We start from the raw sequence: 57,671 nt of genomic DNA, 5'->3' as shown, positions 1-57,671 counted from the left end.
AGTTGCCATTATGAACTCATCTTAGGGGCGAAAAAAGACCGTGATTTTGGTCCTGTTATTCTATTCGGTATGGGTGGAACGTTAACAGAAGTTCTTAAGGACAGCGCCATTGCGCTGCCGCCGCTCAATCGTCTTCTGGCGAAAAACCTCATGAAAAAAACGAAGATCTACCAATTGCTCGAAGGTTACCGGAACATACCTCCTGCCGATATTGAGTTGCTGGAAGAAATTCTTATTCGCCTGGCCCAGTTGGTGATTGATTTCCCCGAAATTGAAGAACTCGATATCAATCCGCTACTGGTTAAAGGGGATGATGCCTGTGTGGTCGATGCCAGAGTGCTGCTGAAGCCGTCACAGATCCAGAGCCCTCTTCATTTAGTAATCAGCCCCTATCCTGATCGATATGAGGGAAAGGCAACAACCGCTATGGGGGTAGATATATTTGTCCGGCCGATTCGTCCGGAAGATGCACCACTTTTGGTTGAACTTTTTGAATCTCTATCTCCGAGAAGTGTATATATGAGATTTTTCAACCCTCTCAAACGTCTACCTCATAGTATGCTGGCACGATTTACCCAAATTGATTATGACCGTGAAATTGCACTGGTCGCCCTGTCTAAATCTCAATTAAAAGAAAAAATGCTGGGGGTTGCCAGAGTGATCAATGAACGCAACCAAAAGCATGCGGAGTTTTCCGTGGTGGTTGGGGACCAATGGCAGGGAAAAGGGATTGGCTCCGAGTTGCTTAAACGCTGCCTGACAATTGCCAAAGAACGAAATTTAGAAACCGTATGGGGCAGCGTGCTGACGGAAAACTCACAGATGTTGAAATTAGGGAAAAAACTGGGATTTAAAATCGGCAGAATTCAGGGCTCAAACGAGTATGAATTAAAGATAGATTTAACAAAAACAGATAACATATAGAAATGGTATGATTTTATCCTATTTTCTGATATTTTTTGTTTATTGATGGGAGATACCCGCTGAAATAAAAATCAGGAAGATAGAGGGAGGTGCAACATGGCTATAAATATTGATAAAATTAAATACGTTCCCGGAACCTATGCCAAGAAACGGCCGGATGCCGCTCAAATAGCCGGGCAATACATACGCTCCTGGGAAAAAAGGCAACTTGAAGCCAAAGAAAAACAAGCGGCACTGGGCGTAATTTCGCCTGCCATCTGCTTTTCCAGAAAAATCGGTGTGGGGGCACTGGAGATTGCAGATATGCTGGCGGAGAAGATCGGATACCGGGTGGTCGACCGGGAAGTCATTGAACACATCGCCAATCATGCGGCTTTAAGCAAAAAAACCGTCGATTTTTTTGATGAACACTATCCCGGCAAAATGAATGAATTATCCGCTTTGCTCTTTAGAGAAAAATCCTTTATTATGAGTGATTACACCAGACACTTGATCAGCGCTGTGTTTTCCATGGCCAGTGCGCAGCCCACTATTTTTGTCGGTAGAGGGACACACCTTATTTTGCCAAAGGATTCGCAGCTGGCAGTCCGATTTATTTCTTCCAAGCCATATCGGGTAAAGCGATTGGCTGAGATTCTGAACGTGGAACAGGAAGTGGCGGGAAAAAAGATAGATGAGGTTGATAAGGGACAAAGAGACTTTTTTAAAAAAGTCTTTGGCAAAAAAGATGCCTCTCCGTATGAATTTGATATGGTAATCAATTGTGACTTTATTACACAGCCTGAGTGGGCTGCGGAAATTGTTTCCCGGGCCTTTAAAGAGAAATTCATGGATTTTGTTTAAGGCATGAGGAATCGATCTTCATAAGAATAGGCGCAACCATGAAGATAATGGTTTGTTATGATGGCTCAGCGGAGGCAACCAAAGCATTAAAACTGTCGGTAAAACGGGCACAAGCAGTGAACGCCGAAGTTTACCTGATCCATTCGATGACCGGAGGCCTTGAAGTACACAAGCGGGATTTTGTGAATGCCGAACATGATTTAAGCCGGGCACAACGTCTTTTTGATAATGAAAAAGTATGTTGTGAACCAAAGCTTCTGGTTCGCGGTCTTAATCCGGGAGAAGATCTGGTTCGATTTGCCGATGAAAAAAAAGTAGATGAGATCATCATCGGTATTAAAAAACGATCAAAAGTGGGAAAACTTTTTTTTGGGTCTACCGCCCAGCATGTGATTTTGCATGCCACTTGTCCGGTGGTTACGGTCAGATAATTACGACAGACCTTTGCATTTTGTTAAGAAATACGCTATTTTTATTTATCCCGCTGTAACCAGGTGTGTGGCCGTTTCCGGTTGCTGGCTAAAAAGCAGCACCGGATAATGGCAACCATCATTTTAACTGTCTAATTACTATAACCGGCTTTCATTTGGCCCAAGGAGGAATCATGGCTATTAAAAAAATCGTATGTTGTACAGATTTTTCGGAAAATGCCAAAGCGGCTGTTAAAACAGCCATCGAAATGGCGGAGAAATACCAGGCCCGTCTTTCCATTATCCATGTGTTGCCACCTGTGATAAATCCAATGTTTGCAGAAGCCGCAATGATGTTGTCCGATGAACCCAAAGACTCTTTGCTGTTAAAGCTGGAACAACAGATGCAGACAGAATATGGTGACGGGTTGGGAGAGCATATAAAACATGACCTGGTTGTTCTCGACGGACATGTTTCCACTGAAATTTTAAGATACCTGGAAGATAACCAAACAGATGTGGTGGTAATGGGATCTTACGGGCTTTCAGGCATGGGACTGGTGGTTTTCGGCAGTGTGGCCAAAAGAATCTCCCATAAGGCCCCCTGCAGCGTAATGATTGTTCGCAAGAGTTAAAAGGGGCCCCATGAACGCTCAATTTAATCACAGTGATTTTTTTTCTGCCAAAGAAATCGATGATACCATTGTTCTCAGTTTAAATAAGAATCTGCTGATTCGTTCAACTGATTTAACTGCCAGGGACAGGGTGTTGGATTTTTTTGATGATATTGCAAAATCCGACACCATAAAAGTGGTGGTCATTGTCAGCTCACCGGAAAAGTCGGGAAGTGAAGAGTATATTGATTTCTACCGTAAGGTATTACAATCCCAACTAGACCGCTTGGCTGTGCATAAAATGCTCAACGTCTTTAATCAGATCATATTAAAGATTGTATCTTTAAACAAAGTGGTGGTGCATATCAACTCCGGATTGGCTATTCCGCTGTTTTTAAATATAAGCCTGGCTTGCGACTACAGGATTGTTGCCGACAATACCCTGTTTCAGAAACCATATCTGAAGCTGGGGATGGTTCCCACCGGAGGTGGGGCATTTTTTCTGTCCAGGATTCTAAGCAGAAGCAAGGCATTTTCCATACTGTTGTCCGACAGGGACATCACTGCAGATGAAGCCTTGGAACTTGGTATTGTTGATAAGATTGTCCCGGTAGGAAAGCTTGAAGAGGCTGCAATGGAAATGGCCCGGCACCTGGCCAGAAAACCGGCCAGCACGCTGACCGTAGTCAAAAGGCTGCTCAATTATTCCTTAGAAGACCTTAAGGGCTACCTTGATTTTGAAAACCAAGAGATCTTGAAAATTATCGGGCCCCATGAAGAACTTTCAGACGATTTGTCATCTGAGTTTTGGAAAAGGATTAAAGAAAACGTTTAGCACTTCGTCGGAAGTTAACGACCTAAGTTAACCATGAATGAGCTAAAATATATACCAGGGGCTTATGACAAAGAACGAGTGGATGCTCATACGGTGGCAGACCAGTACGCGGGCAATTGGGAACAGCGGCTTCAAAACACACCAGAAACTTTTCCGGCAAAGATATCATCTACCATTTGCCTTTCCCCTAAAATAGGCGTTGGTGCACTGGAAATTGCCGATATACTGGCCGAAAAAATCGACTATGCTGTTACCGATCATGAAATTTTAATTATATCGCAAAAGATGCAAAAAATCGAATCAAATGGTCTGTCTGCTTTACAACTTGTAAAAACAACCGACACCCAATTTCTTCACCTGCATTCACTCGCTTTTTCTCTTATTAAAAAATTGCTTGTATTTTGAGACAGTTAATAAGTTTTGACCTTTCCTTTCCTAATTGGCACAAACCTTGCGTATTGTGATTGAAAAGGGATGGGCCTGTTAGGCCGGTAGGTTGGCTGTAAACACGTTCATAAATTTTTTAAGCATTTAATAGTATAGGCAATTAAGAAGGGAAGTTGTTCTTTTCTAAAGACCGCTTTTTATACATGTGTTATGGTTAATCTCGTCCGGCGGGGTTTGCTTTAAATGTTAGTTAAAATTTTTTATGGAAAATACTTGGCAGCTAAAACCGGATCGATTCGACTTTAGGAATTGATCCGGTTTGATAATTTGGTAAAAAAAGAAGTTTGAAATGCGACTACCATATACCGTAGTTTTTGATAAAGTGTTGTTCCACATGTAGTGTTCCATCCCCATTGTGATCATATTTTACGTATTCATAATTTATCGGTAATCATGGTCGATATTGATGTAATACCGAACAGTTAAGGAAGACCCTTGAGAAAAAATTACAACATATTAATAGCTGACCGCAATTCCCATGTCCGGGAGTTGTTAAGGCGCGAGCTGACGCTGGAAGGTTACCAGGTTCAACTGGCGAAAACCGGTCAGGAAATCATTCAATATACATTGGGGCAAGAGCCTTTAGACCTTTTGATTGTAGACCCCGATCTGCCTGATACAGATAATTTACTCCTGGTGAAGACACTCAGGGAGCATTTCCCAGCATTGACTGTAGTGGTTCATTCTTTTCTGTCGGAAAAAGGAATACAGCAGGATATCTTGAACACAGTGACCTTTGTGGAGAAAAGAGGGAGCAGTATCGATCGCATTAAAAAGACAGTCGCTAAGGTTCTTGACAGAACATGAACTTCCCACTGCAATAAATTAGTCCATTAGAACTTGACGGTCTCCTAATTTTTTTCCTTATTTTTTTCCGTTTTAAAAATTAAAAATTTTTAAAACGCCATTGACAGAGTATGGTTTTTATATTATCGTTAAAAGACGATAAACGATGACAGAAAAGAAAGCCCAAAATTGAAAAGCAAGTTTGATCAAGACAGCTGTATTTGCAAGGGAACCGATGTTTGCTTAGATACTGTTCTTATGTCCTTATACAGCAGCGAAGGAAAACAACTCTATTTGGATTTTTAAAGAAAAGGTAACGACTCGGTCTGGCATGCTTCAGCCTGACAGCGGGGGTAGTTACCAGAAATCGAGGTAAGTATTTATGCCGAAACTTAAAATGGATGCAGATACACTCGCCAAAATTTTCAAGGCGCTGGGACATCCCACCAGGGTTAAGATTGTGGAGCATTTAATAAAAATCAATTCTTGTGTATGTGGAGAAATTGTGAATATTTTCCCCTTTTCCCAGTCGACCATCAGCCAACACCTTAAGCTGCTTAAAGAATCAGGTATTGTCCATGGTGAAATTGAAGGACCAAAAACGTGTTACTGTGTCGATTTTGATGTATTGAATCAATTCAAAAAGTATGTGTCGAAATTATAAACAGGGAGCTGAATTTGAAAGAACCATTAGATACCGGATGTGGCTGTGGGTCTGATTGCAGCAGCAACGAGGGCTGTGACACTAGGCTTGAATCCACCGGGGTTTCAATCATGCCAGAAATGGATGATGCAGGGACCGATGGCGGCATTGGACCAAAGAATGTTTTTGCCGATCATGAAAAGCCGGGGTATATCATTGGCTCGTTTGTGGAAGATTTTGTTTTCACCGATACCGGTTTTGTTCCCAAGGTAAAAACCAAACCGGATAAAAGTGATATTCTATCCACCCTGGTGGTAAGAAGCGGTATTGGCAGGCACAATTACAAAGTGGCACCCGGTCTTTATTGTGTGGGAAACCCTGACAAAGCTTCAGAGGTCCTGGTTACCGCAAATTTCAAACTGACCTTTGATCACCTGAGGCGGGAGCTGGAGTATATGGATGCCTGGATTCTTGTTCTGGATACCGGCGGGGTAAATGTCTGGTGTGCTGCCGGAAAAGGAACCTTTTCCACTGGAGAACTGGTTAAAAGAATAAAACGATGTTCCCTGGAAAAAGTGGTTGACCATAAACGGGTGATCGTTCCACAACTGGGTGCAACCGGAGTGACTGCCGGAAAGGTAAAAAAAGAATCCGGCTTTAAAGTGGTATTCGGCCCTGTCAGGGCAAAAGACATTCCCGCTTTTGTTAAAAACAATAGAAAGGCCGATAAAAAGATGAGAATGGTTACCTTCACTTTTATTGAAAGGCTGATTCTCACCCCGGTTGAATTGAAAACGGTCCTCAAGCCGGCTTTGCTAGCCTCAATGGTTTTGATTATTCTGTCCGGTTTCGGGCCGGGCTTCTTTTCCTTTTCAAGTGCTTTTGAAAGGGGAATGGTGTCTATCCTGGCGCTTTTGGTGGGAATTATTTCCGGTGCAGTCATTACCCCCGCACTGCTGCCCTATATCCCATTTAGAGAGTTTGCCGCAAAAGGTCTCCTATGCGGAATTGTGTTTGCCGCGCTTTTATTTCTGTCAATTTCATCGTCCATTCATGGGATTACGGCCTTTATCGGTCTGTTTTTATTGGTGATGGCCATAAGCTCCTATCTGTCCATGAATTTTACCGGCGCCACCCCCTTTACCTCACCCTCCGGTGTTGAAAAGGAGATGAAAAGGTTCATCCCTGTACAGTTAATCGCTTTGGTAATATCAACAGGTTTCTGGATCTATTCGGCATTTTAATTTTAAAACAGGAAAACAAATCATGGAAGATATAAGATACCTAGACGATGTTTCGTCACTGATACTCAACCGGGAGGAATGCATCGGGTGTGGTTTGTGTACCGAAGTATGCCCCCACCATGTTTTTGAGATCAGGCAGGGAAAAGCGGCAATTATCGACTTTAACGCCTGCATGGAGTGCGGGGCATGTGTGAATAACTGTCCTACCCATGCAATAGAAGTCAGTCCTGGTGTAGGTTGAGCCTCCTATATTATCCAGGTCTGGATAAAAGGCAAAGAAAATGCTAGCTGTGGTTCTGCTGAAACAGGTGGTTGTTGCTAAAACATAAGCCTTCTGGGAAGCACTTTAAAAGCCAGTAAACCTATTACAGAGCAGGCTGCTGCACATGAAATTCAAATGATTCTAAAAAAATAGAAAAAACACCCTTACATGGGAACAAAATTATTTGCCTGAAAGTAGTCTTCTTTCAGCATATTCAGTTGCTGCTCAAAGGCGCGATAATGATCTGTTTCCCAGTCAGCCAATTCATTATAAAGCGTTTTTACCTCCTCATCGTCAGCCTTTTCCGCACAAGCCCGGTAAAATCTCATGGCATCTAATTCCAATTTCATGCCAATGGTCAGTGCACTGACTTCAAAATGACTGTCCTTGATCCTTCTTTTTATCTCATCACTGAAGATCGGACTTTCCGCATGTTGATGATCTTTTTTTAGCAGCTTTTTGGTAAAGTCATACTCACCTTTTTCCAGAACGGATTTGTACTGATGTCTCAGATAGTTGAAGTGGCCGATCTCCTCTTCGGCCATGCGGGAGAAGGTCTCTTTCCCAACTGGGTCAGCGGTGGTTTGAGCGGCATTTTTGTAAAACTCATGGCCGGTCAGCTCTGCCTCCATGGCTGTTTTTAATCCTTGTAGTACTTCCTCTGTGTTTTTATTCATTTCGCTTTCCTTTCCGCATTTGACTTTTAAGCCCTAAGGTCTGGGTTTAAGATGAGTGAGGTTCATATCGACAGACAAAATATAATCATAATCAAAACGATTGCAACGATTTATAAAATTAATTTTGATATCAGAAAAATCGGTCCTTGCCATTGGGGTTGGTGGGGGATGAGAAAATATCTCATGCCAGGCTAGTGGAGATTTTTCATCCGTTTTTCCACCTTGACCATGGCCGCCTCGCGGCTTTCGCCTCTGATATCGGCCTTTGCCATGGCCCATTGGCAGGCCTTTTCTTTATCATTGGTATAAACCGCGCACCACATCAGGCCGGAAATCGCGCCCAAACCGTTTGGATTTATATTGATGGCGGATCGGAATGATTCTTTGGCTGACTCATAGTCCTTATTCTTATAACGGACCCAGCCTTTTAGATTGTGAGCCAGGTAAGAGGAAGGGGCTGCGGAGATGGAACGATCGAACAGCTTGGAATCCAGCGGACCTTTATCACCCCAGGATGAATGGAAATAATAAGTCTTTAAATCCCGGCCCAGAAGATCCAGACTTTTTAGAGTGGTGGTTTCAGGCCATAAGGCCTTGGGGACCTGGGTATCTGCCAGGGGTAGGCCGCAAGCCTTTAACCAGGCCAAGAACCCTTTGCGGAATCCTATGAGATGGTCGGCCGGATCCAGCATCAGACCGGTTTTCCATTTTTCGCATTTTCCCTTTGTATCCTTAAGTACCAGTGTGACCTTTACCATTTCTCGGTGCTGTTGAACGCTGCCCCATAGCCAGTAACGGATGCCCTGTGCTTTGGCAAGTTTGGTAATGTCAAGCCGGGGACCCTTACCCCGGCAATAGGCGGTTAGTTTTTCTTTTTGGAGGAAGATTTTCTTTACCCGCCAGCCAAACCAGAACTCCTTAAGTCCGCTGTGAAGGGCCACCACATTTCCCAGCAGGAAATGAATCCCTATCCCAATTCCATTGTATGCCTGACCTTTCTCAGGCTGGAGGGGGAGTACGATCAGTCTGGGTTTGCTTTTCTCCTTCTTTTCAATGGACGGTCTCATCGGTACGTTTTTTCCACCTCCACTGCAACCACAGGGTAACAACGCCCAATAAAAGGCGATAAAAAACACCATTGACCGCCTCAGGTTCATCTTTTCCTCCATTGATAATCCACATTATCTAAATCATAGCATAATTGAATCAATTCTTTTCCAGATGTTTCCTGATATTTACCATACCTTCGAGTTTGTAATGTTTGATGTCCTTATATTGGTTAATAATATCTCCGGCTTGTTTGTTTAACTGAATTTGCTCTTCGTTTATGATCGTGCGAAAACCCTCATAAAATGGTCCCAATCTGACCGCTTTTCCCTTATAGGTGTCATGGACCGTGGTGTGTGGATGAGCAAACAGCCATCTCATTTGAAAAGTCGTAATCGAATTTTCAGGTACACGGTCCATGAAACTTTCTAATTCTTTAATATCATCCTGGATCAAATTGTTCCAACCCAATATGAAGTTCGCATTAATGTGTATTCTATTTTCATGACAGATACGAAGAAATTCCAATACTTCATCTGTATTACATCCTTTGCCGATATATTCCAACATACGATTGGTGGGAACTCCATACCAAAACCCAATACCAGTTTGGGAAATTTGTGACCACCCTTGTGTAATACTTCCTTTAAGGCCCTATTTTCCGCTTTGGCAGGTCTTACAAACAGTCGGTATTCCAAGTCATGGTCCCGGGGTAGTTCAACGAGTACTTCTCTGATGTATTTGGTGGTGATAGATCCTGTATTTAAACGCACTATCTTATGTCCATTATGTGCCATAGTTTCAAACTCATAGTTCATATCCTTTCTTTTCCTGAATACTTCCCCTGCATGAAGGGCAATGTTACAGAATACGCATTTACGCCAATAACACCCGTTATCCAAGGTGTAGGAAAAGTAAATACGGCTGTCATCCGGTACAAATTCGGGCACATCCACCCTCCATTTGCCGGAAAAATTTGGAACTTCAAACCAGTCCTCTACACTTTGGCCGGTTAATTTCAAATTCGATGGCAACATATCATAACTGTCAACCTTCACATAAACCGGATGCCAGCGGTTTTTATCGATTCGCCTTTCTGCGGCAATGGGTCCACCTACGATAAAACGGATTTCCGGATATTCTTTTGCCCATATGTAGGATTGATACAAATGATTCATATAGATGGCGCTGATATAGACGGTGCCTTTATTAATAGGTAATTTTCTATTTTCATATGTTTCATTCAAGTACCATTTGGTGCGGTCTATCTCATGCTCGGTCCAGTAAAAATCTCCTTTGTTTTTACACAGGTCATAGGTGTCTGAAAACCGTTGTACAGGTCAAAGTAACCACTTTTGGTTCGGTTATAAAATTGCAGAAACAAAGTATCATTCATATTATTAACCTTCCGTCATTTTCTTTCTTTCAATTATCACTGAGTTTCCCTTATTTCATCTTAGAAAACCACATTGATAGGAAAACGTCAATGTCAGATTGAATCCGGTCGAGGAAATCCCCAAAATTACAACATTTTAGATTGCCTATAAGAAAAGTGCTTTCTTGACAATGTCGTTGGTACCTGTTATCTGAATCCGAGTCGTCGGTTGCCGGATAATGGGTGGCGTTTTTTTCCACTTCCACTGTATGTCTTAGAATATTCGGTTACTGCACAATACCTTGAACTAAATTGAGCGATTTTCTGCTCGATCTGTGACGGTTAGCTGCGCAAAAAGCCTTGGCATATCTACGGATATTCCTGTGATTTTTGCAAATTCCTGTGCACTAGGATATCAGCACCTAACTTTAAAAACATCGCTCAAGTCGGGTTGAATTGTTCCTTATTTCGTTCTTGATTGGGGAATTCTTGTCACTTCGTTTTTTTCCGGGTCTCCTTTTATAATTGAGCACTGAGGGTAGTGTATGCTGAAAATCTTAAGCAAATGGTTAAATATCTACCAGGATGAAAGGAGACTGTTTCTGTGGACTGCCGTTCTTCTTTTTCTCATCCGTACCTCCGGTGTTCTTTTTAATAATTTTGCCGAGACCGCTTTTTTAAAGAGATTTGGTGTCGAGTACCTGCCTATTGTTTACATGGTCAACTCCGTATCTACATTTGTGATTATGGGGTTTATGGTAGGACTTATGGGCAGGCTTCAGGGAAGCCGACTGTTGACATATCTGCTTTTATTTTGTGGTGCTTCTGTGGCAGGGCTCCGTCTGATTATTCCTCTGGACATCGATATTCTATACCCCATGCTGTTTATCTTAAAGGCCCAATATGAGGTTTTGCTCGGACTTGTTTTCTGGAACCTGGCCAACGATCTCTTCAATACCAGGCAGTCCAAGCGCCTGTTTCCGCTGATCACGGCTGGTGGAGTCTTAGGAGGCGTCATTGGCAGTTTTGCCACCCCTTTTCTGGCCAAGACCATATCTATGGACAATCTGATGCTGGCCTATCTTGGCACGACTTTACTGGGTGCGATTACCGTGAAAAGCATGAGGGTTCATTTTCCGACTTTGCTGCTATCGGACAAGGTTCCCCCAAAAAGAAAATCACGCACTTCTATCATTGAAGAATTTAAGAAGGTGATTCCTCTTATCAGAGAATCCAGGCTGGTTAAAATCCTGATTATGCTGACCCTCATGCCCAATATCGTTATCCCCATCATAAATTACCAGTTCAATTATGCAGTTGATCAGTCATTTGGTAATGAAAGGACCATGATCGAGTTTTTTGGCTATTTCAGGGGCATTCTAAATATTATCAGCCTGGTTATTCTTTTGTTTATCGGAAAACTTTACGGCCGATGGGGACTGCCGGTTGCTCTTATGTTTCATCCCATTAACTATATGTTTGCCTTCATCGCTTTTTTGCTGCGCTTTGATATTTTTTCGGCCATGTATGCAAGGATATCCACCAATGTTTTGAGAACCACCATGAATGTCCCTGCCACCAACATCCTGATGGGTCTTTTCCCGGAATCATATCGGAATGTGATCAGGCCGTTTTTACGGGGGACCGTGGTGCGGATTGGAGTACTGATGGGTGCGGGATTCATCATGTTTTCGGAGGGACTCGTCCATCCCAGGTATCTTTCTGTGGTAGCGATGATCTTTGTGGCGGGGTGGATCATCACCACTTTTTTCCTCAAGAGAGGATACTCGAAAATTCTGCTCGACTTGATATCCAGAAATATGCTGGACCTCAAGTCCATGGAAGAAAAGGACGTCGGCCATGTCTTCAATGACAAAAAAGTGCAGAACCAATTGGTTCAGGCCTTTTTGTCTGCCAAAGATAATGACTGCCTGTGGTATGCCCGTTTGCTCAAGTCGCTGGAGGTGCAAGGGCTGGATGGCTATATTCTTTCCACCCTTAAAAACCAGGGGACCATGATCCAAATAGAACTTCTTTCTATGCTTTCGCCGCAGGCAGGGGATGAGGCTATCCGGGTATTTAAGGAATTGGCCGAACCGGGCAGTCCGGACCTCATGGTTGCCCTTGCCAAAGCCGCGAACCGGCTGGATTCCAAGCTCTCATCCGATTTTGAAACGGAAGTCTTTAAAACCGCAAAATATCCTGAAGTCAAGGCCTATGCGGCCGCAGGCCTTTATCATCAAGTTCCGGAAAAGTACCGGGAAATGATTGATACCTGGCTCGATGAGGATGATATTGCCGAGAGAAGGGCAGGGGTCATTGCAGCCGGAGAGTCCGGAGAGGATACGTACATTCCCCGGTTGAAAAACATGCTGGGCGAACAAAAAAATGACCCCATCCTATCATTTATCCTGGCAGGCCTTAACCGGCTTGGGGCTTCCGAAAGCAATGCTTTTGTTGGTAATTATCTTTCCCATACCATGGAATCCGTACGCATGGAAGCCCTGGAGGCTTTTGAAATAGAGGATGATGACGATTTGCGAGCAGTTATTGCCCTTTTGAACGATCCGTCAAATCGCGTCCATGAAAAAGCAAAACACAAGCTTGAAAGTTCTTCCTACCAGAACGCCCAACTGCTGGTTGAATCCCTTATCATACCACGACGTAAGGTCCGGGATGGCCTTTTTTATTTACTGGAATCAATGGACATAAAGGATTTGGATGTGTTTCGGGCCGCTCGTTTTCAGCTTGAAAGAAGTTACCGAAACATGGCTGAGGCAGAAACCGTACGCCTTCTTCCGGTGAGTCACGAGAGAGACTTGCTTTTGGATCACCTGGAGCAAAAAAGTAAAGTACGCCTGGAAAATGCGTTAAGGGTGCTGGCCTCACAGGATCGTTCCGGTCAGATGCGGACCATCTGGCGAGGAATTTCATCAGCCGATCTCCGTCAGAGATCAAACAGTGTGGAAGCCCTGGATGATTTGTTAGACTCCTCTTTATCCAAAATTATGATGCCCCTTCTGGAAGGCCTTTCTACATCCCAGTGTTTGGCAGTGGGCAGAAAAAAGTTTAAATTGCCTAATTTTGCTTCTGATCCAACTGCCATATATCCGCACCTTCTAGCCAAACAGAACTGGGTGACGGTTGTTCTGACGCTGTATTTGGTCTCGCATCAGGATGTCGATGAGGCGGTTAAGGAAGCTGTTGAGAACCTAACCGGGTCCGATAAGATTTATGTTTGTCAGATGGCGCAATGTGTCTTTGATCTGAATCAGGTTCGCCCCATAGAAAAGGAGGATGGTATGGGAACAGGAATCAGTGTCCCTGACAAGATTATACATTTAAGGAATATTCAGATATTTGAAGGGCTTTCAATTACCGAACTAGCAGCCGTGGCATCTGTGACGGAAGTGAGCGTATTTCAGCCCGGAGAGACGGTGATCAAAGAGGGTGAACCCGGAGAGATCATGTATCTTATTATTGACGGCGAAGTGTCTGTCAATAAAGGCCAGGCGAAAGACCATGAGATTGAACTTGACCGCATCAGCGTTGGAGATTATTTCGGTGAAATGGCTCTTTTTGAAGACATACCGCGTTCTGCGACCATCCGTGCTGAAGAACAGACCCGCCTCTTGATGCTCAACAAGCGGGATTTTGCCGAAATTGTAAGGGAATATCCCCAGATCGCCCTTCATATTTGCCGGGTGTTGGGTGCCCGCCTCCGTAAAACGCATGAGAAATTGAATTGTTATGAAAACGAGAGCGACGGCTAATATCCTGCTGGTCCATCCACCGGTGACCAGCCCGACAATGCCACCATGGGTTTTGGCCCATGTGGCAGGAAACATGTCTGGCAGTGGAATTTGTATCGAACCATATGATGCCAATCTCGATTTTTTTATAAACCATTTTCTTACTTCAGAGACTCTGACCGGTCTCATAGGTGTAATTGAAAAACGAAACACCCGGGGGGATTATAACGGAGTTGACTCATATACCGCCGCTTTACTGGAAGATCTAAACTCAAACCCGAGACATTGGAAAGATAAAATTGCCGGGGCAGACCACAGTCTCAACATAATTAAAACAGAAGACTTCTATCGTCCGGGACCATGCATGGTGGCCCTGAAAGACATAAACGACTTACTGGCCTTGGGCTCCCTTGCCTTTTACCCCTCTCGTGTTCGATGGAACGGTTTTTCTAACCTTGCGGTGAAGGACTGGAACGGGGTAGAGGTATTTGTAGAGGATGAGAAAAAGAATCCCTTTGTTTCATTTTTCCGCAAGCGGCTGGCCCGGCGGATCGCCCACCAGGATGTTGAATTTATGATTCTGACCGTAGGCGTTTCGGACCAGTTACCGGCCGCTTTGACCATGGCTTGCTTTGCCAAAAAGCTGAGGCCTGACCTTCATGTGGCCCTGCTGGGTGATGGCAAGATAGTTGGGGATGCTGCGGATTATATGGACAGCCTGCTGCAGGAGACCGACCTGAGCTGGCTTGTTGCGTTAGTCAACAGATTCGGGGAAAGCGGCCCTTCAGAACAATCAGCGGTGCCCGACTATAACGGTCTGCCGTTAAAAGACTATCTGGCTCCGGCAGCCATGCTGCCTTTAGAGGAACTTACCGACTCCCGGACCGGTTTAATCCTCCCGGCGAACTTATTGAACATATTGAAAAAGCAGGCGCAGGATACCGGAGCATATGGTTTTCTAATTGCGGACGATCGCATGACGCCTGACTATATGGCCGAGATGGCCGCTGAGATGGCCGGTGAATCGCCTTCTTTTTGCCTGAGTTTGACATGTTTGCTGGATCACACGGCATGCACGGAAAATTTGGCTGCCGCCTGTCAGGCCGGTTTGAAGATGATACAATGGCACCATCCCGCCGGACAGCTCGAACGCCTGACCAAGTCCCTGTGGAACCTTTCCAGGGCGGGGATATGGAATCACATAATGATTCCACCAAGATCGAAGAGGACCCTGATCCGGGAACTGATGCGTTTTCTGGGATTCAATCCCAACATTGTCCATTCCTGGGGCCGCCTTATTTCCTCTGCGTCACCCTTTGAAAGCCCAATTGATCAGAATAAAGAAACACCAGCGGCTTACACTCAGGTTGCCCCATTACCCGGCAGATCTTTTTGGAGCGGACTGAATGATCCGGCCTATCTGCTGCTTTATGTGGACAGATATGGTGTCAAAAAGGTAACTCAGTGGCGGGTAGAGGAAGATGGAGTCTCGGTCTACCATCTGGGAGAGAAAATGGTTTACCATTTTGTTAAGCCCGGGGAGCTTCCACCGGGATACCTGGACGAAATCTGCCGATTGGTAGAAGCTGGGGGATCGGTGGGAACGAAGTGGGTCAGGTACAATCTCGAGCGGGCCTTTTTGATCGGTTATGTCCTTGAACACGATGTGATCGTGGGAAATTCCAGCTTGAAACATCCCAGACTCGAGTATGTGGAGGCGGTCAACAGAAAGTCAGGTCTTGATCTCAGTCAATATCTGGAGCGTGGCTATACATCGGTTAGGCCCGAATATCGAGGCATGGGAATAGGTACCAAGCTCCTGGAGGGTCTGACCGAAAGAATCGGAAACAGAAAGCTTTTTTCGATTATCGGTGAGGATAATGTGGCCACTCAGAAGATTGCCCTGCGTAATAAAACAAAGCGAGTGGCCACCTTTTACAGCCAGACCCTGAACAAAGAGGTGGGAGTCTGGATACCGGAAGGGATGCTTTAAGTATTCAAACCAATAGTTATGGTTATGAACCTAGGAATCATTTCAGTCAGGGATCGTGATTATCATCCCAACAGACGGTTAGCAGAAGCGGCTGCTGAACAGGGCCACCGGATAACCCTTGTCCACCCTTATAAGGTGTGGCCTGTGCTTAAAGGCGGTAAATATAGCCTTGCCGGTGGCAAGGATATGAAACCTCCTGATGTAGTTTTGCCACGCCAGGGTGCCACCATAGGGGATTCCTGCCTGTCTTTGATACGGCATTTCAGCCTTATGGGGATTGCTTTGGTAAACGACCTGGAATCCATACTCCTGACCAAAAACAAATTTCTTACCTTGCAGGCCCTGACTGCGTCACGGATTTATGTTCCTGAAACGGTGTTTATTAACGCACCCGAAGGTTTTCAGACGGCCGTTGAGCAACTGGGGGGATATCCTGTAGTGGCCAAGCAGGTCAGCGGCAGGCAGGGAGAAGGGATTGTCCTGGTAGAGACGAAAGAGGACCAAAAGCGGGTTGTTCGCCGCCACCTGGACAGGAGAAAAGGCCTGTTGGTACAGCGTTTTATTCCTCCTGGCGGCCGTCGGGACATACGTGTTATGGTTGTGGGCGGGAAGGCCGTCGGAGCCATGGAGCTGAGGCCCAGTGGGGGAGACTTCAGGGCTAACTTCCATCTGAGCAAAGAGAGTCGGTTGAAAGATCTGTCACCTGAAGAGGAGAAGATTGCTCTGAAGGCGACTGCTGCAGTGGGTCTTGAAATTGCGGGAGTGGATTTAATTATGGATAAAGATGGAATGATAAGTGTCATAGAGGTAAACTATTCACCCGGCTTCAAAGGGCTGGAGTCTGCTACAGGCCTGGACATTGCCGGTAGAATTGTGAAATACGTTGCCAGTAGATACGCCGGCTAATAAAAAGGTCACACGGAATTCCGGTTTCAGCGGAAAGCTTTGAACCTTTGAGTGCTGGCAAAAAAGGGACGAACCATGCGTATCACCCACCTGAAGACAGAGAATGGGAAAAAATTGACGCGAGTGAGCGCGGATGTCGATTGGGAGGATTGTGATCAACCGGCCCGGAAAATTTATATTGAGACAGAAAATAAATTTGCCGGGGACTTTTCCTGCAACCCCCATGCTTTTCTGGTCGGTTGTCTGATACCCGCCATGCATTTTAGAGAAAAAAGAATCCGGTTGGAAGCTGAAATTTGTCCGGGACTACGGGAAGGCTTGAAAACGGTGATGGCTTTGATGGAATATTGGTCAGATGGCGCATACCGACCGCTAAATATTGAAACCGGCATCAGTTCTGCTATACGACGCTCAAACGACCAGAGGCGAGCAGGGATGTTTTTGTCCGGAGGAATAGACTCCCTTGCCACGCTGCGGGTCAACAGAATGAACTTCCCCAAGGAACATCCCGGATCCATAAAAGATTGCCTGCTTGTTCATGGATTTGATATAGGGGGGGTTGTTGAAAGAGGCATGAAATACCACGTTTTCGAAAGAGCCAAAACCGCCATGTCCCTGGTGGCGGAAGATGCCGATGTGACCCTTATTCCGGTTTATACCAATATCAGGCATTTGTGTGATGAGCGGGACCTCTGGCTGAATAAGTTTTTCGGGGCGGTTCTTGCTGCAGTGGCCCACACCTTTGATGCAAGACTCGGTTTGGTGAACATTGCTTCATCCTATGATATACCCAATCTGGCTCCATGCGGTTCGCATCCGCTCCTTGACCCGGAGTATTCCAGCTTTGATTTGAGAATCAAACACACAGATCTTCCGCTATCGAGGCTGGATAAATTAAACATAGTGGCCGATTGGGATGTGGCTTTTCAGAATTTCAGAGTGTGCCTGGCAAATGTAAAAGATAGATTGAACTGCGGAAGATGCGAAAAATGTGTGCGAACCATGACTGAACTTGTGTCCATTGGGGCTCTCCACAAAACCCGGGCATTTGTGGAAAATGATGTTTCTCCTGAACTTTTTTCAGGTTTTGACATAACCATCAGACACAGGGCGCCGTTTTACCAGGCAATACTTCCCCGGTTAAAACAACGCGGTCGGGACGACCTGGTGCAAACCATTAAAGGCAAGCTGGAAAAGTGATACCCGTTCATGAATTCTTACGTTACTAAAACACGCCCTTCGGGTGTGGATGCTTTGCATAGCGTTGTCGTTTGCCTGATGATCATTGCCTTATCAAATCAGCTATGCTATGAGAGCTTAGCCAAAAGGGATTGAGCTTCCTCTGTTGAGGCGGTCAGAAAGGTTTTCTAATACATTAAAGACCTGTGGTGAGTTTACGGTTTCAATCGTATGCTTGTAAGCCCTTAGGGAGGATTATGAGAATCGCTTATCTAATGGATAGTTTGGAGTCAATCGACCCGGTGAATGAGACCACCAGTTATTTGATGTACGAGTGCAATCAGAGAGGGCATACCGTCTATTTTCTCGAGCCCCATGATGTTTACATCCGTAAGGATGAGGTTGTGGCAAGAATGCGCAACATCACGGTGCCTCCCGATCTCTCCATGAAAAAATACTGGCGTTCTCTAATAAGCTGCACCAAAAAAGAGGAGCTTATTTTTGAAACCGTTACCGATCTTGACGCCCTGTTTCTCAGGAAGGACCCGCCTTTGATATACCAGACCATGGAATTCCTAGCGCCGGTAAACGATAAGGTGTTTATGATAAACAGTACCACCGGGCAGATTCTTGGCAACAGCAAGCTTTACACCCTCAACTTTCCTGATATCATACCGGAAACCCATGTTTCCAGAGATCCGGCGCGTCTCAGGAAGATTATTTATGATTTCGGAGGGGCGATGGTAGTGAAGCCTTTACAGAGATACGGCGGTGAAGGGGTCATTAAGGTTAGTATTCGGGATCGTGACAATCTGAATTCACTGATTAATTATTATGTAAGGGCATATCAAGCCTACCCGGAAAGAGATCCGATCATGGTTCAGGAATACATAGATGGGGCTCAAAGGGGGGGGGATGTAAGAATCCTTCTGCTGAACGGGGAAATCCTCGGGGCCATGACAAGAAAACCCCGAGAAGGTGACTTTAGAACCAATATCCATGCCGGCGCCAGAGCATATAAACATGATATAACCCCCAAGGAGAGAGAAATCTGTGTGGCCATCAAAGACCGGCTGGTTGAAGACGGGCTTTATTTTGTCGGTGTCGATGTGCTCAGGGATAAACTGGTGGAAATCAACTGTGTCAGCCCGGGGGGAATTCCCCGCATCAATCGGCTGAATAATGTAAAGCTCGAAGCTAAAGTTATTGATTTTATTGAACAGAAAGTAAAAGAGCGCCAAAGGAAAAAGGAGCTAAATTGATGATCCTGACCTGTTTTTGGGGAAAATCCTTCTTTAGAGTGATACGGTTTTTGGTATTTGTCCTGATTTGTATGATCGGTTCAGGGTTTTCAGCTTCCAGTGCCAGTGCCGCTGGCATCCTTAAAATCGGTCTGATGGATGAACCCAAGACACTCAATATCTGGCTGGCCAGTGACAAATGGTCCGGCAGGGTCCTCTCACTGATGTACCAGCGTCTTTATATACGGGATCCCGACACATTGGAGCTTGTTCCGTGGCTGGCTGAAAAAAAACCTGTGTATGATGAATCGACCATTTCATATACCGTAGAGCTAAGACCGGCCAAGTGGTCAGACGGCTCCGAATTTACCTCCGAGGATGTGGCGTTTACCGGACGACTCATAAAAGAATTCAAGGTACCCAGGTACCGAGCCAGGTGGAAGTTCATTAAAAAGATCGAAACCCCCGATAAACGCACCGTTATATTCTATCTTGAGAAACCGATGGCTGTTTTTACCACCCGAACGCTGACTTCCCCCATCGTGCAAAAAAAAGAGTGGGCGCCGGTGGTTGAAAAAGCCAGAAACAGCGAAAAGCCTCTCACCACATTACAAAATTACAAGATAAAAAAGCCGGTGGGCACGGGGCCTTTTGTATTGAAGCAGTGGCGTCAGGGGGCATTTCTTTTTGTCCAGAAAAATAAACACTTTTTCGGAACCGGTCATAACATAGACGGCCGAATGCTGGGCCCTAACATTAGCGGGATTATTTTCAAATTTTTCGGCACGTCTGATGCCGCCATCCTCGCCCTGAAAAAAGGAACCATGGACATGTTCTGGTGGGGCATTCAGGCAGGGTATCTTGAGGACCTTAAAAAAGTACCTGGAATAAGGCTGTTTTCTAACGAAAGAAGTGCCCTTTACTACTGGGGTTTCAATCTCAGAAAACTGCCTTTTAGCGACGTGAACCTCAGGCGGGCCATTGCCGTACTTATTGACAAAGACTTTATCATTACTCGTATTGTACAGGGGCACGCGACCCGGATGAATTCTGTCATACCACCCGGCAACAAGTTCTGGCTCTGTAGTGATTTGCCCCGCTACGGCGAAGGGATTAGCCGGGAGGAGAGGATCAAAAAGGCCTATGAGATTCTGAAAAAGACAGGGTATACCTGGAAAGTACCACCGGTGAATGAGGCAGGGAAGTTGGTCAAGGGCCAGGAAATCCGGCTTCCAAACGGAGAACCGATGAAAAAATTCAGTATTTTAACTCCACCTGCTGACTATGATCCACTTCGGGCCATGAGCGGGATAATTATTCAGGAATGGCTCAAAGAAATAGGCATTCCTGTCTCAGCCAAGCCGATGGCTATGGGAGCTTTACTCCAAAAGGTCAAATCTCAGCATGATTTTGATGCCTTTATACTGGGCTATGGAAGGCTGGATATTGATCCGGACTGGATGAGAAAGTTTTTCCATTCAGGACAGGACAAAAAGCGAGGTGGCAACAAAGCCGGGTACCACAATCTTGATTTTGACAGAATTGCTGATGAATCTGCTGCAACCATGGATAAGGAGAAGCGGCGGAAATTGATTAAGGAAATGCAAAGGATTATTTTACGTGATGTGCCCTACATTCCTCTGTATACTCCGGATTTGATTGAGGCGGTGCGAGAGGATAAATTCACCGGGTGGGTGGAAACGCTTGAAGGAATTGGGAATCTCTGGTCATTTTGTGAGCTTAAAGCAAAATAGGGCAGGTGATCCTAAAATAAATCAACCTTATTTCAGTGGATAGGTGTCCCCTAACATGGAATTGTGGAAATATATCAGCCGACGACTGATTCAGATTAGCATTATTTTTTTTGTGATCATTACGGTCCTGTTTTTGCTTTTCCGGCTGGCCCCCGGAGATCCTGTTTCAAGAATGGTAGATCCGGATATGACGCCGGAGGATGCGGAATACCTTATCTCCCAACTGGGACTCGATAAACCCCTGGGGATGCAATATCTCTATTATGTGAAAAACTTTTTCACCGGTAATTTTGGTGAGTCCTTTCATTACGGTCAACCGGTAATTGAAATTATATGGGATCGGTTGCCCAATACCATTTTGTTATTTACCACATCCATTATCCTGGCCGCCCTGGTCGGTGTATTTTTGGGCAAAATTGCATCGTGGCACAAGGGTGAAACCACCGATACGGTAATGACCATCGGTGCATTGGTCACCCATACTGTTTTTCTTCCATGGTTAGGCCTGATCCTGATCTGGGTGTTTGCATACAAGATGGACTGGTTTCCCATCACGGGTATGCTCTCAGAGGAGATATGGCTTGACCCGGATGCCGGTATCTTTACCAAGCTTTTTGATGTGATCCACCATATGATTCTTCCCCTGACCACCCTTTTTCTGGTACATTTCGGCTCCTATCTGTTGATCATGCGCAGCAGTATGCTGGAAACGCTTAAAGAAGATTATATACTGACCGGAAGGGCCAAGGGTCTCCCGGAAAAGGTGATTCGAAACCATCATGCCGCACCCAATGCGGCCTTGCCTGTGGTGACAAGTGTGGGCCTTAGTCTGGCCTTTTCCATTAACGGGGGCGCCCTTACTGAAACAGTTTTTACCTGGCCAGGCATAGGCAGGGAGCTTGTGATGTCAGTAAGCCAGAACGATTACCCTCTGGCCCAGGCCTGTTTCCTGCTTATTGCCATCGTGGTTCTTGTTTCCAATTTGGTGGTGGACACCCTTTACGCCTACCTTGACCCGCGGATACGATATTGAATCATTTGATGAAAACGAATATGGAGAAATCTCATACAAGGCATTTAAAGAAATTCCCCTGGATGGATCGTCTTAGGGGCGGGTGGGCAATCTATAAGAAAAATCTCCTTGGCAGGATAGGTCTCAGCCTGCTGGTGATGTTTGCCGGGATGGCCGTTTGCAGCTTTATTCCACCCCTGATAGACTCCATGTACCAGCCCATGACAGGAGTGGACCCGGAAATCACCCAATCGACGGGCCCGAGCCTGCGACACTGGCTGGGGACCGATTTCATGGGCCGGGATATCCTGAGCCAGCTCCTGGCCGGCGCCCGGGTGGCTTTTCTGGTGGGAGTGTCAGCCGCATTTATGAGTATTGTTCTTGGTACGGCCATAGGAATGATTGCCGGGTATATGGGGAGATTTGTTGACACGCTTCTGATGCGACTGGCAGACATGATCATGGTTATGCCGACCATGCTTGTGGTACTGATGCTTGCCGCGTTATTTGGTAAGCTTACCATTTGGACCATTGTTTTGATCATTGCATTGTTCCGCTGGCCGGGGGTCTCCAGGGTGATCAGGGCCCAGACCCTTTCCCTGAAGCACAGGCCTTTCATTGAAGCCGCAAGGGTGGCCGGGGCTTCACATCGCAGAATCATTTTCAGGCATATCATGCCAAACGTATTGCCGCTTTCCTTTCTTTACATGACTTTTAGGGTTACCTCGGCGATTATCATTGAGGCGGCCTTGGCCTTTTTAGGCTTTGGGGATCCCAGTACGGTCAGTTGGGGCATGATGCTTCAGTGGGTGTGGAAGACCGGACATATGTTCAATGCCCCATACTGGCTTTTGCCACCGGGCATTTGTATCTCCCTGATCACGTTGGCCTTTTATATGTTGGGTCGGGCCATGGATGAGGTGCTTGACCCGAGATTGAGGAAGGAGGCAGGAGTCGATTAAAATGGCATTGCTACAAGTAGAAAACCTGAGTGTCGGTTATCACACCCAAAAGGGCTATCTCCATGCAGTGGAAGATGTCAGTTTTTCATTGGAAGAGGGAAAGTCCTTTGGTTTTGTCGGAGAATCCGGATGTGGAAAGACCACCCTGGGTATGGCCCTTATGAGGCTTCTCCCCCCCAATGGGTTGATTCGGGAAGGCCGCATACTTTTTGATGGTGTGGATCTCTTACAAAAGCCGGATGAAGAAATGAGGAAAATCAGGTGGCAGAAAATAGCCATGATCTTTCAGGCCGCCATGAACGCTTTGAACCCGGTCCACCGAGTGAATGAACAGATTGCAGAGGCCATACTTACCCATCATGCTTCTCTTGACAAAAAAGAGGCATTTGAACAGGTGGAAGTGCTTTTTCGACTTGTTGGAATACCTCAAAACCGTATGAGAGATTATCCTCACCAGTACAGTGGGGGAATGAAGCAACGGGCAGTCATCGCCATGGCACTGGCCTGCAAACCCAAGCTGATTATTGCAGATGAACCCACCACCGCCCTGGATGTGATTGTTCAGGATCAGATTCTTAAGGAGATCATGAAGCTGCAAAAAGAATTCGGGATCAGCATGATCTTTATTTCCCATGATATCTCCATCGTGGCAGACGTGTGCCACGATATCGGTATTATGTATGCGGGCAAGTTGGTGGAACACGGTTCCAGGGAAGAGGTTTTCAGTCATCCGATTCATCCTTACACCAAGGCGCTCTTGTCATCTTATCCGACGTTGACAGGGGAAAAGAGCCGGCTTGCACCCATTCCGGGTGAAACGCCGAACCTGATCCACCCACCTCCCGGGTGCCGTTTCCGTGACCGCTGTCCTACCGCAAAGGCGGAATGTAAAATTGGAGAAGCGGTGTGGATTGAAAATTCACCGCGGCACAAAACCCTGTGTTATCAGTGTGGTTCGGATTGTAAGTAAGGATCAAGATGAACAACGGTAAAGAAACCATTATTGAGCTGGAACGCATAGTTAAAAAATACGCATCCAGGGCATCCTTTTTTGGTGCGCGAGGGAAGGATATCATTGCGCTCAATATGATATCCATCAAGATATTAAGGGGAGAGATATTTGGTCTTGTGGGAGAAAGCGGGAGCGGTAAGACTACAGCCGGTCGCTTAATTGCCCGACTGGAAAAACCGGAGCAAGGCAGAATATACCTGAAAGGCCTTGAAATGGGAGTGCTCAAGGGAAAGGCATTGAAAAATTTCCCTCGCAAGGTCCAGATGATCTTTCAGGACCCTTATCAATCTCTCAACCCCCAGCTTTCGATCTTTGATACGATCTCAGAGCCCTTGGTTATCCATAAAATAGGAAATGCCAAAGATAGAGAAGACAAAGTGTGGCAGATAATGAAAGCAGTCGGTCTTTCTCCGCCCGATGATTTTGTTAACCGTTATCCCCATCAACTCAGCGGTGGTCAGAGGCAAAGGGTGGCCATTGCCAGAGTGATGGTGTTGAACCCTGATTTTGTGGTCGCCGATGAACCGACTTCCATGCTTGATGCCTCTATCTCGGCCCAGATCTTCAACATTCTGCTCGAGATGCGGGAAAAATTTGAAGTCACCCTTCTGTTTATCACTCACAGTCTGGCGGCTGCCCGCTATCTGTGTGACCGTATTGCGGTGATATATAAGGGAAATATGATGGAACTGGGGAGTGCAGATCAGGTGATACAAAAGCCCAAACATCCCTATACCCAGGCCTTGATTGATGCGCTGCCCAAGTTTGGGCGGTCCGCTGAGCCAAATCAAAATAATACCTTACTTTCTTTGGAGAGAGAGGCGGTGGAACATACAGGATGCCCTTTTTTTACCCGGTGCAGGGTTGCCAATAAAACCAAATGCCGACTGGAAAGACCCCTTTTAAAAGAAACGAATGATTCCCACTGGGTGGCTTGTTTTTATGCGACCAATGGGGCTAAGAAAGGTTGTTGAAAAAGGATTAAACGCCTATTGCTGATTTTCCCTGGGGATTCACAGGCCCGAATTATATTTATGGCAATCACTATAATAGATTGAAAAGGTACGGACCAAGATGTTAAAAAAAGTAAAAACATTAGCCTTCCTTTTTTTTATGGTTGTGCTGGCATACTTTTTTGCGCCTTACCCGGTGCTTGCTTCCGAGCCGGTTTTTCACCATCCATTGGGTATGGAATTCGTCTTAATCCCGGCAGGAACATTCACCATGGGGAGCCCGCCGGATGAGCCGCATCGGTCAAAAACCGAGGCACAGCATCCGGTTACAATCAGCAAACCTTTTTACATGCAGGACACTGAGGTGACCCTGAAACAGTGGCGGGCGATCATGGGAAAGAGGTTCTTCGGCCGGCGAAAGGGGACCGGTGATATGCCGGTAGCGCGGGTGTCGTGGTATGATTGTATGAAATTCATAAAAAAGCTGAATGCACGGGAAAAAGGGGTTTATCGACTGCCGACAGAGGCGGAATGGGAATACGCCTGCAGGGCTGGGACAACCACTGCCTATAGCTGGGGGAGCAGGATTGATTGCAGCAGGGCTATGTACAGCAATAACCGCATCAAATCAGGGGAATGTCTTAATTATGTAAAATCACGGGGAATGGCCTTTGATGGTGCGGTTCCGGTAAAGAGTTATCCCCCCAATGCCTATAGACTTTACGATATGCATGGCAATGTGTGGGAATGGTGCATTTACCGGCATGAAGATTACCGGACACTTGCCGTGGCAGACCCCCTGGGGACTGACTTGGGAACCAGAAAGATACGACGGGGAGGGAGCTGGTTCGGGCCGGGATACTTGTGTCGTTCTGCCAATCGGAATGTGGGTCATCCCGCCAGCAGATATCGTACCACCGGTTTCAGACTTGTCTGGACTGAGTCGGGCGATTTGATTGGCAAGGCAAAAGAAAGAGAGCGGAAACCAATGGAAGAAGAAGATCAAGATGGTCCCTAACTCTCCCTGTATGCGTTTACCAACTGGCCGAAAATACCGCTGAATTTATTGCCTGTCTACAGAGAAAAAGATGAGTCTCAGACCAAGAAAGTACTGATTGGCAAAGGCCTTTAGGTATTGCATGGTGCAGCTATACCCCGGGTGTATCTATTGCCAAACCCTAAAATGTGATTATACTAATAAATAAGGTTATTTTTAACTACTCAGGGGGATAGGCTGAAGACGGCGAGAAAAAGAAGTATTGGGAAATCACGTTTGGTGAAAAAATCAGATATTTCTGCCAAAGTACGGCCAGCGTGGTTTCTGACCCCTTCAGCTTTCAGGATTACTAGCTTCAGCCCTGCTACATGAGTGGTCACCATTATATTGAAATTTCAAACTCCCTTTATCACAACGATCTCATAGACACACTATAGAGATACGATAAAAGATCGAGGGTTTGCAGATACGTTATTAAGAAAGGAGGTATCCGATGTGGGAATATACTGACAAAGTGAAAGATCATTTTCTTAAACCCCGTAATGCCGGGGAAGTGGAAAACGCCAATGCTGTTGGTGAGGTGGGCTCCATGGCATGCGGCGATGCTCTCAAACTCAGTTTAAGAGTGGATGAAAACGGTAAGGTCGCGGATGCCAAATTCCAGACTTTTGGTTGTGCGAGCGCCATTGCTTCCGCATCAGCCCTTACTGAGATGCTTAAGGGGAAGACCGTGGAGGAAGCGGACAAGATCACCAATCAGGATATTGCCGACTTTTTAGGGGGTCTTCCAAAAGAAAAGATGCACTGCTCCGTACTTGGACGCCAGGCTCTCGAGCAGGCGCTTGCCCAATACAAGGGTGAACGAGTAAAGCAACAAGAGGGTGAGATCGTCTGTGAATGTTTTGGCGTGACCGACCGGGAAATCGAGAAGGCGATAAGAGAAAATGACCTTTCCACGGTTGAAGAAGTCACCAACTACACCAAAGCCGGAGGCGGCTGCGAGAACTGCCATGACAACATCCGAGAAATCATTGCCACGGTAAGAGCTGAACAAAAGCCCGTGGTCAAACCCAAATTGACCAACATCCAGAAAATCAGGATGATCGAGGAGACCATTGAAAAAGAAATCAGGCCGTCTTTGAAGCATGACGGCGGGGATGTTGAGCTTATCGATGTGGTAGGAAACCGCGTTCTGGTCGCCAAGCGGGGATCCTGTGCCGTATGCCATGCTTCTGAACAGACTTTTAAAAACCTGGTGGAAAAAAAGCTCCAGGAACTGGTCTTACCCGAACTGGTCGTTGAGGAGGTGGCCCAATGACAACCATTTACCTTGACAACAACGCGACAACCCAGGTGGCACCGGAAGTACTGGAAACCATGCTGCCCTATTATGACGATTTTTACGGCAACCCTTCCAGTGCCTATTCCTTTGGTGGTCAGGTGGACAGCAAGATTCGGGAGGCGCGGGAGCAGGTGGCGACCCTCATTGGTGCCATGCCTGAAGAAATCATTTTTACCAGCTGCGGATCGGAAAGTGACAACACGGCAATCATGTCCGCTATGTCCACCGAGACCGGGAAGGCCCATATTGTTACCAGCAGGGTGGAACATCCCGCCGTTAAGGTTCTTGGCACCCACCTATCCAATAAAGGGTATCGGTTGACCGAGATTCCAGTTAACAGAGAAGGACAACTCGACATGGACCGTTACCGAGATAGTCTTACCCGTGATACAGCCATTGTCAGCCTTATGTGGGCCAACAATGAAACAGGGGTTATCTTTCCGGTGGAAGAGGCCGCAAAAATGGCACGGGACAGGGGCATTATCTTTCATACCGATGCGGTTCAGGCAGTGGGTAAAATACCCATTGATATGAAGAACAACACCATTGATATGCTCTCATTGTCGGGCCACAAGATCCATGCGCCCAAAGGGACAGGGGTTCTCTATGTGCGCAAGGGAACCAGGTTTTCTCCTTTCCTTATCGGAGGGCATCAGGAAAAGGGGCGAAGAGGAGGAACTGAAAACACCGCCAGTATTGTTGGATTGGGAAAGGCCTGTGAACTAGCGGCCCGGAATATGGAGGAAGAGAACACCCGGGTAAAATATTTACGAGATAAACTGGAAAAAGAGATCCTAAATCGGGTCCCCAACAGCCGACTTAACGGAGAATCTTTGAACCGTCTTCCCAATACCAGCAACATCAGTTTTGAATTTGTGGAAGGTGAAGCCATTCTTCTGTTGATGGACGAATTAGGTATCTGTGCTTCTTCAGGGTCTGCCTGCACATCCGGGTCCCTGCAGCCTTCTCACGTCCTTCGTGCCATGGGGGTGCCATTCACCATGGCCCACGGTTCCATTAGATTCAGCATGAGTATATACAACAACGAGGAAGAGATCGATTTTGTGATTGATAAGATTCCCCCCATCATTGAGAAATTGAGGAACCTGTCCCCATACTGGAAACCGGATGGGCAGACCTGCACCACGGATGTTTGAAGGATTTAGCTTAAAAGGGAATGGTATTAGCTATGGATGTTTCATACAAAGAGGATCAGTGTAAAACCGAGGTTGCCGCCACAGAACGGTTCCGTGAAGAGATTCCGGCCATTGTGGACAAACTGGTGCAAACCTGTGACAGCGGAGAATGTTTTGATCATGTGGGCCCGGAACCCGTTCCTTCGAAGAAATCGATCATAGACCTGATTGAACAGGCGAGACGCATCCTTTATCCGGGTTACTTTATCCGGTCAAGGGTGGACGAGGTGAATCTCAGCTACTATTACGGGCAGGAAGTGACCGCATTTTTTGAGGCCTTTTCCCAACAGATTACCCTTGCGATCAGGCATGATTGTCTTCGCTATAATCAACCCTGCACCCATTGCGAAGAACGAGGCCAGGAATCTGCAATCGATTTCATCCGTGAAATGCCTATGTTGAGGTCTCTGCTGGCCAAGGATGTCCGGGCAACGTATGAGGGCGATCCGGCTGCCAAGGGTTATGACGATATTATATTCAGTTATCCCGGGCTTTTTGCCGTTACAGTATATCGCATGGCCCACCAGCTTCATCATCAGGACATTCCCTTGATCCCGCGTATTATGTCAGAATATGCCCACAGTCTGACCGGGATCGATATCCATCCTGGCGCCCATATCGGAGAGAGTTTCTTTGTCGATCATGGCACCGGCGTGGTGGTGGGTGAGACGACAGAGATCGGGAATCATGTGAGGCTATATCAGGGGGTAACCCTGGGGGCATTGTCACTGCCGAGAAATTCAGCGGAAGCACTCAGGAGCAAAAAACGCCACCCCACCATTGAGGATGATGTGACCATCTATGCAGGGGCTACCATATTGGGAGGGGATACGGTGATCGGCGCTCGTTCAGTGATTGGTGGGAATGTTTGGATTACCGATTCGGTGCCGCCGGATAACAAAGTCTTTCTGAAAAAACCCGAACTGATCTTTAAGGAAAAATCTTCTTTAGGAACGTAACAAAACCCGAAAAAAGAGGGTGTTGAAAATGATCGAGATCTTTAGTGATATTACCCAAACAACCGGTTCCACCCCCCTGGTTCGGCTGAACTGGATTTCCAAGGGACTCCATGCCGATATTCTGGCCAAACTGGAATTCAAGAATCCTCTGGGCAGCGTCAAAGACCGAATTGGCCTGGCCATGATTGAGGCGGCCGAACAACAAGGTCTCATCGGCAAGAATACCCTGATCATTGAACCCACCAGCGGGAATACAGGGATTGCTCTGGCCTTTGTCTGCGCGGCCAGGGGATATCGGCTTATCCTGACCATGCCCGAAACCATGAGTGTGGAGAGGAGAAAACTTCTCAGGCACCTGGGCGCGGAACTGGTCCTCACCCCGGGAAAGGAAGGGATGAAAGGGGCCATCAACAAAGCTCAGGAAATTCTTTCCGAGTCCGCCGACGCCTATATGCCTAACCAATTCAGCAATCCGGCCAACCCCGAGATCCACCGGATGACCACGGCTGAGGAGATATGGCGAGACACAGCGGGGGGTGTGGATATCCTGGTTGCCGGGGTGGGAACCGGTGGAACCATCACCGGGATATCTGAGGTGATCAAAGAGCGAAAACCATCCTTTACATCCGTGGCGGTTGAACCAGTCGATTCATCTGTCCTCTCCGGGGGCGACCCCGGTCCCCACAAGATCCAGGGAATAGGAGCCGGCTTCATCCCTGAGGTGCTAAATACCGGGATTATTGACGAGATCGTCACCGTAACCAGTGACCAGGCTTTTGAAGTTGCCAGAGATCTGGCCAGACATGAAGGAATTTTATGCGGTATTTCCTCCGGTGCTGCGGTCTCGGTAGCCCTTGAAATAGCCAAACGCTCTGAAAACTCGGGAAAACAGATTGTGGCTGTCCTGCCCAGTACGGGTGAGCGGTACCTGAGCACCGATCTCTTCCAAGACGACTAAAATCCCATCTTTTGCATTGGCAATGGCGTTTCTTTCTTTACGTGGGTAGCTGTTTATAGTAATTCTCAAAAATATGTCCCGTTTTAAATGAGGAAACTGTCTGAGTGTATTAGAAATCGTTGAGAAAGAACTTAAGTGCAATATGGTTAATTTATTGAAGTAGTTGTAGTATTGAAATTAATTATAATACAGACAATTAGTTCTTTCTTTACGATTTCTTATATACGAGTTTTTCATCGTTTAAAACGGAATATATTTATGAGAAACAGTATAGCGACAATTCGGCACGATGCCACCCAGGTTGCAGTTCTTTTGTGCTTGACCGACAAAAGAAATTATTCTATAATCTTTCCATAAAAACAATATGTTATCATATATTGAAATGTGTTGCCAATTCATTTTTGGTATTTTCAAGCGATCCTTTTCGGCTGCGATCCTTTCCGGCTTGACATCGCGGCCGGTGGGTGCTATCATATGGTTAATATTACCAAACCCTGATTCATCGAAGATCGTGGAATGGAAGATGATATGCCATTAGATCCAACGAACTTCCAGCAAAGATATTTTAAAAAAGTCGTCCGCCAGAATATGGAGGAGATCACCCTGGATGCGGAAATGATCCGTCTGCTGATGGTTATCGATGAAAATAAAAATATCTCCCAGGTCGCCAGAGAAGCGGAAATGAATTTGGCGCAGGTCAGAGATGTCCTCGTAAAACTGCTGAAACTGGAGCTGGTGGTTCCGGTTAAGAAAGATATTACTTACCTAGAACAATCTTTTATCACATTCCTAAAAACAAAATTGAGTGAATCAGTGGGACCCATGGGACAAATATTGCTGGAAGACATTCTGGATGAGATGGGTCTTCAAATAGACAGAATTCCTGTCAACGCCGCACCCAATTTTGTAAGGAATATCGCCAGAGAAATCCCCCAGGAAGAAAATCGTACTCTGTTTGAGACTGCGGTTTTCTCCCGGATTCCCAATGTCTGATAACCAAAGATAGGAGCTTGACGAATGAAAATACAATGCGAAAACTGCGGGAAAAAATACAGAATTGATGAAGGGAAAATTAAAGGACCATCGGTTAAACTGAGATGCAGGGCATGTGAACATATAATGGTGGTGGAAAAGCCGGCACCGGAAGGAGAAGATCTCGTTGATTTTGGCTCCATCGCCGCTTCGCCGGAAATAGATCGGCCGCATACCGATACTACCACGTCAAGCGCAGGCAGATCTGCTGAAACAGCCCATGCCGGGTTAGGTGCGGAAGCCGAACCCGCCCCCAAAAAAATACGTTTTGGTCTATTTTTCAAAATTGTTATTCTGATGTTGGTCGCCAGTCTTCTCCCCCTGGGAGTTTACTGGTCGATTACCTTTAACAAAACCAGTGACCTTTGTCTGGAGAATGCGGAAACTTTCATGGCCCAGACCGGCCTGGGAGTGAAAAATCAGGTGGATGAATGGATCGATAAAAATGTTAGGGTCCTCAACACCGCCGCCCGACTTCCCGAAATGATCGCCATGGACCGTAAACGCCAGGAACCGGTACTAAAAGCCATTCAAAAATCATATCCGTGGATGTATCTGGTATTCACAGTGGACCCCAACGGGTTCAACACGGCGAGAAGTGACGGTAAACCGCTGAAAGACTATTCGGATCGACAGTATTATAAGGGAGTGATTCAGGGTAAAAAAGTAAGCTGGCAAACCCTGATCGGAAAAACATCAAAAAAGCCGGCGCTGGTTATGGCCGTACCGATTCTTAAGGCCGGTCGTATCGTCGGTGTGATGGCCATGGCCTCCACCATCGACGACATTTCCAAAGGTGTGGCCCGGTGGCGCCACGGAAGAACGGGTTTCGCCTTTTTGGTGGACGAAACCGGTAAAGTGGTTTCTCACCAGAGAAAACGATATGTGATCCAGCAGAAAAATCTGAACACCCATCCGCTGATTCAGGCATATCGAAAAGACAAAAGGGCGAAAACGCTCCAATTTAAAGACGAGCGTGGCCGGGAAGTATTGGGGCATGTTCTGGGTAATCAGTACGATTGGGTACTGGTGGTACGCCAGGAGGCCCAGGAGATCCATGAGCCCCTCAAAGGTGTTCAATATTTTTTCTACATTCTGCTGATTGCCACTATTTTAGTGGTTTCCATCATTGCCTGGTTTTTTGCCAGGACTGTGGTCAAACCGATCATGACGTTGACCGATGTGGCGGAAAGAATGAGTCTTGGAGAACTCGATATCAGCGTCGATGTCAAATCCAAGGATGAAATCGGTCTGCTGGCCCAAGCCGTTGAAAGAATGCGTATCAGCCTTAACCTGGCCATGTCCCGATTGCGACGAAAGCGGTAGAAACGTTCCATTGGGCAGAAAAAGCGCCTAAAAAAACGACGAGCCCGCTTTGTTACATAACTGAGACCTTTGAAAAATCGCTATTTTTCAAAGGTCTCTTGTTTTTATATCCCTTTCAATCAGTTCGCAATTCCCATCGTTTAAAAGCAAATCACCGGTGCGGTTTTCTGATTTAGCTTGAATATTCATTTAATTTCATTTATAAGCCAGACATGTTTCTTTCATGATCTCCAGCGTATCTATTTTTGCAATTAATATGACGCTGATTTTCATAAAAGATTATTATTTCAAATAGTTGTCAAAAAAGCATTCCCCAAAGGTTTGCTGGAGGAGGCACTACATTGGAAGATTTATCAGTTCTGTTCGTCGATGACGAGGTGGGATTTTTGGAAACAATTTGTAAGCGCATGAAAAAACGTAATATTAAAGTACATGGGGTTGAAAGTGGTGAGGAAGCGCTTGCCTTTTTAGATAAAGATTCGGTGGATGTGGTTGTGCTTGATGTGAGGATGAAGGGGATGAATGGTATTCGGACCCTGGAGGAAATCAAAAAGAAAAAGCCTTTAATCGAAGTGATCATGCTTACCGGTCATGCCAGTGTGGAGGTGGCCATTCAGGGTATGGAGCTCGGTGCTTTCGATTATCTGATGAAACCGATGAGTTTAGATGAACTTCTTTACAAACTTCAAGATGCATACAAGAAAAAAAATATACAGGAAGAAAAAATAAAGAAACTGGGAGGTGATAGGGTGACTTAAACGAGGTATTTGTTTTTAAGAAGGTTTCATTTTAAACACGACTTAAGCGAAAAGGAGCTGTGATGAATTTCTTTAAACAATGGGGCCGATTTATGATGATGGGTGCAGTGGCCCATGCAAAATGGGAAATCAATGTATCTAAGACCATACTGGGGGATAAAAAGCGGCTGTTTATACTGGCATTATTTACTATTCCGGTGTTATTGGGAAGCATTGCCTTTGCCGATCAGATCGGTGGAGCTCTGCCGGAACTGCTGGGTGGTAAAAAAGCATACAGTCCGGCTTTTTACAGTACAGGAATATTTATTGTATCCATACTCATCGGGATGGGTGCAGGACTGATTACCGGTTGTATCGGTGCAGGCGGCGGCTTTATTATTGCACCCGCTCTGATGAGTGCCGGCATTAAAGGTATTCTTGCCGTGGGAACCGACCTTTTTCATATATTTGCCAAGGCGATTATGGGGAGCGTGATTCACCGGAAACTGGGCAATGTTTCCGTTCCCCTGGCGGTGGTTTTTTTACTGGGCGCCATTATCGGAGCGACAGTAGGCGGGTTAATAAATCGAGTACTGTATGAAATAAATCCGGTATTAAGTGACGCTTTCATTACCACCGTCTATTCCCTGATGCTGGGTTTTCTCGGAATTTATGCCATGACCGATTTTCTCAAGGCAAGAAAGGCGGAAAAAGGACAGGCTCCCCACGGTGGCGGTGAAAGTGCCCATGGTGGTAAAGACGAGGGCGCTGAGATGGGAAATCTTCCTAAAAAACTCCAAGGCATGAAAATACCTCCCATGGTTAAGTTTGATCATGATCTGACTCCGGGAGGAAGGAGTATTTCATGGCTGTTTTTAGTCCTTTCCGGTGCCCTGGTCGGTATGGCGGCAGGAATTATGGGAGTCGGCGGCGGCTTTTTAACCTTTCCCATATTTGTTTATATTCTGGGTGTTTCATCCATGACGACGGTTGGAACCGATATTTTTCAGATCGTTTTTACCGCCGGTTACGCGGCCATAAGCCAGTATGCCATTTACGGCTTTATTTTCTATACACTGGCCATGGGCATGCTGTTGGGGTCCTTGCTGGGCATCCAGATCGGCGCCATGGTGACCAAAGTGGTTAAGGGCATCACCATTAGAGGTTTTTACGCCATGGCGGTTCTGGCAGGGTTTGTTAACCGTATCTTTGCTCTGCCTGCCAAACTGGGTGAGATGAATGTCATCACCATATCCAAGCAGACCGGTGCCTTTCTTGACACCATCGGGGTCTGGGCCTTTTTTATTGTTATCGCCGGATTCTCGGTCTGGGTAATCGGCACGTTCCTGACTAATATTAAAGTCCTGAAGGGAGAGGAGGCGAAATCATGATAGCGAAAAAGAAAGAATATTATGGCGGTGTTGGCATGTTAATCGGGTTTTTCGTTATACTGGTAATCGTATTTTCGCCCATATTCAAAGGCCACAATGGCCTGGAATATCTCGATGCCCTGTATAATTCCATATCAAAGGGATCGGCGTATTATATTCCAAAAGTCAAGGAACAGACCGATCAGTTTATCGGCAGTTCTATCAGCGTCACCCTCGATATGAAAAACGAAACCCAGGCCAAGCAGACCGCTCCACTATTTATGAAGAGCGGCGCACTTGTCAATGTATCGGGCGTTCAGTTGAAAGTGAGCGGTGATCTGGGGAAAATCCTGGGAAACTGCCTGACTGATTCGGATTTTATGTATGTAAATGACGGGGAAAAGGTAAAGGGAAAATACGGGTATGACGAAAAACGAGTTCTTTATAACTGGTATACAGCATTAAAAGCGATGGATAAGGATCTCAAGGCACAAAAGAAGTTCAAAGAGGCCAAAATCGTTGCGTTGGTAATAAAAAAGGCGGTGGAATGTTCCTACAACTATTATAAAATCGAGCCCCAGAAAATTTCCGACCGCTATGGCATTGTCATTTTTTCTCTCATCTTTTACGTGGTATATACCCTGTGGTACGGTTTTGCCATTATGTTTATGTTCGAGGGATGGGGAATGCAGCTGGAACACTAGTATACCACAATTGACAAATTATAATTATGCGTCATCAATAAAAAGGCTAAAGGCAATATACATGCCTTTGGCCTTTTTACTTTATACCACGGATTTTCACGGAATTTCCACAGATACTATATTTATGGCAAACAGTATAAAAATCAAAAATTCAGTAGATCTTCGTGCAACTCAGTGGTAAATTTTAAAACCGCCTTTCAAGATCAGATTAAGCCTATGGGGAAAATAAAAATTTTCATAGACAAGTTATTTAAAAAACCGGTCATGGATGATACGGAAGTTGAAGAGCTCCGCATCGATTTTCAATCCCGATATCACCATTTCAAGCTGCTGCTAACTTCCAATAACAGGGCGTTGGAAGTCATGGCCGATATTGAAATGGCCTTACAGGGGAAAAGACCTTTTGGAATGTCCTTCATACGGGCAAACTGCACCGGGGTATCGGTGAATGTGTTTAATATGATAAAATATTTGGACCAACTTGCCCCGGGGAAATACGGCAGGTTGTACACCAGTTTCAGCAATATCGAGAAAAAAATAGACACTCTGCTTTCGGCCAAGAAAACTTTAAAAGATGAAAGGCTGCTCATCTCTTTGGACGAGGTGAACAAGGATATGGCTGATTTTGTGGGAAGCAAGATGGCCAATATCGGGGAAATAAAAAACAGGCTTCGGATTGCCGTTCCCGATGGATTTGTCATAACCGCGGCCGGGTATGATCATTTTATCAAAGAAAATGATTTGCAGGTGGAAATTGATAAACGATTTCAGTCTGCTGATTCAGAGAATATAGAAGAACTTTATTCTTTAAGCGCTGATATCCAGCAGCTTATCATCCGATCAAAAATACCATACGATCTGTCCAATGCCATCATGCAGGCGTGGAGACAGCTTGAAGACAAAGCAGGTGAACCGATCACCATGGCTCTTAGAAGCAGTGCTCTGGGTGAAGATACACAGGAAAGCTCATTTGCGGGTCAGTATCGAAGCGAATTAAACGTAAGTGATGACAGTGTATTTCAGGCCTATAAGGAAGTGGTGGCCAGTAAATACAGCCTTCAGGCAATCACCTATCGGTTGAACAAAGGGTTTAAGGATGAAGATATTTCCATGTGTGTGGGATTCATGGCCATGGTGGATGCCGCAGCAGGAGGGGTCATGTACTCCTGCAATCCGGTTAATTTAAGAGATAATTCCATTTTTATCAACTCTACACTCGGGTTGCCTAAATCGGTTGTCGACGGCAGCGAGGCCGGGGACCTGTTTGTGATTTCTAGAAAGGTCCCCCGCAAAATCATCCGCCAAGACATACATCCCAAGGAAAAAAAGTTTATCTGTTTTCCCGAAGAAGGTGTATGCCAAATGGAGTTGACCGGAGACGCGGGAAATGAGGCATCGATAGATAAAAACCAGGCTTTTTATCTGGCCGACCTCGCAGTAAAGGTTGAAGATTACTATCATACCTCCCAGGATATTGAGTTCGCAATTTCTCAGGATGGAACTGTTAATCTGCTGCAATGTCGTCCATTGCAGCAGATAGAAACGGTAAAACATGATTATAGTGATCCTGCATTAAAAAATGATGAGGCGATTATCGTCAGTGGAGGAATTACAGCCAGTCCCGGGTCTGCCTTTGGTAAAATTTACATGGTTGATAAAGGAATCGATGTGTTAAAGTTCCCTGAAGGCGCTGTTCTGGTGGTAAACCAGCCGTTACCCAGGTGGGCTTCCCTTTTAAATCGAGCTGCTGCAGTGGTTACGGGCCAGGGCGGTTTTGCAGGGCATCTTGCCAATGTGGCGAGGGAATTCAGGGTGCCTGCGCTTTTTGGCATCCCCGATGTGATGGACAAACTGACCCATGGAGAGCAAGTCACTGTTGATGCCGACTCTCTTAGCATCTATGAGGGTAAGATAGAATCTTTGCTGGTGAAGACGGAGACAAAGATAAACCTTATGGAAGGAAGCCCTGTTTATAAAATCTTAAAGCGGGTCAGTCACTTTATTACACCATTAAACCTGCTCGATCCGAACTCCCTTGAATTCAACCCGGCAAACTGCTCAACTTTTCACGACATTACACGGTTTATCCATGAAAAATCGGTGCATGAGATGTTTAATTTCGGAAAAAAGAATAACTTTTCCGAGCGATCAAGCAAACAACTCTATTATAAGGTTCCCATGCAATGGTGGGTTTTAAACCTGGATGATGGGTTTAAGGAAGAAGTAAAGGGGAAATACATCAAACTGGATAATATTGTTTCCATTCCCATGCTTGCATTCTGGGAAGGATTTGCCGCTGTCCCCTGGGACGGTCCGCCTCCCATTGACGGGAAAGGACTTATGTCGGTTATGTTTCAATCCACTGCCAACCCAGCTTTAAATCCCGGCATACGCTCAAAATATGCCGACCGAAACTATTTTATGGTTTCCAAGAATTATTGCAGCTTAAACTCGAGACTCGGTTACCATTTTTCCATATTAGAGGCCCTGGTAAGTGATCGATCCGGTGAAAATTATGTCAGCTTCCAGTTCAAGGGAGGTGCGGCAGATTATGATAGACGGGTTAAGAGGGCCGCTTTCATTAAGGATATACTTCAAAAATACGGCTTCAGAGTCGATGTTACGGAAGACAACCTTATTTCCCGCATAGAGGGCCATGATAAAGACTACATGACCAAGCGGATTGCCATACTGGGCTATTTAACCCTCCACACCCGTCAGCTCGATATGATCATGTCAAACCGTGCCAAAGTCAATTATTACCGGTCAAAAATAATAAAAGATATCGATGAGGTTATCTTTGATAAATCATCAAACGATTGACTGGAAATTTGTAACTACTCACGTAGTCAGGCTGAAGCTGTTTAGACCGAAGGCTGAAGGGGTCAGAAAAGCACGATTGCAGTACCCTGGCTGAATGTGATTCTTGCATCAAACATGGCTTTTAAATACGCTTTTTTCTAACAGTCTTCAGTCTTCAGCCTATCCACCTGAGCAGTTCCGAAAATTTGCTGTAAGCGTTTCAAATCGTAAATGGCTACAATCTGCTAAATTATTCACACCCTCTCATTTGACAAGGCGATGGTGACACCCTTCCTGTTGCCTCCTTTACAATCTGTAAAAAATACCGACACATCTCATACGTATTGTCTCATTTTTCACGGACAAGCATTATACAAATTAAAATTATTTCAGTAGTTTATCTCAATATGGCGGTATTTCTGTTTTTGGCATAGAGATTGCTAAATTAAAAGGGCGATAAAATGGGCAAGGAGACAGGCTGAAACAGATTTTCGCAGAAAAATCATGGTACAAAACCATTATGCAAAAATTAGAAAAATTGTTTTTATCAGTATGGTCCTGGTACCGATTATACCGTTCATATTGATTCTGCTGGTTGGTTATTATTATTTTACAACTTCGCTGGAAAGCAGCGCCAAAGCGAGCATGATAAGAATCGTTGAAGATCATGCACAGATGATTGATTCATTCCTAAGCGAACGAAGGGCCGATCTTGAGTTTGTTCTCCATGCTTATGATTTTAATGACCTGGCTGATCCGGTGATACTGGGACATACCTTTAAACGGCTGAAAAGAGAGTCTTCTACTTTTATCGATCTGGGTGTTTTCAATAAAGACGGCATCCATGTGTCCTATCAGGGACCCTACCGGCTGGTAGGTAAAGATTATGAAAAAGAAGAATGGTTTAAGGAAGTCATGAGGAAAGGCCAGTATATCAGCGATATTTTTCTTGGCTTCAGGCGGATACCACACTTTGTCATCGCTTTAAAAAGAGAAGATGCTGGAAATTCATGGGTGATCCGGGCGACCATCGACACGTTTATGTTTTGCAATCTGGTGCGGAAGGTTCGCATCGGCAAAACCGGTGAGGCCTATCTGCTAAATACAGACGGAACACTCCAGACAGATAGGCGATCCGGCGGAAATCTGATGGAAAAACCGGCGGACAGTAAAAAATATTTAACAAGCCACAGCGGTACTAAAATTTACGTCCGAGAAAAAGAATATATTTATGCGACCACCTGGCTGAAAGATAACAACTGGATGCTGGTGGTCAGACAGGAAAAGGCAGATGCATTCAAAGCGTTTCGCACCGCTTTAAACCTGATCGTTTTTATTATGATTATTGGTGGCGGTATGATCATCGCTGCCGCTTCTTTCATGACCGGAAGAATTGTCAGGCGGCTTGAAAGAATGGATGCGGAAAAAGAGCAATTGAGCCAGCAGCTTATCGGTGCCAGCAGGCTTGCCGAGCTTGGCGAGATGTCCACCGGATTTGCCCATGAAATAAACAATCCTCTTCAGATTATCAAAAGTGAACAGTCTCTGCTGGAAATAAATCTATCGGAGCTAAAAAAGGAAGGCCAGCTTAAAAAATCTACAGTTCTGGATGAAATGGAAGATTCCATGGAACAGATCAAAATTCAGATTTACCGGTGTGCCAAAATTACCCAACAGATCCTTAAATTCGGCCGGCAGAGCGAACCGGAAAAAAATGAAGTGGATTTAAAAAGCTTTATACCCGAAGTGATCGAGATGGTGGCAAAAAAAGCCAGCGTACACGGAATTTCGGTAAAACAGAACATTGCCAAAGATACTGCTTCGGTTTTTTGGGACGCATCGCAGCTTCAGCAGGTGTTACTAAACCTGTTTAATAACGCAATGGATGCAGTCATTGACCAACACGGAACATCGGGCGGGGAGCTGACGGTGGAGGCAGGGCCAAAGGAAAATGGAACTATAGAGATCAAGGTTTCGGATAACGGAAGTGGCATAAGCACAGAGAATTTAGATAAAATATTCTCTCCGTTTTTTACCACCAAGCCTGTGGGAAAGGGAACCGGCCTGGGTCTTTCCGTATGTTACGGGATCATCGAAAAAATGGGCGGAACAATGAAAGTCACCAGCAATCAGGGTGTGGGTACGACTTTTATAATAAGGCTGCCGGAAGCAGCGTGATCGCTCTTAAAGAATAGCCCATAGGGAACAAATCATCGCTCATGAATGACAGCTCACAGTTGAAGAATGATTTGGGTGAATTGGATTAAAAAAGCAATTTGTCACAAAGCCCCAACGAAAATATTTAAACATCATTGGCTACGCGCCCATGTGCCTCGGCGGCAGAAAGAGAGGAAATATGTCAAAAATGAAAATGATGCTGGTGGATGACGAAGAAAGGTTTCTACATACCACCAGTAAGATACTGGGGAAAAAAGGGTATCACGTCGTGACGGCTACCAGCGGGGAAAAAGCTCTGGAAATATTACATTCACAGCTTATCCATGTCGTCATTCTTGACGTAAAGATGCCGGGCATGGATGGGAATGCCACTTTAAAGGAGATTAAAAGGCTGTATCCAATGGTTGAGGTAATCATGTTAACCGGCCACGCTACCGTAGAATCCGCCATAGATGGATTAAAGTCAGGGGCGGCGGATTATCTGATGAAGCCTACCGACATTGAAGAGATTATCGAGAAAGCTGAAGATGCCTTTGCAAAAATACAAAATTTAGAAAAAAAGATCCGGGTTGCTCAGACACGAAGATTAATGAAATCTCCCAGGGATATTATTAAACATCTGGATAATCTGTAAATTTGGGAAATACATACAGCCATTCAACCTGTTAACCCGCAAAAGGGGGCTTTGATTAAAGTGATCATCGTTTGTTGAAGGTAATTGTATTTTTATGGAAGTCAGAGAATTCAATTGAAGGATCCATAAAAAAGGAGTTTGAAATGGTAAAAAACAACAAGAATCTTAATAAGTGGTACATCACAAGGTACTCAAAAGAGAAAGAGCGTATTTTTTTATTTTATGCTGCCGTGGCCATGTCTATCCTTTATGGCTATTGTAAGCTGTTTTAAGATTAAGCGTCTTTTCATTATCAAAATCAGTTTGCATGGCTCTTCTTGAGAAAAAAACCAACGAAAAATCGGAGGAAGAAAGATGGCCGAAGAGAAAAAGAAGGCAACCGGATACGACAAGTATGTCAACTGGAAGCTGTTTGCTATTCCTTTGATACTTGTCACTATATTAATGCTCATACCAACGCCTAAAGGCATGATCGATGTGGGTGTGGAATACTCCATGGGCCCCAAGTATGTGATGAATTATTTTGCAACAGGGCTCTTTGGCAAACAGACCAATGACCTTTCCCAGTGGCAGGTTCAGTTGGTTAGGATGATGGAGGCGGGTGTGCGTAAAGCCTCTTTCAGCCAAGCCGGATTGATGAAAAGAAGTGCGAAATGGTGCAAAAGCAATAAGATACCCACCACACCCACACACCTGAAACAGGCAAAAGATTTTGCAGGGGGGATACCCCTGGAAAAATTTAAAAAACTCATGGAAGACGGATATGATTTGAGGGTGAACAAGCTTGCCTATGACATGTTGACGGACAAAGAAAAGAAGAAAGCAACCAGAGCCGGATTTCATGTCAAAGCAGCTGTCGGAATTGTTATTTTTGTGGTGCTGTGTTTTATCACCGAGGCGATCCCTTTGCCCATGGTGGCCTTCTGCATAGGAGTTTTTGCCATGTGTAGCGGAATTGTGACCAGGAAAAATGTGGCCATGCTATATTGGTCCGACGCGACTTGGTTCATTATGGGTAGCCTGATGTTTGCCGTTGCCTTTGTCAAAACAGGAGTGGATAAGCGTATGGCCATGATGATGTTTGGTAAATTAAAAAAGCCTTCTCTCAAAATGGTTACTTTTATGATTATTCTGGTGATAGCCCCACTTACAATGTTTATGTCCGACCATGCTCTGGCAGCCATGTTTTTACCGATAGGCATGCTCCTGTATGCCACATCCACGGCTGCCTCGGGAAAGGATGACCCTGAGCTGGCCAAAATGCTTATGATTACCATCGCCATGGCCTGTAACCTCGGTGGTTCCCTAGCTCCTTCGGGTGCGGCTCGAAACCTTATTATGATGGGTTATGCGGAGGATATGTTCGGTATCGGCATCGGATACGGGGAATGGTTGGTTTATATGTTTCCCCTGCTGCTTTTTACCATACCGGTCACCTGGTATATGATCAACTTCAGGTTTAAACCGATGGCCGCGCATACAGATCTGAGCGCATCCATGGCTTATGTGAAAGAGGACATCGCCAAAAAAGGGGGAGCTTGGACCAGAGAACAAAAGATAACCGTGGTGATTTTTCTGGTCATGCTTTTTTGCTGGATCACGGAAAAATACCTTATACTCAGTCTTACAGGTATAAGGTTCGGGATTGGCGTGATTGCGGTGATGGGGGCGATTGCCTATGTTTTTGCGGGAATTGCCAACTGGCGGGATTACCAGACTGGGGTTGACTGGGGAGTGGTCTGGCTCTATGCAGGAGCGATCATCTTTGGCCGCGTCCTTGTTATGACAGGAGGCGCATACTGGATTGCTCGCTCCTTTGTAAGTGTTCTGGAACCGCTTGGATTGGGTAAGGGGATTGGTCTCCTTCTTTCCGGAAATGTGATCACCGGCCTACTTACCCAGCTTATGGCGGATGGCCCGGCCTGCGCTGCAGTCGGTCCGGTTACTTTATCCATGGCCGGTATTGTGCATCCGGGTACCACCATGATTCCTTTTATGGCAATGGGCACATCTTATGCCTCATCACTGGCTTACTGCCTGATTATCGGAACACCACCCAATGCAATTGTCTATGCCAGCGGATACCTGGAGCCAAAAGATTATCTGAGAGTCGGGGTGATTCTCTGGTTTACCAATTTGATGATATTTATGCTTATGTCTGCCACCTACTGGCGATTTTTGGGCTGGAAAGGGCTGGTTCCGTTTTAGCGCGAAAAAAGGAAAAGCCGGGAAAAGCGGCTGAATCCCAATGACATTTCAACACGAAAAAAAAGTAAAATTTATGTCAGGATCGGAAAGTATGATGGGTATGATTAAAAACAATGAGAGTCGGCACCATGGAATGCTGGTGCATCAATTTCTCAAGACAATCTCTAAGATGCTTTATCCCGGAGGTTTTTATGAAGGGCTTCCACAGGAAAGGTCACTCACACCCCCGGTGGTCTTCCTTTTAATATGCAGCATCTTTTTTACTATTTTGTCGAGTATGTTTGTTCTGGAAAAGCGGGTTTTTTTTGCATTGGCGTTCTTTTTAAATGCATTTTCCATGCCTTTTATCACTGCGTTGATTCTGTATCTGGTTACCCTGTTGTTGTGTAAAAATCTGTTTGCCTATAAAATCTTATTTGGAATCGCCGCCTATGCCAATATAACTTTACTGTTTTCCTGGATTCCAGGTATGGCCGGGCCGGCACAAATTTTAAAGTTTTGTCTGATCGGTCTCGGCATGGTGAAAGTAGGCCGCATCAGTTACTTAAAGGCTTTTACCTGTTTGTTGTGCACCGGTATGGTCATGCTTTTTTTGCTTCAACTGTTTGGGCCATTTTTAGGGCAGAAATAATCATATGGTGATTAAGTTGCAATAAATTTGTCGTATACAGCCGAAAAGGAGGCTCCTATAATGAGTGAAAAAATAAAAGTGCTGATGGTTGATGATGAAGAGCAGTTTCGATCTACCACCAAAAAAATTTTAAACAAAAAAGGATTTGACACCATTCTTGCCGGCAGTGGTGAAGAGGCCATCGATAAACTTAAAGAAAATCCGGATGTGGTCATACTTGATATAAAGATGCCGGGCATGGACGGTCATCAGACCTTAAATGAGATGAAAAAACTTTCTCCCCAGATTCCGGTGATCATGCTTACCGGGCACGGTGCTCTGCCCTCTGCCAGAGAAGCGCTGGTTGAAGGGGCATTCGATTACCTGGCCAAGCCATGCGATATAGACCTTCTGTCTTCTAAAATCAAGGATGCTTATTTGAACGGGAAAGAACCGAATCAAATTGAAGAAAAGAAAGTCATGGAGGTCATGGTTCCTGTAAACGAATACACAACATTAAATGAAGATCAAACCATTACAGATGCTATTGGCCATTTAAAAGAGTCTTTTGTTTCCAAAGTATCAACCAGTCGAATTTTAGAAACAGGACACCGTTCGGTCCTAGTGGTGGATCATGCAAAAAATTTAGTAGGAATCATGACTATCAAAGGGTTGCTTAAACTGATTATGCCTGAGTACCTATCAGCTCCCAAGCCCTCCATGGCGGACAGCATCCAGTATTCTCCCATGTTCTGGGATGGGATGTTCAGCAATGTGATCACCCAGAAAGCAGGAACAAAACTAAAAGATGCCATGTCCCCAAACCCGCTAACCATAGATGGTACCGCATCTTTAATGGAAGCCGCTTACATGATGGTGGGGAAAAAAGCCAGACGGCTGGTGGTGATGATAGCCGGAGAGGTTGCCGGTGTAATTCGGGAACAGGATCTATTCTTTGAAATAGAAAAGATTTTACAAAAATAAAATCTATCCGTCTTCTCTCTCCCTTGAGAGGACCGGACTGCACATTACATAAAAATATTGGTTGCATAAAATGTGCAGCCCGGATTATGTTTATTGCCGCTGTTTCGACCAAGGGCAGAAAATAAACGGTAATTCAGCTTTTTAGCTGCGCATCAATTTTAACCGTTTTGGTTAAATCTTTCGCTTCCAGAAATAAATTTGAGGGAAATGACAGTTGCTCAACTGGGTAAAATAATACAGATTACAATATGCAAAACCTATTCTATCGGTTAGGAGGGAATATGTTTTTTAAATCCAGATGGTTTCAGCTTTGTGTTGCAATTGCACTGGGGATTGTTGTTTTATTATTACCGCGACCGGAGGGAACAAAATTTAAGATAACAGGCGAAGATGCCCGGGAATTTGCCCTGCTCATCAATCAGTATTTTACCCCTGTTTCGGATGATAAAACCGGTGCGGTGGAATACATTGTCAAAGCGAATAACCCCGGAAGCCGAGAATCTACAGCAGATTTTCTGAAAGAAAAATCTGCAGAACTCAAATTAGCGGAATTGGAAATAGACTATATTGACGGACTGTCCCCCAAGGCAAAGCGATTTCTGGCGGTTCTGGTGGTACTGATATTTCTTTTTGTGGCGGAACCCATACCCCTTGAAATTACGGCGATTTGTATCGGCGTCTTTCTTGTCATTATGGGTATTATCGATGTTAAAGGCGCCTGGGCGCCTTATATGCATCCGGTGGTTGTTTTTATCATGTGCTGTTTAATCTTCGCCATATCCCTGGAAAAGGCCGGAATTACCAAACGGCTCGGCTATTTCATCATTAAAAAGGCGGGTACCTCGGTGACCAAGTTTACCTTTATTATCGCTGTCGGCCTGGGGATATCGTCTTCTTTTATGCACGATGCTGCCGCCTGTGCCATAGGTATTGTCACCATGCTTCCGCTGATGAGAGCCGTCGGCATAGAACCGCATACCAATACGGCCAAGTTCATGATGCTTTCCCTTCCTTTTGCCTGTTCCTGCGGCGGGATGGGAACACTGGTGGGAGGCGGGCGGTGCATGGTCTCTGCTGCTTTTCTCAAAGAATTTACCGGCATAGAGATTACTTTTCTAGATTGGATAAAATATTGCATGCCCGCAGCCTTTTTAACCGTTCCCCTAGCGGTCTTAATCGTCTATATGATTTTTCGTCCCGATCCCAAATTCGAACTACCGAAATTTGAGGAAGAAATCGGTCCGTGGACTACTCTGGAAAAAAAGACGCTGATTATCATCGGCCTGAGCTTTCTGTTATGGCTGACCAAAGGGCTTCACGGCATGCATTACTCTGTCACCGGAATGCTGGGTGTGGCTGCCCTGATATTAAGCGGCGTTTTGAAATGGGAAGATATTCACGAAAACCTCGAGTGGGGAACCGCTCTGTTTATTTTCGGCGGCGGTATTTCTCTGGGTCTTGCCATGGGCTATTCAGGGGCAGCCACTTATTTTGCCCACCTGTTTTTCCCACTGGTGCAAGGGGGTGGATGGCTGCTTCTTTTCGCCGGCGTGGGTCTTTTCGGCGCTTTGGTTACCAATGCCATGGCCAATGTGGCGGCTGCCGCCCTTATTCTACCCATTGTCATTCCCATGGCCATCTTAGAAGGTGTGGATCCGACTGTGCTGGCCTTATGTCTTGGAACCGCCACCTCTTTTGCCATGCTCCTGGTGATCGGATGCCCGCCCAATGCCATTGCATACAGCTATCGTTATTTCAAGGCGGCCGACCTTACCAAGGTCGGAATTGTTGCCACGCCCATTTTGCTGGGGGTGCTCATTTTGGTGGCCTCTGTCTGGTGGAAAATACTGGGACTGGTATAAAGAAATTGCAATTTTAGCAAAAAGATAGTAATAACCACCACATATTCCAAATTGCGTCACAGCTAACAGGGTCTATAAGATGAAATCTTCATTATATAAAAACCTTCAACGAAATATAATTATTATTACCCTGGTGGTCTCATTTGCCCCCCTTGTTATTCTTGGCGTCACCATGTATTATCAGTTCTCCAATACCTGTAAGAATAAAACCATAGAGCAGATAAGATACCGCGCCATTGCCCAGGCGGAATCGGTGGACATGTTCTTAAAGGAACGCATCGCTATTTTAGGTTCCATGGCTGATACCCATCATTTCGTTGAAATGATAGATGGAGAAAATCTTTCCCATATATTTAATGTGATGAATTCGAGGGCAGGGGCGTTTGTGGACTTGGGCGTGATTGACAGTGATGGAAGTCATCGGGCCTACGTGGGGCCGTATAATCTTAAGGGATTGAATTACGATGATCAGCCGTGGTTTGCCGAGGTTATGAGCAAGGGAGTTTTTTTGAGCCATGTGTACATGGGCTTTAGAAAACTGCCCCATTTTATTATAGCGGTTCGACGCAACGAAAATGGTAAAAGCTGGATTCTAAGGGCAACCATAGATCCGGAAGTTCTTGAAGGAATCGTGCGGCAGGCCCAGATCGGAAGAACAGGAGATGCCTACCTGGTCAATAAAGATGGTATTTTTCAAACAAGCCCAAGATTTAAAGGGCTTATTCTGTCGCAATCAGATCTGGATACAAGCCTTTTCGGTGGTAGAGTGACGGTGGTGGAGCTCGAAAACAAGCAAGGAAGAAAAATGCTGTATGCCGGAAGCTGGTTAAAAAATAACAAGTGGCTACTGGTCATTAATCAGGAGCCTGATGAGCAAATGGCGGGTCTGTTTGCAGTTCGCAACGTGGAAATTACGATTATTGTTTTCGGTCTGTTGTTGATTATCATGACCACGATTTTTACCACACATCTTGCGGTGAGTCGACTGCAAGAATCGGAAGCCACCATGCAGGAACTAAACGCCCAGCTGGTCCAGTCCGATAAACTGGCGGCAATTGGTAAAATGGCGGCGGGTGTTGCCCATGAGATCAACAACCCCCTCAATGTCATCCTGCAGAAAACCGGCTGGATGGAAGACCTTTTAGAAGAAGAAGATATAAAGAAAAGCGAGAACTTTGAAGAGTTTCAAACCTCCGTTCAAAAGATAGAAGAACATGTTGAAAGAGCACGAAAGGTGGTTCACGATATGCTCGGGTTTGCCAGGAAAATGGAACCCCGCCTGGAAGATGTGGATGTTAATGATACCATCAATCAGACTGTTTCCATTTTGGAAAACTATGCACGGACAAACAACATTGAAATCCAGACAGATTTGTCCGCCAAACTTCCGATTATAGCCAATGATCAGGCCCAGCTCCAACAGGTTTTTTTGAATCTGCTTACCAATGCCATTGACGCCATCGGTAAAGACGGTTTGGTGGAAATAAAAAGCCGACGGCTTGATTCGATAATATATGTCATCATCAAAGATGACGGGCCGGGGATTCCGGCAGAAAAGCAAAAGAATGTGTTCGATCCTTTTTTTACTACCAAGGAAGCGGGAAAAGGTACAGGGCTTGGACTGTCTGTGAGCTATAACATTATAGAAAAAATGGGGGGCACAATACACTTGAAAAGCCAGGTGGGAAAAGGTACAAGTTTTACCATTGAGGTCCCGGTTGTGGCACCGGAAAGGAAATAAAACAAAGGAGGTCGTATGCATTACTTCAATGTTTTAATCGTGGATGATGAAGAAGATTTTTTAGAAACCATAATAAAGCGTTTGAACAAACGGCAGGTGGATGCAAGTGGTGCCAGAAGCGGAGAAGAAGCCCTGGAATTGCTGAAGGAAAAAACCTTTGATGTGGTCATCCTGGATGTCAAGATGCCCGGCGGCATGGACGGCATAGAGGCATTGAGAGAGATGAAAAAGATACAGCCCCTCGTAGAGGTCATTTTGCTTACCGGTCACGCTTCGGTGGAAACCAGCATTGAGGGGATGAAACTGGGGGCCTTTGATTATCTGTTAAAACCGATTAAGCTGGACGATCTTTTAAGAAAGATCGCTCAGGCCATTGAAAAAAAAGACAATCATGACCAGAAGATTCGATCAGCCCAGATCAAGAAGCTACTCAGGTATTGGTAGTTTTTTTCCAAAAAAAATTTATACCACCTCTAAGGATATGAAAAATGAACGGGTTTAAGATACTGATCGTGGATGATGAAACTGATTTTTTAGACACCATTGTGGCCAGGCTAAAAAAAAGAAAACTGGATGCCACAGGTGTGACTAGCGGAGAGGCAGCCATAGAACAAATAAAAAATCAACTTTTTGATGTTATTTTGCTGGATGTTAAAATGCCTGGGGGTATGGATGGCATTGAAACCTTAAGAGAGATAAAAAAGATTCAACCCCTTGCCGAGGTGGTGATGCTTACCGGTCACGCTTCCCTTGAAACCAGTATTGAAGGAATGAAGCAGGGTGCTTTTGATTACCTGTTAAAGCCAATGAAACTAAATATTTTGTTAGAAAAAATGACCGAAGCATTTGAGAACAAATCCAGGCATGATGAAAAAATTCGTAACGCCATAACCAATGATTTAAACCATAAACCGGAAAGCACCTCCGAACTGGACTAAAAGAAAAATCTTCGTTTAAGTATTTCCCATTAATCCGGTGTCAAAATGAGTACACTCTATTCACTGGAAAAACCTTTCCTATGGACGATTGACTGCATTTATAAAAGACTGCCTCAGAAACATCCCGATAAAAAGCGACTTTATGATTGCAAGATTATCTCTCACCGCGGCGAACATGATAACATTAATGTTTTGGAAAATACCCTTGCTGCATTTGACCGAATAAGAGAAAAGGGGATCTGGGGAATAGAGTTGGACATCCGCTGGACCAAAGATCTTATTCCGGTCGTATTTCATGATTACAATCTCAAAAGGTTGTTTAAGTCAGACCTTGAACTTGGTAAGATCACTCAGCATGAATTAAAAACGAAGTTTCCGGCAGTCCCCTCTCTTGCTGAAGTGATAACAAGATATGGCGGGAAACTGCACCTGATGGTGGAAATCAAAGAAGAAGTATATTCCGATCCGGTCTATCAGAACAGTGTGTTACAAGACCTTTTTTCATCCCTCGAACCCGAAAAGGATTTTCACTTCATTTCTCTTTCACCGGACATGTTTAAGTTGATTGATTTTGTACCTGCAGCAACATTTCTTCCCATTGCCCAGCTTAATGTCAGACAGCTCAGCGAAATAGCGTTACAGCAAAACTATGGAGGACTTTTGGCACATTATCTGTTTTTAACCAAATCGTATGTAAAAAAACATCGGATACAAAATCAACAGGTGGGAACAGCCTATATCAAATCAAAAAACAGCCTTTTCCGTGAACTTAACCGAGGGGTGGAATGGGTATTTTCCAACAATGCAATACAAATACAGTCCATTCGAAATGCTTGTCTGCGTAGTCAGTCTGAAGCGGTTTAGACTGAAGGCTGAAGGGTCAATAAGGCACGGTTACCGTATTTTGGCGGAATGTGATTCTTGCATCAAACATGGCTTTAAAATACGTTTTTTCCTAACAGTCTTCGGCCTTTTGCCTATCCACCTGAGTGGCTTAAAGGGCTTACCACCTGATGAGCGCACTGCCCCACGTCAGCCCTCCGCCGAAAACAGGAAGACAGATCAGATCATTTTTCTTTATACTGTGGTCTCTGACCGCTTCATCAAGGGCAATGGCACATGATGCCGATGATATATTACCGTATTTTTGAAGGGTTAAATAAAATCTTTCAAAGGGAATCTTCAAGGATTTGGAAATGAACTGAAACATCCTCAAGTTGGCCTGATGGGGAATAATCCAGTTAATCTCTTTGATATCCACGTTGTTAAAAACAGCGGCCTCTTTGATAGAACTGGAGAAATACCTGACCGCCACTCGAAAGCTGAGGTTGGCTTCAATCATATTGAGATAGTGCAGGCCATCATCAACGCTTTGGTGACAGATGGGTGTGGTCTTGGACCCACCTCCCGGCATCAGGAGATCCTGCCCATTGGCGCCGTCGGTATGAATGTGGGTGGATAAAATTTCGGAGCCCTCCTTTCCCAGTGTCAACACGGCTGCTCCTGCGCCGTCCCCCCATAAAATGCATGTATTTCGATCCTTCCAGTTAAGGGTGCGTGACATGACTTCGGAGGCCACCACCAGAATATGTTTAAAGGTCTTGTTTTTAAGATACTGCTCAGCCACATTCAAACCAAAGATGAAACCCGAGCAGGCCGCAGTGACATCAAATGTCACGGCTTGGGGTGCATTAAGCCTGGCCTGGAGCCAGTTGGCAGCCGAAGGGCAGCAGGTATCCGGTGTAATCGTGGCCAGGATAATAAGATCAAGATCTCCGGCATTCATTTCTGCCATGTCGAGAGCAAGGGCGGCAGCCTCAAAAGCGAGATCTGAAGTCGAGATGTCCGGATCAGCAATTCTCCTTTCGCTGATACCTGTACGCTGAACAATCCATTCATCCGTGGTATCCAGACCCATTGCCTGCAAGTCAAAATTGGTTAAGACCTTTGGAGGTAAATAGGATCCTGTTCCTAAGATTCTGAGGGTGTCCATTTATTTATATATATCCCAACCCAGACAAGCCGGAACCAAAGATGAAAATATCATTGGCATACGTTTGAGCAATAGATGACAAGATAATCGATTCTGGATGCTCGATACTCGTTTTTTTGCGGAAACCAGTATCCAGTAACGAGTATCCATCATTAAAGACACAAGGGCTTCACAAGGTGCAATAAAATTATTTTGCCACAAAAAGCACAAAATTTTCAAATAAGAAACTAAACATACCGGTCTACAAGTTCAGCAACAAACTTTTCTACTCCCTGTTCCCCTTCATTTTGTTTCACTTGGGAAATCAGTGTTTTAATTTTTTGATAGGTGTCTGGATCTCTTTTAAGATCGTTGGTTGACCGGTAAGTACCTCCGCGACGGCCGACACGGTATATCAATCGATCTTCTTTAGGAAGTTTTTGATATTTTCTGATCACATCCAGCATATTCTCCTTATCCTCCGGAAGCTTTCCCGAAACTTCTTCCAGGAGATTCATGATATGGTCGCTCGTTACCGTGCTGGTAATTCCGTCCAGGGTGTCTATAAAAAGCCCGATTTCTTCAGCAAGCATATCATCTGTTTGCATGGTGAAACTGCCATCTTCCAGCTTTTTATAAAGAGGTACGCGTGGAGGCACTCTAAGGCTTCTTAAGCGGATAAAGTGTGGATTAATTTGGTTTAGCACATTTGCCGTTTCCCTTGCGTGCGCTTCCCACATTTCCTGTCCGCCAAGCCCGGGCATCACGTATTCTGAAAGCTCCATGCCGGCCTGAATCGTTTTTTGACCGGCTTCGATATGCTGGGCACTGCTCACGCCCTTTTTCATCAACTTAAGGAGCGGATCGTAACCTGTTTCCAGCCCTATATGTATCCTGTCGAGACCTGCTTGGCGGATCTTTGTTAAAGATTCTACCGATTTGCGCACCACTGTTCTGGATCTGGTATAGGTGGTGATCCGGGTAATTTCAGGAAACTTTTCTTTTAAAAAGGTTAAAATATCCACCAGATCTTTGGTTTTCATAATCAGGTTATCCGCATCCTGCAGAAAACAGGCATTTGTTCCATAATACATCCATACAGCGATACTTTGGTAACTGCTGCTTTGGTTAGAGCTGTTGAGAACTGTGTTGATGACCTGGTCATTTACATCTCCGCCATATCCCAGTTTCAAGGAAACCGCTTTGATATCATCTGCCATATCTCTGGCGGTTTGGATATCCTGTTTTATTTCATCAACCGTACGCAGTGAAAATTTTCTTCTTTTGTAAACCGGACAAAAAAGACACTGATTCCAGGGGCAGTTTCGGGTGATCCGCAACAGAAGGCTGCGAGCCTCGTTTGGCGGTCTGATCGGTCCTTGCTCGAAACTTAAGTTTTCATGGGTCATAAATTAAACTTCCCTTTTGTGTTTTCACCGCAGAGCGAAAAGAAATTTGCTTTATTTATTTTCTGTCCTCATACCGAGGCAAAGCTGCGAAACCATTCGTGTTACAACTTTAAGCTGAGCAAAGGATAATTAAAGCCACTACAGAATTGTGTATATATCATTAACATATAAAAATTTCCAGCGGAACCTTACTTATGAGCCGCGCTCCTGTTTCAGTGAGTATAAAAACGCTTTTAATACCGGATGACAATTTATCTTTTAAGACCATTTTGGTTTCCATAGCAAGGGTCATTCCAGGCTCAAGGACCGCTTCACTGGTAATGAGCGGAGGCTCTATGAGCTCGAGTCCGATTCCGTGTCCGGTAAAACTTGTCTGGTGAGCGGAAGGATCAGGGCAGGACTCAGTATAGCCCAAAGAATTCGCTGTTTCAACAGAGCGTGGGAAAAATTCATCAAGGTTCTTGCCGGGTTTTACTATTTCTGATACCGCATGCTGTAATTCTATAGCGGTCCGGCATCCATCCATGGCTGGCTGCGGCATTGATTTGATGGCAAACAGTCTGGTTTCATCCATATGGTAACCGTTGAATACCGACTTAAAATTGATCATAATCGGTTCATCGGGGACAAGAAGCTTATTTTCTCCATCAGAGGGAAAAGCCGCAAAAATTTCATTTCCGCTAAAGATCTGCTGGGAATACTCTGCGGCCTGATGATCACGAACTCTCAGCCTGGCTCCATGACCATGTTTTCTGGCAAAAGTTTCAGCCATGCCGGAGAGTTCCATCTTGGTTTGTCCGGGTCGGATGGCCGATTTGATGTGCTCAAATGTTTGTTTTGCCAGCTCAGCCGTTCTTTCAATCTGTTTAATCTCCCATGCGGATTTAATCATTCTACATTTATGGATAAACGGTGATCCGTCTACAGATTTTTCAACATCAAAGAGCTTTTTATAAAAATTAAAATCCCTGACCGGCAATACATCAAATTCAAACCCAAGAGTTTTCGGCAGGTTGCTGCAAAAATCAACGATCAGACCCGGGATTTCCTTGATGGATTTTATTTCAACAATGTTCTTTATACAAGATTCTTCCCTGGCCCTGGGATAATAGCGCTTTATAAATAGAACCGGCTGACCTTCTGCGGGAATATATAGAAAACCGGTTTGGGCAGTGCCGGAAAAATAGAAAAGGTCAACGCGTTGGGCAATAAACAGTCCACCAATTCCATTATGCTGCATTTCTTGCCGGATTTGAGTTATCCGCCGGTCGATTTCGTCTGAAGGGACCCTGAATTTGTCGATCAATTTAAATCAGCCAGTGTATTTGCAATGACTTTTGCCAGAGCGTCATTTACAAATTTCTCAAGACTGAGAGCGCCAAAGGTTGGATCAGTTCTTTTCAGTTTAATTTCAAATGGCTTTTTGGTCACGGTGCCGGTTTCCATGTTGCCGACAAAGGTGGTTATTTTAACCTCCAAAGCCATGTTGGTTCTGCCCACACGTTTGGTTGCATCGCATCTTAGCTTTTCGATATGTCCGCCCAAGATATATTTGGGCCCTTTGTCTATGGTTTTCATTCCTTGAGGAGAAAAATCCCATCCGGAAATGCGTTTGACTTCAAATCCCCTTTTCGTCGCATATTCTTCAAAAGCCAAGGTAACCGAATCGGCTACAGATGCCTGGGTCGACAGGAACAATTCTTTTTGGTCCTTTCCCACCATCCTGGCCCCGATAAAGTTTTTTTTCTCTACTTCTCTTTTATCCAGGAAAGATTGCATCCCCATCAGGGCCGTTCCCTGGATACTTGTTTCGGGCATTCCGGCATACTTCACCCCGATAAAGTATGTCCCGGGTGTCCGGCATGAAACAGCAACCAATATACCAAATAAAATGATACATGAAATAAAAAGTGCTTTAATCCTGTTCATACTTCAAGCCCCCCTTTTTAATGTTCACTCCCAATATCCTTTAAACTCTCTTAATGCAATATCGATGGAAATGGCAAAGCTGATCCCCTCAACGCTTTGATGCACTATTTTTTTGGTATTGATTCCAACAACACTTCCATTTTTAGTAATCAAAGGCCCTCCGCTGTTTCCGGGGCTAACCTGTGCATTTGTCTGGATCATGTTCTCTCTAAGGCCTGAAAAAATACCGGACGTCACCGAATGATCAAAACTCAACGGATTTCCTATTGCATAGAGAGGATCCCCCAGAGCGATTTCATCCATTTTAGCAGGTTTGATAAAAGGCGTTTTATACCCGCTTATTTTTAATAAAGCGAGGTCATAGCGATCACTGAAAGCCACTTTTTCTGCGGTAAGCTCTGTTTTATCTGCCAAAATAATTTTAAACCCTTTCTGAGAAGCTCTGTTATACCTCAGTTTTCTGAATTTTTTATAGTGCTGATTAAAATATTTTTCTTTTTCTTTAAACTCTGCTTCCTTATGTTTATAGTACGCCTGTTTTCTAGTAAAAATTCCATTTCTTACATTGTATTCGGAGACATATGCATTGTAATAGTTCGATTCCGCAACTGTAAGGCGCTTTTGGTTGGATTTAACAAGTTGGCTAACCCTATTTAACTCATCTTTCGCTTCGGTTAACCATTCTCTTTCTTTTTCCAGCCAGGTTTCCTCTTTTTCCAGATACTGTTCAAGTTCATCCAAATATTCTTTCATTTTATCGAAAGCCGCTTTACCTTTTTCCAGTTCATTTTCCATTCCATGTATAACATGTTTGTTGGTTAGGATGTAACCGTCATCAGTGATAAAAAAACCGGAGCCGTTGCTAAGTTCCGTCTTAATTGAAACCGTTGCGTTTCGTGCATTTTCAATATTATTTTGTGGCGGCATTTTTTCCGATAATTGTTTTTCGAGGTCGCTTATTTTTTTTTCGATCGTTGCATCATCTATTATCTTTTCTGTGTCAGAATCTGTCATTTCCGTTGGGGTGTCTGTAAAGTGCCAGACACCATTTTTATCCTTATATTTATATACACCGGCAGCAATGGAATAAGCAGAAAAGACCAAGGTGAAAAAACAAAGTGTCATTGTCCCATGCCAAGAAAAGATTGTCTTCATGATAAATGATCCTTACCCTCACATTTTCAAGTCCAGCAGCTTCCCATGATCATATTTTCATCAATGAATCGATGGCAGAAAAAACGGTATCATATACACATTTATGTACTGGGCTTGTTGGATGAAAATGCTTGTTAACTATACTTTGATTGTTTAATATTCCCCTCGATTGGGTACGATGCAGATAAATTCAAAGTCTTTGTCGTAGGGATTTGAATACTGATGCTCGATGTTTGCCGGGACAAAGGCAAAATCTTTTTCATTGACGTCCTGTTCCTTTCCGTCGATCATCAACCGGCCTTTACCTTGAATCACGTAATTCACATGCTCCCAGTCGTGGGTATGTTTGGGGCTGTGGCCACCCGGTCCTATGGTAAAGGTTCGCAGGGTGTAACCGTCCCAGCCCTCTTTCTCACCAATGGGCACCTTTTTAGAAATATGGGTCGCACCCTCCATTTCGATTTTGTTTGCCTTTATTGCATCATATTTTCTGATCGGCATTTTAAGCTCCTTTTCTATTTTATCCGGGTATTGGTTAGCAACGCATAAACAGGTAAAACAGCAAATCACCGGTTGTGCGTTTTAATATAAAATTATTCTGTTTACAACTTGTAATTTTTATGGACTCCCATCACCCATATCGGAAAATATTTCATAACTCAATGTAATTAAACCTAATATTATATTTTGTTTCTGCAATTTGCTTTGCTATTATGCAAAATAAAGATAATTAGAAAGCGCTATAAACAGTTTCTGCCGAACTATGGGTGTTAGCTAAATTATACCTGGTGATAATACGAGAGAATAAGACAGGTTTGCGGATCGCCTGCCGGTTATTAAAGTTGTTCACAACAATGGGCGATATAAAAGTATAGGTTTTTTTATTTGCCATAAATGATTGCTACCAAACGTTGGCTTTAAATTAATAGCTCAAGTTTCGCACCCCAATTTGGCGTAAAGTAATGCCCTGACGGCACGTGAAACATAAAATCAGATGTGAATCGAAACGGTTATATTTTTTTCTGTAAGGGGATATGTGGGTCATCTATTACCCCTTTTTGCAGTGTCCGGATATTTGGGATAGACCGTCCATTTTTTATTATTTAGCAACGGATAGACTTTATCCCAAATATCCGGACACGCTGCAATTGATTTAGTTCATATCCCCTAGAAGAAAATAATATAACTGTCTCGATTCACACCTTCAACGCGAAGCGGCGCTTTAAAAATTCCGCCTCTACCGTAGATAAGAGGTGCGAAACTTGAGTTAATAATAAGAATTTGACAATATGACTGTTAGGGCGATATAATAAATATAAAAATTTAGAGCAGTTATCAATAATTGCTACCGGGTGTTGCTTTTAAAGTACTGAGCAAGGAGACAAAAAAATGGCTGTCAGGAAAAATCGCCTTTCCCCTTTGCTAAAAAACATAATTACCAGTGGAATGGACGAAAAATACAATATTGAAACCATGCGTAAGGTGATGTTGCTGAATGTGATAAGCGTGACCGGAGTGATTTTCATCGTTCCACTCGGAATCGTGGCGTATATTCAAGCACATTTCCCGCTTGGATTTTTTGATCATGTTGCTGCGTTGCTCCTATTGTTGAATTTATTTTATTTAAGAAATAGTGAGACCCCAATTGAGCGAAAACTTATGCTGCTTTTTTAAATTCATTTTCGTTTAGAGTAGTACAAATGTTACGATAAAGTAATTCAGTTTCATTGTTCTTTGTCAATTCGATGACTTTTACA

General features: G+C 44.9%; 53 protein-coding genes (1 of these 53 running past the window's edge). 43 read left to right on the top strand and 10 right to left on the bottom strand.

The annotated features are described in order from the left end of the window. The 10 genes from SWH54_15255 to hgcB all read left to right on the top strand — a co-directional run. Positions 1 to 924: the final stretch of a bifunctional acetate--CoA ligase family protein/GNAT family N-acetyltransferase gene (locus tag SWH54_15255; GenBank protein ID MDY6792618.1), read on the top strand. 1,761 nt of this gene lie to the left of the window's left edge; only the last 924 of its 2,685 coding nucleotides appear in the window; the start codon falls outside the window, past its left edge; its stop codon occupies positions 922 to 924. 96 nt (positions 925 to 1,020) lie between these two features. Continuing rightward, on the top strand, positions 1,021 to 1,767 hold the full coding sequence (locus tag SWH54_15250; protein MDY6792617.1) for a cytidylate kinase-like family protein: 747 nt from the start codon (positions 1,021 to 1,023) through the stop codon (positions 1,765 to 1,767). A gap of 38 nt (positions 1,768 to 1,805) precedes the next feature. Further along, positions 1,806 to 2,198, top strand: coding sequence for a universal stress protein (locus tag SWH54_15245; GenBank protein MDY6792616.1), 393 nt, complete (start codon positions 1,806 to 1,808; stop codon positions 2,196 to 2,198). Positions 2,199 to 2,371: 173 nt separating this feature from the next. Next, entirely contained in the window at positions 2,372 to 2,812 is a 441-nt protein-coding gene (locus SWH54_15240; protein MDY6792615.1) for a universal stress protein, read from the top strand. Positions 2,813 to 2,822: 10 nt separating this feature from the next. Then, a complete protein-coding gene (locus SWH54_15235) occupies positions 2,823 to 3,626 on the top strand; it encodes an enoyl-CoA hydratase/isomerase family protein (GenBank protein ID MDY6792614.1) in 804 nt (267 codons plus the stop codon). Between the two features lie 33 nt (positions 3,627 to 3,659). Next, on the top strand, positions 3,660 to 4,031 hold the full coding sequence (locus SWH54_15230; protein ID MDY6792613.1) for a hypothetical protein: 372 nt from the start codon (positions 3,660 to 3,662) through the stop codon (positions 4,029 to 4,031). Between the two features lie 477 nt (positions 4,032 to 4,508). Continuing rightward, positions 4,509 to 4,880 (top strand): response regulator, encoded by a 372-nt coding sequence (locus SWH54_15225; GenBank protein ID MDY6792612.1) that lies wholly within the window; start codon positions 4,509 to 4,511, stop codon positions 4,878 to 4,880. 361 nt (positions 4,881 to 5,241) lie between these two features. Then, positions 5,242 to 5,523: a metalloregulator ArsR/SmtB family transcription factor gene (locus SWH54_15220; protein ID MDY6792611.1), complete on the top strand. Its 282-nt coding sequence runs from the start codon at positions 5,242 to 5,244 to the stop codon at positions 5,521 to 5,523. A 14-nt stretch (positions 5,524 to 5,537) separates the two neighbouring features. After that, positions 5,538 to 6,746 (top strand): mercury methylation corrinoid protein HgcA, encoded by a 1,209-nt coding sequence (gene hgcA, locus SWH54_15215; protein MDY6792610.1) that lies wholly within the window; start codon positions 5,538 to 5,540, stop codon positions 6,744 to 6,746. A gap of 22 nt (positions 6,747 to 6,768) precedes the next feature. After that, positions 6,769 to 7,068, top strand: coding sequence for a mercury methylation ferredoxin HgcB (gene hgcB, locus SWH54_15210; protein ID MDY6792609.1), 300 nt, complete (start codon positions 6,769 to 6,771; stop codon positions 7,066 to 7,068). 104 nt (positions 7,069 to 7,172) lie between these two features. On the opposite strand, the gene SWH54_15205 is transcribed toward hgcB, so the two are convergent. The 4 genes from SWH54_15205 to SWH54_15190 form a co-directional block, all read right to left on the bottom strand. Next, positions 7,173 to 7,685: a ferritin family protein gene (locus tag SWH54_15205; protein MDY6792608.1), complete on the bottom strand. Its 513-nt coding sequence runs from the start codon at positions 7,683 to 7,685 to the stop codon at positions 7,173 to 7,175. 191 nt (positions 7,686 to 7,876) lie between these two features. Further along, the gene (locus tag SWH54_15200) at positions 7,877 to 8,842 is read right to left on the bottom strand and encodes a hypothetical protein (GenBank protein ID MDY6792607.1); all 966 of its coding nucleotides are present in this window, start codon (positions 8,840 to 8,842) and stop codon (positions 7,877 to 7,879) included. A 49-nt stretch (positions 8,843 to 8,891) separates the two neighbouring features. After that, positions 8,892 to 9,152, bottom strand: a complete 261-nt coding sequence (locus SWH54_15195; protein MDY6792606.1) for a hypothetical protein — start codon at positions 9,150 to 9,152, stop codon at positions 8,892 to 8,894. A 32-nt stretch (positions 9,153 to 9,184) separates the two neighbouring features. Then, the gene (locus SWH54_15190) at positions 9,185 to 9,979 is read right to left on the bottom strand and encodes a hypothetical protein (protein MDY6792605.1); all 795 of its coding nucleotides are present in this window, start codon (positions 9,977 to 9,979) and stop codon (positions 9,185 to 9,187) included. Positions 9,980 to 10,652: 673 nt separating this feature from the next. Here SWH54_15190 and SWH54_15185 point away from each other — a divergent pair. The 32 genes from SWH54_15185 to SWH54_15030 all read left to right on the top strand — a co-directional run bounded on the left by SWH54_15185 (position 10,653) and on the right by SWH54_15030 (position 50,313). Then, entirely contained in the window at positions 10,653 to 13,880 is a 3,228-nt protein-coding gene (locus SWH54_15185) for an Npt1/Npt2 family nucleotide transporter (protein MDY6792604.1), read from the top strand. Further along, positions 13,858 to 15,852 (top strand): hypothetical protein, encoded by a 1,995-nt coding sequence (locus SWH54_15180; protein MDY6792603.1) that lies wholly within the window; start codon positions 13,858 to 13,860, stop codon positions 15,850 to 15,852. Before SWH54_15185 ends, SWH54_15180 begins: the two co-directional genes overlap by 23 nt. A gap of 24 nt (positions 15,853 to 15,876) precedes the next feature. Then, on the top strand, positions 15,877 to 16,758 hold the full coding sequence (locus tag SWH54_15175) for a RimK family alpha-L-glutamate ligase (GenBank protein ID MDY6792602.1): 882 nt from the start codon (positions 15,877 to 15,879) through the stop codon (positions 16,756 to 16,758). Positions 16,759 to 16,833: 75 nt separating this feature from the next. Further along, positions 16,834 to 17,958, top strand: a complete 1,125-nt coding sequence (locus SWH54_15170; protein MDY6792601.1) for a hypothetical protein — start codon at positions 16,834 to 16,836, stop codon at positions 17,956 to 17,958. 236 nt (positions 17,959 to 18,194) lie between these two features. Next, positions 18,195 to 19,199, top strand: a complete 1,005-nt coding sequence (locus SWH54_15165; GenBank protein ID MDY6792600.1) for a glutathione synthase — start codon at positions 18,195 to 18,197, stop codon at positions 19,197 to 19,199. Beyond that, a complete protein-coding gene (locus SWH54_15160) occupies positions 19,199 to 20,932 on the top strand; it encodes an ABC transporter substrate-binding protein (GenBank protein MDY6792599.1) in 1,734 nt (577 codons plus the stop codon). Before SWH54_15165 ends, SWH54_15160 begins: the two co-directional genes overlap by 1 nt. Positions 20,933 to 20,987: 55 nt before the next feature. Next, positions 20,988 to 21,965 (top strand): ABC transporter permease, encoded by a 978-nt coding sequence (locus SWH54_15155; protein ID MDY6792598.1) that lies wholly within the window; start codon positions 20,988 to 20,990, stop codon positions 21,963 to 21,965. Positions 21,966 to 21,985: 20 nt separating this feature from the next. Continuing rightward, complete coding sequence (locus tag SWH54_15150) at positions 21,986 to 22,906, top strand: ABC transporter permease (GenBank protein MDY6792597.1); 921 nt, start codon at positions 21,986 to 21,988, stop codon at positions 22,904 to 22,906. Position 22,907: 1 nt separating this feature from the next. Further along, complete coding sequence (locus tag SWH54_15145; protein ID MDY6792596.1) at positions 22,908 to 23,876, top strand: ABC transporter ATP-binding protein; 969 nt, start codon at positions 22,908 to 22,910, stop codon at positions 23,874 to 23,876. Positions 23,877 to 23,884: 8 nt separating this feature from the next. Further along, complete coding sequence (locus SWH54_15140; protein MDY6792595.1) at positions 23,885 to 24,892, top strand: oligopeptide/dipeptide ABC transporter ATP-binding protein; 1,008 nt, start codon at positions 23,885 to 23,887, stop codon at positions 24,890 to 24,892. Positions 24,893 to 24,992: 100 nt separating this feature from the next. After that, positions 24,993 to 25,889, top strand: a complete 897-nt coding sequence (locus SWH54_15135) for a formylglycine-generating enzyme family protein (protein MDY6792594.1) — start codon at positions 24,993 to 24,995, stop codon at positions 25,887 to 25,889. 472 nt (positions 25,890 to 26,361) lie between these two features. Further along, positions 26,362 to 27,186 (top strand): Fe-S cluster assembly protein NifU, encoded by an 825-nt coding sequence (gene nifU, locus SWH54_15130; GenBank protein MDY6792593.1) that lies wholly within the window; start codon positions 26,362 to 26,364, stop codon positions 27,184 to 27,186. Continuing rightward, complete coding sequence (nifS, locus tag SWH54_15125) at positions 27,183 to 28,367, top strand: cysteine desulfurase NifS (GenBank protein ID MDY6792592.1); 1,185 nt, start codon at positions 27,183 to 27,185, stop codon at positions 28,365 to 28,367. Before nifU ends, nifS begins: the two co-directional genes overlap by 4 nt. A 20-nt stretch (positions 28,368 to 28,387) precedes the next feature. Beyond that, a complete protein-coding gene (gene epsC, locus SWH54_15120; protein MDY6792591.1) occupies positions 28,388 to 29,365 on the top strand; it encodes a serine O-acetyltransferase EpsC in 978 nt (325 codons plus the stop codon). 28 nt (positions 29,366 to 29,393) lie between these two features. Then, positions 29,394 to 30,323 (top strand): cysteine synthase A, encoded by a 930-nt coding sequence (cysK, locus tag SWH54_15115; GenBank protein ID MDY6792590.1) that lies wholly within the window; start codon positions 29,394 to 29,396, stop codon positions 30,321 to 30,323. A 528-nt stretch (positions 30,324 to 30,851) separates the two neighbouring features. After that, the gene (locus tag SWH54_15110; GenBank protein ID MDY6792589.1) at positions 30,852 to 31,316 is read left to right on the top strand and encodes a hypothetical protein; all 465 of its coding nucleotides are present in this window, start codon (positions 30,852 to 30,854) and stop codon (positions 31,314 to 31,316) included. Between the two features lie 24 nt (positions 31,317 to 31,340). Further along, a complete protein-coding gene (locus SWH54_15105; protein ID MDY6792588.1) occupies positions 31,341 to 32,681 on the top strand; it encodes a cache domain-containing protein in 1,341 nt (446 codons plus the stop codon). A gap of 341 nt (positions 32,682 to 33,022) precedes the next feature. Continuing rightward, positions 33,023 to 33,439: a response regulator gene (locus tag SWH54_15100; protein MDY6792587.1), complete on the top strand. Its 417-nt coding sequence runs from the start codon at positions 33,023 to 33,025 to the stop codon at positions 33,437 to 33,439. Between the two features lie 62 nt (positions 33,440 to 33,501). Beyond that, entirely contained in the window at positions 33,502 to 34,809 is a 1,308-nt protein-coding gene (locus tag SWH54_15095) for a sulfite exporter TauE/SafE family protein (GenBank protein MDY6792586.1), read from the top strand. Beyond that, positions 34,806 to 35,492 carry a hypothetical protein gene (locus SWH54_15090; protein MDY6792585.1) on the top strand — a complete coding sequence of 229 codons (687 nt, stop codon included), beginning with the start codon at positions 34,806 to 34,808 and terminating at the stop codon, positions 35,490 to 35,492. The genes SWH54_15095 and SWH54_15090 overlap by 4 nt, the downstream gene beginning before the upstream one ends. A 216-nt stretch (positions 35,493 to 35,708) precedes the next feature. After that, positions 35,709 to 38,315, top strand: a complete 2,607-nt coding sequence (locus SWH54_15085; GenBank protein MDY6792584.1) for a PEP/pyruvate-binding domain-containing protein — start codon at positions 35,709 to 35,711, stop codon at positions 38,313 to 38,315. 483 nt (positions 38,316 to 38,798) lie between these two features. Then, a complete protein-coding gene (locus tag SWH54_15080; protein ID MDY6792583.1) occupies positions 38,799 to 40,472 on the top strand; it encodes an ATP-binding protein in 1,674 nt (557 codons plus the stop codon). A gap of 178 nt (positions 40,473 to 40,650) precedes the next feature. Next, positions 40,651 to 41,106 carry a response regulator gene (locus SWH54_15075; protein ID MDY6792582.1) on the top strand — a complete coding sequence of 152 codons (456 nt, stop codon included), beginning with the start codon at positions 40,651 to 40,653 and terminating at the stop codon, positions 41,104 to 41,106. Positions 41,107 to 41,249: 143 nt separating this feature from the next. Continuing rightward, the gene (locus SWH54_15070) at positions 41,250 to 41,378 is read left to right on the top strand and encodes a hypothetical protein (GenBank protein MDY6792581.1); all 129 of its coding nucleotides are present in this window, start codon (positions 41,250 to 41,252) and stop codon (positions 41,376 to 41,378) included. Positions 41,379 to 41,460: 82 nt separating this feature from the next. Continuing rightward, positions 41,461 to 43,314: a DASS family sodium-coupled anion symporter gene (locus SWH54_15065; GenBank protein MDY6792580.1), complete on the top strand. Its 1,854-nt coding sequence runs from the start codon at positions 41,461 to 41,463 to the stop codon at positions 43,312 to 43,314. A 40-nt stretch (positions 43,315 to 43,354) separates the two neighbouring features. Continuing rightward, positions 43,355 to 43,945 carry a hypothetical protein gene (locus SWH54_15060; protein MDY6792579.1) on the top strand — a complete coding sequence of 197 codons (591 nt, stop codon included), beginning with the start codon at positions 43,355 to 43,357 and terminating at the stop codon, positions 43,943 to 43,945. 60 nt (positions 43,946 to 44,005) lie between these two features. Next, positions 44,006 to 44,908: a response regulator gene (locus tag SWH54_15055; protein MDY6792578.1), complete on the top strand. Its 903-nt coding sequence runs from the start codon at positions 44,006 to 44,008 to the stop codon at positions 44,906 to 44,908. A gap of 281 nt (positions 44,909 to 45,189) precedes the next feature. Next, the gene (locus SWH54_15050) at positions 45,190 to 46,770 is read left to right on the top strand and encodes a DASS family sodium-coupled anion symporter (GenBank protein ID MDY6792577.1); all 1,581 of its coding nucleotides are present in this window, start codon (positions 45,190 to 45,192) and stop codon (positions 46,768 to 46,770) included. A 79-nt stretch (positions 46,771 to 46,849) separates the two neighbouring features. After that, entirely contained in the window at positions 46,850 to 48,511 is a 1,662-nt protein-coding gene (locus tag SWH54_15045; protein MDY6792576.1) for an ATP-binding protein, read from the top strand. Between the two features lie 15 nt (positions 48,512 to 48,526). Continuing rightward, complete coding sequence (locus SWH54_15040; GenBank protein ID MDY6792575.1) at positions 48,527 to 48,955, top strand: response regulator; 429 nt, start codon at positions 48,527 to 48,529, stop codon at positions 48,953 to 48,955. 44 nt (positions 48,956 to 48,999) lie between these two features. After that, complete coding sequence (locus SWH54_15035) at positions 49,000 to 49,449, top strand: response regulator (protein MDY6792574.1); 450 nt, start codon at positions 49,000 to 49,002, stop codon at positions 49,447 to 49,449. Positions 49,450 to 49,494: 45 nt separating this feature from the next. Continuing rightward, positions 49,495 to 50,313, top strand: coding sequence for a glycerophosphodiester phosphodiesterase (locus SWH54_15030; protein ID MDY6792573.1), 819 nt, complete (start codon positions 49,495 to 49,497; stop codon positions 50,311 to 50,313). Between the two features lie 139 nt (positions 50,314 to 50,452). On the opposite strand, the gene SWH54_15025 is transcribed toward SWH54_15030, so the two are convergent. The 6 genes from SWH54_15025 to SWH54_15000 form a co-directional block, all read right to left on the bottom strand. Further along, the gene (locus SWH54_15025; GenBank protein ID MDY6792572.1) at positions 50,453 to 51,442 is read right to left on the bottom strand and encodes a beta-ketoacyl-ACP synthase III; all 990 of its coding nucleotides are present in this window, start codon (positions 51,440 to 51,442) and stop codon (positions 50,453 to 50,455) included. Positions 51,443 to 51,669: 227 nt separating this feature from the next. Continuing rightward, positions 51,670 to 52,830, bottom strand: a complete 1,161-nt coding sequence (locus SWH54_15020; GenBank protein MDY6792571.1) for a radical SAM protein — start codon at positions 52,828 to 52,830, stop codon at positions 51,670 to 51,672. 160 nt (positions 52,831 to 52,990) lie between these two features. Then, entirely contained in the window at positions 52,991 to 54,136 is a 1,146-nt protein-coding gene (locus SWH54_15015) for a Xaa-Pro peptidase family protein (protein ID MDY6792570.1), read from the bottom strand. Continuing rightward, positions 54,133 to 54,759, bottom strand: coding sequence for a hypothetical protein (locus tag SWH54_15010; GenBank protein MDY6792569.1), 627 nt, complete (start codon positions 54,757 to 54,759; stop codon positions 54,133 to 54,135). Before SWH54_15010 ends, SWH54_15015 begins: the two co-directional genes overlap by 4 nt. A 24-nt stretch (positions 54,760 to 54,783) precedes the next feature. Continuing rightward, positions 54,784 to 55,914, bottom strand: coding sequence for a trypsin-like peptidase domain-containing protein (locus SWH54_15005; protein ID MDY6792568.1), 1,131 nt, complete (start codon positions 55,912 to 55,914; stop codon positions 54,784 to 54,786). 153 nt (positions 55,915 to 56,067) lie between these two features. Next, positions 56,068 to 56,415: a cupin domain-containing protein gene (locus tag SWH54_15000; protein MDY6792567.1), complete on the bottom strand. Its 348-nt coding sequence runs from the start codon at positions 56,413 to 56,415 to the stop codon at positions 56,068 to 56,070. 888 nt (positions 56,416 to 57,303) lie between these two features. Here SWH54_15000 and SWH54_14995 point away from each other — a divergent pair. After that, positions 57,304 to 57,588 (top strand): hypothetical protein, encoded by a 285-nt coding sequence (locus SWH54_14995; protein ID MDY6792566.1) that lies wholly within the window; start codon positions 57,304 to 57,306, stop codon positions 57,586 to 57,588. The last annotated feature ends 83 nt before the right edge of the window (positions 57,589 to 57,671 follow it).

This window comes from Thermodesulfobacteriota bacterium, assembly GCA_034189135.1.
In the GTDB taxonomy this organism is placed as follows: domain Bacteria; phylum Desulfobacterota; class Desulfobacteria; order Desulfobacterales; family JAUWMJ01; genus JAUWMJ01.
Note: the sequence above shows the minus strand (reverse complement) of the source record. Positions and strands in the feature narration are given on the sequence as shown.

What these genes read in the sequence shown, in the direction of transcription:
- SWH54_15055 (MDY6792578.1), top strand. Translation starts at nt 44,006, where the DNA reads ATGAGTGAAAAAATAAAAGTGCTGATGGTTGATGATGAAGAGCAGTTT.
- SWH54_15250 (MDY6792617.1), top strand. Translation starts at nt 1,021, where the DNA reads ATGGCTATAAATATTGATAAAATTAAATACGTTCCCGGAACCTATGCC.
- SWH54_15060 (MDY6792579.1), top strand. Translation starts at nt 43,355, where the DNA reads ATGACATTTCAACACGAAAAAAAAGTAAAATTTATGTCAGGATCGGAA.
- SWH54_15000 (MDY6792567.1), bottom strand. Translation starts at nt 56,415, where the DNA reads ATGCCGATCAGAAAATATGATGCAATAAAGGCAAACAAAATCGAAATG.
- SWH54_15065 (MDY6792580.1), top strand. Translation starts at nt 41,461, where the DNA reads ATGGCCGAAGAGAAAAAGAAGGCAACCGGATACGACAAGTATGTCAAC.
- SWH54_15035 (MDY6792574.1), top strand. Translation starts at nt 49,000, where the DNA reads ATGAACGGGTTTAAGATACTGATCGTGGATGATGAAACTGATTTTTTA.
- SWH54_15240 (MDY6792615.1), top strand. Translation starts at nt 2,372, where the DNA reads ATGGCTATTAAAAAAATCGTATGTTGTACAGATTTTTCGGAAAATGCC.
- SWH54_15140 (MDY6792595.1), top strand. Translation starts at nt 23,885, where the DNA reads ATGAACAACGGTAAAGAAACCATTATTGAGCTGGAACGCATAGTTAAA.
- SWH54_15230 (MDY6792613.1), top strand. Translation starts at nt 3,660, where the DNA reads ATGAATGAGCTAAAATATATACCAGGGGCTTATGACAAAGAACGAGTG.
- SWH54_15020 (MDY6792571.1), bottom strand. Translation starts at nt 52,830, where the DNA reads ATGACCCATGAAAACTTAAGTTTCGAGCAAGGACCGATCAGACCGCCA.
- SWH54_15135 (MDY6792594.1), top strand. Translation starts at nt 24,993, where the DNA reads ATGTTAAAAAAAGTAAAAACATTAGCCTTCCTTTTTTTTATGGTTGTG.
- SWH54_15070 (MDY6792581.1), top strand. Translation starts at nt 41,250, where the DNA reads ATGGTAAAAAACAACAAGAATCTTAATAAGTGGTACATCACAAGGTAC.
- cysK (MDY6792590.1), top strand. Translation starts at nt 29,394, where the DNA reads ATGATCGAGATCTTTAGTGATATTACCCAAACAACCGGTTCCACCCCC.
- nifU (MDY6792593.1), top strand. Translation starts at nt 26,362, where the DNA reads ATGTGGGAATATACTGACAAAGTGAAAGATCATTTTCTTAAACCCCGT.
- SWH54_15195 (MDY6792606.1), bottom strand. Translation starts at nt 9,152, where the DNA reads ATGGACCGTGTACCTGAAAATTCGATTACGACTTTTCAAATGAGATGG.
- SWH54_15110 (MDY6792589.1), top strand. Translation starts at nt 30,852, where the DNA reads ATGCCATTAGATCCAACGAACTTCCAGCAAAGATATTTTAAAAAAGTC.
- SWH54_15155 (MDY6792598.1), top strand. Translation starts at nt 20,988, where the DNA reads ATGGAATTGTGGAAATATATCAGCCGACGACTGATTCAGATTAGCATT.
- SWH54_15080 (MDY6792583.1), top strand. Translation starts at nt 38,799, where the DNA reads ATGGTACAAAACCATTATGCAAAAATTAGAAAAATTGTTTTTATCAGT.
- SWH54_15095 (MDY6792586.1), top strand. Translation starts at nt 33,502, where the DNA reads ATGAATTTCTTTAAACAATGGGGCCGATTTATGATGATGGGTGCAGTG.
- SWH54_15005 (MDY6792568.1), bottom strand. Translation starts at nt 55,914, where the DNA reads ATGAAGACAATCTTTTCTTGGCATGGGACAATGACACTTTGTTTTTTC.
- SWH54_15180 (MDY6792603.1), top strand. Translation starts at nt 13,858, where the DNA reads ATGAAAACGAGAGCGACGGCTAATATCCTGCTGGTCCATCCACCGGTG.
- SWH54_15030 (MDY6792573.1), top strand. Translation starts at nt 49,495, where the DNA reads ATGAGTACACTCTATTCACTGGAAAAACCTTTCCTATGGACGATTGAC.
- SWH54_15220 (MDY6792611.1), top strand. Translation starts at nt 5,242, where the DNA reads ATGCCGAAACTTAAAATGGATGCAGATACACTCGCCAAAATTTTCAAG.
- SWH54_15160 (MDY6792599.1), top strand. Translation starts at nt 19,199, where the DNA reads ATGATCCTGACCTGTTTTTGGGGAAAATCCTTCTTTAGAGTGATACGG.
- SWH54_15040 (MDY6792575.1), top strand. Translation starts at nt 48,527, where the DNA reads ATGCATTACTTCAATGTTTTAATCGTGGATGATGAAGAAGATTTTTTA.
- SWH54_15145 (MDY6792596.1), top strand. Translation starts at nt 22,908, where the DNA reads ATGGCATTGCTACAAGTAGAAAACCTGAGTGTCGGTTATCACACCCAA.
- SWH54_15075 (MDY6792582.1), top strand. Translation starts at nt 40,651, where the DNA reads ATGTCAAAAATGAAAATGATGCTGGTGGATGACGAAGAAAGGTTTCTA.
- SWH54_15090 (MDY6792585.1), top strand. Translation starts at nt 34,806, where the DNA reads ATGATAGCGAAAAAGAAAGAATATTATGGCGGTGTTGGCATGTTAATC.
- SWH54_15170 (MDY6792601.1), top strand. Translation starts at nt 16,834, where the DNA reads ATGCGTATCACCCACCTGAAGACAGAGAATGGGAAAAAATTGACGCGA.
- SWH54_15045 (MDY6792576.1), top strand. Translation starts at nt 46,850, where the DNA reads ATGAAATCTTCATTATATAAAAACCTTCAACGAAATATAATTATTATT.
- SWH54_14995 (MDY6792566.1), top strand. Translation starts at nt 57,304, where the DNA reads ATGGCTGTCAGGAAAAATCGCCTTTCCCCTTTGCTAAAAAACATAATT.
- SWH54_15165 (MDY6792600.1), top strand. Translation starts at nt 18,195, where the DNA reads ATGAGAATCGCTTATCTAATGGATAGTTTGGAGTCAATCGACCCGGTG.
- SWH54_15205 (MDY6792608.1), bottom strand. Translation starts at nt 7,685, where the DNA reads ATGAATAAAAACACAGAGGAAGTACTACAAGGATTAAAAACAGCCATG.
- nifS (MDY6792592.1), top strand. Translation starts at nt 27,183, where the DNA reads ATGACAACCATTTACCTTGACAACAACGCGACAACCCAGGTGGCACCG.
- SWH54_15150 (MDY6792597.1), top strand. Translation starts at nt 21,986, where the DNA reads ATGGAGAAATCTCATACAAGGCATTTAAAGAAATTCCCCTGGATGGAT.
- epsC (MDY6792591.1), top strand. Translation starts at nt 28,388, where the DNA reads ATGGTATTAGCTATGGATGTTTCATACAAAGAGGATCAGTGTAAAACC.
- SWH54_15245 (MDY6792616.1), top strand. Translation starts at nt 1,806, where the DNA reads ATGAAGATAATGGTTTGTTATGATGGCTCAGCGGAGGCAACCAAAGCA.
- SWH54_15185 (MDY6792604.1), top strand. Translation starts at nt 10,653, where the DNA reads ATGCTGAAAATCTTAAGCAAATGGTTAAATATCTACCAGGATGAAAGG.
- SWH54_15105 (MDY6792588.1), top strand. Translation starts at nt 31,341, where the DNA reads ATGAAAATACAATGCGAAAACTGCGGGAAAAAATACAGAATTGATGAA.
- SWH54_15010 (MDY6792569.1), bottom strand. Translation starts at nt 54,759, where the DNA reads ATGAACAGGATTAAAGCACTTTTTATTTCATGTATCATTTTATTTGGT.
- SWH54_15200 (MDY6792607.1), bottom strand. Translation starts at nt 8,842, where the DNA reads ATGAACCTGAGGCGGTCAATGGTGTTTTTTATCGCCTTTTATTGGGCG.
- SWH54_15085 (MDY6792584.1), top strand. Translation starts at nt 35,709, where the DNA reads ATGGGGAAAATAAAAATTTTCATAGACAAGTTATTTAAAAAACCGGTC.
- SWH54_15025 (MDY6792572.1), bottom strand. Translation starts at nt 51,442, where the DNA reads ATGGACACCCTCAGAATCTTAGGAACAGGATCCTATTTACCTCCAAAG.
- SWH54_15175 (MDY6792602.1), top strand. Translation starts at nt 15,877, where the DNA reads ATGAACCTAGGAATCATTTCAGTCAGGGATCGTGATTATCATCCCAAC.
- SWH54_15235 (MDY6792614.1), top strand. Translation starts at nt 2,823, where the DNA reads ATGAACGCTCAATTTAATCACAGTGATTTTTTTTCTGCCAAAGAAATC.
- SWH54_15050 (MDY6792577.1), top strand. Translation starts at nt 45,190, where the DNA reads ATGTTTTTTAAATCCAGATGGTTTCAGCTTTGTGTTGCAATTGCACTG.